The following is a 56,680-nucleotide window of genomic DNA, read 5'->3' as shown; positions in this document are numbered from 1 at the left end:
CGACATAGACGCCGAGGAAATAGGCATCGACGACGGCAAAGAGGCCGCTGACCGTCGTGATGACGATGATCGGTGCGGCTGTCTTGGCAAAGACGCCGGGCAGCCAGCCGGTGAGGAACATGTTGCTTTCAGTATGACGTGTCATGGTGGTATCCAGACGGAATCGCTCGCTATCAGCGAAGATAGCGGCGTATCGATAAAGGGTGAACGTTAGATGTCGAGAACCAGGTGGGGCACGCCGTTCGATGTCTTGCGCGGCGAAATGCCATCGGCATCGACCTGGGCGTTGATGCGCTGGCGAAATGCCGAGAAGCTCTCGAATTCCACCACATCGACCGGTTCATCGAAATGGATGGTAATCCGATAAAGCCCGCCGGATTTCGCCGACATCGCCAGAACCTTACCCGTGAACGGCTTGTTCAGGTAGCGCCCGCGCACGGCGGAGCCGACATCGAAGGGCGCATCCGGCCCGTCGTTCGGTTTTGCCGCAAGCGCCGAGAGCGTGTTCCAGTCACGCAGCCCATGTTGCTTGGCGATGAGTTCCAGCGCCGTCGAGTGGCTCATGTCGTCGCCGCGCTCGGCCATGGCCTGACGCAGACGTCGGGCCTGGGCCTTCAATTCATCTATGGACGGATAAGTCGTCGTCATAGGATCAGCCTTTGCTAAGGCACGCAATTAAGACCGTGAAACGGAGCTCGCATTACCGTCAGTCAGCATGCCCTATGTGGCCGTGACCAGAAACAGCGAGGACTTCACCTTGGATTTTCATCCGCGAGCAGCAGGCGCCTCGAACCGTCCGTTCGTATGATCGAAGCAGGCTTTGCTGTCAAGATGCGCTCAAATCGGGACAAAAGACGAACCCGTTAAAATTCTACCAATGGAATTGACGCTTCCGCAAAATCTCCGTGCAAGGTTCATGGTGTAACCGAAATGAATTCGGTCTGTTTTTCAACAGGGAATGACAATGCTTCGCGCAACCCATCTGGCGAAAGTCAAATCCGAAGTTTACGAACGAAGCTGGGAACGTTTCTACGTCCAGAGGCCAGCGCGTCTCGTGGCCGTCCGTCCCTGTCTCACCGGCATTTCGATGCGCAGCGCCGAGATTACCGATATCTCGCGTGGCGGCGCCAGCTTCATCGTCGGCACCACCGTCGGCCTGCCGACCCACTACTATCTGAACATCCTCGGCCTTGCCTACCGCATCGCCTGCGCCGAAGTCAGCCGCAACGGCAACCGCGTCCACGTCCGCTTCATCAACCTGATCGAACCGGAAACCTTGCGCCGCGTCGTACGTGCCGACTTCATGATCGGAAATGCCGAAGCGCTGGCCGCACGCGGCAAGAGACAATAGGCCAATTCAGATATCGTAAACGGCCATTTCTGCGATGGCTTTCGACATCGCAGAAATGGCCTAACGTATCGCGGCAGAGTTCTTTAGCGCTACACCGTCAGCCATCGGTCGAGATGGTGACGGATTTCCACGCCTCGATCTCCTGCTGCAGGCGCGCGATCCTCTCCGATACGAGTTTAAACGCATCGCTGCCAAGCAGGAGCTGCGGCGGCGGATCGTTGTCTTCAACCAGGTTCAGAACGGCTGCCGCGAGCTTGTCGGGATCGCCGAGCTGCTTGCCGCTTCTCGCCTGTCGCGCCTCGCGAATGGGATCGAACAGCGCGTCGTAATCGGCGATGGACCTCTCGGTCCGCACCATCGAGCGCCCCGCCCAGTCCGTGCGGAAGGAGCCGGGGCAAAGCGTCGCGACATGTACGCCGAACGGCGCCATCTCCGCGCGCATCACTTCCGATATGCCTTGAAGCGCGAACTTGCTGCCGCAGTAATAGCCGATGCCGGGCATGGTGATCATGCCGCCCATCGACGTGACGTTCAGGATGAAGCCGTGGCGCCTCTGGCGGAACCGCGGCAGGAAAGCCTTGGCGACCGCAACCGCGCCGAAGACGTTCACGTCGAACTGGCGCCGCATCTCTTCGAGCGGCGACTCCTCGAGGACGCCCTCGTGACCGTAGCCGGCGTTGTTGACGAGGACGTCCACCGGTCCGTGGTCTCTCTCGGCCTGTTCGACGACGTCGGGTATCCGCTCGAATTCGGTCACGTCGCACAAGGCAGGACTGACAGCCGGCAGGCGCTCGGCCAGGCTTGCCCGCGATGCCTCCGAGCGGACGGTGCCAACCACCTTATGCCCCTTAGCACTCGCGGCCGCCGCAATAGCAAGACCGAAGCCTGAATTGGCACCTGTAATGAAGAAGGTCTTCCGTGACATCGTTGATACTCTCTTGTTGATTGCTCGATGTTTTTGACTGATAGTCTGAGTATCGGCGCATAACGATTGCAGAACCTATGAATAGCTTGCCAAATCCTATGAGCATCGAGACCGGGCGGACGAAGCGCGGCGAACTTGTGGAACTGGCGGGGCATCTCGCCCCCCGTCAGGGTTACAATCCGACCGGGCTTTCCGACGTCCACATCCTCCGGACCGAAACGGTCCTCCACGACGTTCCTGTCCTCTACAAGCCGGGTGCGGTCTTCGTGTTGCAGGGCCGCAAGCAGGGCATGCTTGAGGGCGAAGCCTATCTCTACGACGAGGAGCATTATCTGGCGGTGTCGGTGCCCGTTCCATTCCGGATGGAATCCGTTGCCAGCCCGGAACGGCCATTGCTTGCCGTCTATATCGAGTTCGACATGACGCTGGGCGCGGAGGTCGCCTCGGAAGTGGAAATGCGGCGCTCCGGGCCGGCACCCGACAAGGCGAAAAGCCTCGTCTCGAGCAGAATGGAACCGGCTATCGAGGATGTCGTGCTGCGGCTATTGCGGACACTCGGCGACCCCATGGAGACGGCGGTTCTGGGCGCAGGCATCTTGCGCGAGCTGCACTACCGCGTGCTCGTCGGCCCGCAGGGCGCCGCTTTGATTTCAGCGCTTCGGCAAAGAGGTCCATCGGGGAGGATCGTGCAGAGCCTCGGTCGGCTGCGGGAAGCCTACAATTCGGAGGTTTCGGTGACAGACCTCGCTCGCGACGCGGGGATGAGCGTCCCTTCCTATCACGCGCATTTCAAGGCGCTGACGGGCAGCAGCCCCATGCAATACATCAAGGCGATGCGACTTCACGAGGCAAGGCTGATGATGGCCCGCCAGGACCGGACAATTGCGGATGTGGCGCTATCGGTCGGTTATGTCAGCGCTGCCCAATTCAGCCGCGACTTCAAGCGACATTTCCACCGCACGGCTTCGGAAGAAGTGAAATGGGTGCGGCGACATCTCGGCGAACTCGCCCTGCGATCCTGACGGGATTGGCTGCTGCTGGCACAATCCGCAAGCCGCGCCTTTCCGCTCTTGCAACGGTCCGCCAAGGGCCTATTGTGCTGCGCCTTGCAACTGAATTCGGGAAACAAAGCCAGCATGTCCGCCTTCTCGCGCTTCACGCCGCTGATCAGCGCCCTTCCCTCCACCGTACCCTTCGTCGGCCCCGAAGCGCTGGAGCGCCAGCGCGGGCTGAGCGTCAAAGCCCGCATCGGCGCCAATGAAAACGGTTTCGGGCCGGCGCCTTCCGTTCTCGCCGCCATGCGCGAGCAGGCGGGCGACATCTGGATGTACAACGATCCGGAAAATTTCGAGCTGAAGCAGGCGCTTGCGGCACATCTCGGCGTTCAGGCGGCCAATATCGCCGTCGGCGAAGGCATCGACAGCCTGCTCGGCCTGATCGCACGCATGGTCATCGAACCGGGCACGCCGGTCGTCACCTCGCTCGGCGGCTATCCCACCTTCAATTTCCATGTCGCAGGCTTCGGCGGCCGGCTTGTCACCGTGCCCTATGTCAATGATCGCGAAGACCTCGATGGGTTGCTGGAAGCGGTCAAGCGCGAGAATGCGCCGCTCGTCTATTTCGCCAATCCCGACAATCCGATGGGAAGCTGGTGGGAAGCGGACAAGATCGTCGCCTTTGCCCGCGCCCTGCCGGAAAACTGCCTGCTGATCCTCGACGAAGCCTATAGCGAGACCGGGCCCGCAAGCTCGCTGCCTGATATCTCCGCCTTGATCGACCTGCCGAACGTCCTGCGCACCCGCACCTTCTCCAAGGCTTACGGGCTGGCTGGCGCCCGCGTCGGCTACGCCATCGGCATGCCCGAGACCGTGCTGACCTTCGACAAGATCCGCAATCATTTCGGCATGAACAGGCTGGCGACCGTGGCGGCTCTCGCCGCACTGAAGGACCAGGCCTATCTTTCCGACGTGGTCGGCAGGATCCGGAGCGCGCGCGAGGATATCGGCGCGATTGCCCGCGACAACGGGCTGCTGCCTCTCGCCTCCGCCACCAATTTCGTCGCCATCGATTGCGGCCGGGACGGCCTCTATGCGCGCGCGATCGTCGACGGGCTGATCCAGCATGGCGTCTTCATACGCATGCCGGGCGTGGCGCCGCTCAACCGCTGCATCCGCGTCAGCGTCGGCCCCGGACAGGACCTGGATCTTCTGGCCGAAGCCTTGCCAAAGGTGCTGAAGGCGATCGGCTGACGCCTGCGGCGATCCGGCAGCTCGCCCTATCGCCGCACGTCGATCTTCCCATGCGATTGCGGAGGGAAAGCCGCTGTGCACCTTTCCTGAAACTGCCTTGAAACGACGAAACCGCGCCGGCCTTGTTCCGGCCGGTCGCGGTTTTCATCATTTCGGCGCTCGCCTCTCCCTCGACCGCCGACATCCCCTCCTTCGAGATCAGTCGGTAAGTCGTATTCCTTGCGGCACGCGTCAGTGCGTCGTCATCCATTCGCGGGCGGCGCGCAGCGCTGCTGCGAGCTGCATCTTGGTCAAGGTCGCGGCGACGTCGGCACGAAGCTCGGCGGCGCGCTCGCTGCCACGGATGGCGGCGATATTCAACCATTTATGGGCGGCAACGAGGTCTGCGGCGCAGCCCCTGCCGGTCGCGTAGTTCACGCCCAGTTCGCAAAGGGCATCGGCGCTGTTACCACCCATCATAGCCATTCCAGACATCGGCGTTTCAAAGCGTGCCATCGGTTTTGTCCCTGTCTTACTTCTGTTCGTATCTGCCCTGTTTTCCGTCCGAACCTTGCCGTCGTTCGCGGCTTTCCGGTTCTTCCGGCCGGCGGGTTTGCCCCGCTCGTTTGATGGCTTCACTATCGCAGACGGCTTTCAAAAAACGCCTAAAATGCATGATTAATTCGATGCAAACAAAGTGCAAATGCTTGGTAAACTTGGGATTTTGTTAAACATCGCTTCCCTTGCAAATTAAGGATTTTCGGGCGGTCTTTACGTTTCGTTAGGATTTGGATTTAAACTCTTCCTTCATCATAAAAAGAGCACGCTCCAATTCGATGCTGTGTTTCGACGATGCGCGGAAACCCGCTGGGACAGCAGTTTTGTGCTCCGAGAACCATATTTACCTTTACGTTCGCGTCAGATAATCTCGCGCGCGTTTCCGGCGGTCGTGCCGGGCCGCGTCCGGGAAGGAACAACGCTATGATCCGTGCCACCATTCTTGCCGCCGCACTGCTGATGAGCACGAGCGCGGCCTTTGCCGAAGAGCCGATCGTCGGCAACTGGAAAACGCTCGACGGCGACACCGCCGTCATCGCCCCCTGCGCCGACAGCTATTGCGTGACGTTGAAAACAGGCAAATATGCCGGCAGGCAGATCGGCAAGATGCAGGGCAAGGGCAGCAGCTATACCGGCGAACTCACCGACCCCTCCGAAGACAAGACCTATAGCGGCTCCGGCACCGTGAGCGGCAATAGCGTGAGGATGAAGGGCTGCGTGCTCAAGGTATTCTGCAAGTCTCAGACCTGGACGAGGCTCTGAGACGACGCTTTCCTCTTCCGGAAAAGCCTTTCGGATCCGCCCGCCATCGGCAGGCGGATCCTTGTTGCTTGCCCAAGGACGGGCGTATGCATCGGTTCGAAACCGGTAATATTTCTGAACGCTAGATGAACCGGTATCTCAGCACCTGTTCAGCCTGACCATGGCAAAACAGTGTCCAGTATAGGGCACTGGGTAGGGCCAGGAACATGAACTCGATCATCATGGCACGGCGTTTCGTCATCATCATGCTGTTTGCCGCCATCTTTGCATTCAGCTTCTCGGTTGCGGTAGAACACGCGGGCCGCAGCGGCGCGCAATCGCATTTCGGAGCAAGCTTCACCTGCGTTGAGGCCGGCACGCCATATTGCACGACCATACAGTAACGAACGCCTGCGCATGGCGCCGCGCGAGCCTTGGGGATGGCTGCAAAAATAGCTGCGAGAATCCGAACCATGGCTTGCAACGTCGTTTGCTTGTAACCGACGACACTCTATAATGGCGCATGAGCAACAGAATCTCTTCTTTTTCACCCAACGACATCTCCTCCCCAAGCCCGTTCCAGCCGCGCACCTTCGATGATCCGGGCAAAGCCGTCGAAGCGCTGACGGAGCTCTACGAGCGCAATACCGCGTTCCTGATCGAGAATTTCACCAGGCTCGCCAAGGGCTCGCCGGTCACGGCGCGCTACCGGGCCTTCTATCCGCAGGTCAGCATCGAGACGACAAGCTTCGGCCATGTCGATTCGCGCCTTTCCTACGGCCATGTCACGGCGCCGGGCGTCTATACGACGACGATCACCCGCCCCAACCTCTTCAAGCACTACCTCAAGGAGCAGCTGACGCTGCTGATGCGCAGCCATAAGGTGCCGGTGGTGGTGTCGGAATCGACCACGCCGATCCCGCTGCACTTCGCATTCGGCGAAGGCGCCTACGTGGAAGCATCCGCCACGGCCTTCGAGGACATTCCGCTGCGCGACCTCTTCGATACGCCTGACCTGAACACCACCGACGACGAGATCGCCAACGGCGAATACATCCCGCCGCCGGGCGAGCCGTCGCCGCTTGCGCCCTTCACGGCGCAGCGCATCGACTATTCGCTGGCCCGTCTCGTCCACTACACGGCAACAAGTGCCGCGCATTTCCAGAATTTCGTGCTGTTCACGAACTACCAGTTCTACATCGACGAGTTCTGCAAGTGGGCGCGCGACCTGATGGCCAAGGGCGGTGACGGCTACACAGCCTTCGTCGAGCCCGGCAACATCATCACGCCGGCCGGCGCAAGCCAGCCGGAGGGCGACACGACGCCGCCACGGCTGCCGCAGATGCCGGCCTACCATCTGAAGAAGAAGGGACATGCCGGCATCACCATGATCAACATCGGTGTCGGTCCCTCCAACGCCAAGACGATTACCGACCACGTCGCCGTGCTGCGCCCGCATGCATGGCTGATGCTCGGCCACTGCGCCGGCCTGCGCAACAGCCAGCGGCTCGGCGACTACGTGCTCGCCCATGCCTATATGCGCGAGGATCACGTTCTGGACGACGACCTGCCGGTCTGGGTGCCGATCCCGGCGCTGGCCGAAGTGCAGGTGGCGCTGGAAGCCGCCGTTGCCGAAATCACCGGCTATGAGGGCTTCGAGCTGAAGCGCATCATGCGCACGGGGACCGTCGGCACCATCGACAACCGCAACTGGGAACTGCGCGACCAGGCAGGCCCGGTCAAGCGCCTGTCGCAGGCCCGCGCCGTTGCCCTCGACATGGAATCGGCGACGATCGCCGCCAACGGCTTCCGTTTCCGCGTTCCCTACGGCACGCTGCTCTGCGTCTCGGACAAGCCGCTACACGGCGAGCTGAAGCTGCCGGGGATGGCGACCGCCTTCTACCGCACGCAGGTGAACCAGCATCTGCAGATCGGTATCCGCGCCATCCAGAAGCTGGCCGAAATGCCGCCGGAGAAGCTGCATTCGCGCAAGCTGCGCAGCTTCTTCGAAACGGCGTTCCAATAGGCGCCGGGGCTTCGAGCCTATTGTCCGTCAACGGACACCGAAATCATCCTGCCAGCGGCCGCGACTTGCGGCCGTTCGTCGTTTGGCGCGGCCCCTAGGTTCAGGCACAGGATCAGCAGGGCGAAACCCGCAAGTCCGATCCAGATACGGAACACGACCCTCCCGGCATCCGCCGCTTCCAGCAGTTCCGCTTCCGACAACGTCTTTCTTTGCCAGTAATGCACGATTGCAGCTTCCAGGCTGTACATTTCCGTCACTCCTCTGGTGATGACGGAACTGGTCGACCGGCGTCGTTCGTTTTCGACAGAGCTGGAAATTTTTGTCATGCTGCGGATCGGGATGTCGATTTGCTTGGCGGCCGCTCGTCTATGGCTGTCAGCAAAATCGAGAGAGGAGACGCTGTGATGAAATATCTCTGCCAGGTCTGGTTCGACGGCACGGTGCTCGACACCATGACGAAAGAGGAAAAGCACAGGCTGGATTCGGATTCACTCGGCTATGACCGCGACCTGACAGCGAGCGGCCACATGATCCATGCCGAAGCGCTGCAATCGCCACGCTCGGCGGTGACGGTGCGGGTTCGCAACGGCGAGACATCGGTGACGGACGGACCCTTTATCGAAACCAAGGAATATCTCGGCGGCTTCATCCTGATCGAAGCGAAAGACCTGAACGATGCGATCCGCGTTGCGGCGGGCATTCCGCTCGCCAAGCTCGGCAGCATCGAGGTGCGGCCGATCTATTCTTTCGGCCCGGACGCTTGAGGAGGCCGCGATGAAATTCCTTTGCCAGGTCTGGTTCGAAACCGCCGAGATCGCCAAGCTTTCCGTAGAGGAAGGGCGAAAGCTGACCCAGGATTCGATCGACAACGACAACCGGCTGCGCGACAGCGGCCACATCATCGTCGCCAACGCGCTGCGCGAGCCGCACACCGCGAGAACGGTTCGCGTGCGCAGGGGCGAAGCTGCCGTCACCGACGGCCCTTTCGCTGAAATAAAGGAGCATCTCGGCGGCTTCGTGCTGATCGAGGCGCGGGACATGGAGGAAGCGACGCGAATAGCGGCCACCTTCCCCGTTGCCCGCTACGGCATGATCGAGGTGCGCGCCGCCTTCGATATCCGCTTTCCGGACGAATGACTGAGAAAGGAAAAGACATGCGGTTTCTATGCCTGATCTACACATCCGTCGATGTCGACGGACGGCTGACGCCAAGCGAGATGAACCACCTGATCGGCGAGCATTTCGTCTATGACGAAGGCCTGCGGCAGGACGGCACCCTGATCGTTTCGGATGCACTGGAGCTTCGAAACAAATCGATCGTCATCCGACCGGATGGCGACGCATTTTCGGTGACGGACGGGCCGTTCGTGGAGACGAAGGAATATCTGGCCGGTTTCTATCTCATCGAGGCGCCGGATCTGGATAGCGCGGCCGATATCGCCCGAGGCATTCCCTCGGCGCGTTACGGCGCCATAGAAATTCGTCCGGTTCGTATCCTGACCCTTCAGGGCGACCTGGCGGAGACATATTGACGCCCGTGTCGCCGAGCCAGACCATCGAAGGCATCTATCGCAGCCACTCGCGCCGCGTGCTGGCAACGCTGATCCGTCTGCTCGGCGATTTCGACCGGGCGGAGGAAGCGCTCCACGATGCCTTCGCCGCGGCGGCGCAGCAATGGACGGAGGAGACGATTCCCGCCAATCCCTACGCCTGGCTCGTCTCCGCCGGGCGCTTTCGCGCCATCGACCACATAAGGCGGCGAACGCGTTTCGACGCCGCTCGTTCGGACATTGCCGACAGCCTTTACCCGGAGGGAGAGGCGATGGAGATCGCCGAAAGCCAGGAGATCGAGGACGACATGCTGCGGCTGATCTTCACCTGCTGCCATCCCCTCATCCCGGCGGAGGCACGCATGGCGATGGCGTTGCGCGAGGTCTGCGGGCTGACGACGGAAGAGATCGCCCATGCCTTCCTGATCCCGGCGCCAACCGTCGCTCAACGCATCGTCCGCGCCAAGAACCGCATCCGCGCAGCCCATATCCCCTACGAGGTGCCCGGCAAGGCCGAGCTGCCGGAGCGGCTGGCGCAGGTGCTGCATGTCATCTACCTCGTCTTCAACGAAGGCTATTCCGCATCCTCCGGCCCGGCCATCGTCCGCGCCGATCTCGCGGCCGAGGCCATTCGGCTCGGCAGGCTGCTGTTGCAGTTGCTGCCGGATTCGGAGGTCGAAGGGCTGCTGGCAATCATGCTACTGCAGGATTCACGGCGGCTTGCGCGCACCGACGTGGCCGGCGATCTCGTGCTGCTTGCCGATCAGGATCGCACACTTTGGGATCGCGGCCAGATCCGGGAAGGCTTGGCGCTAGCGGCCCTGGCGATGGCGGCGGAAAGCGTCGGCAGCTATGCGCTGCAAGCCGCAATCGCGGCAGAACATGCCCGCGCGGAGACTTCAGACGATACCGACTGGCGGCAGTTGGTGACGCTCTACGACCTGCTGCTGACGGCCAGTCCCTCCCCGGTGATCGAACTCAATCGGGCCGTGGCCGTTTCCATGCGCGACGGCCCTGCGGCGGCGCTTTCAATCGTCGAACGGCTGCTCCACGAAGAGCGCATGGCGCGATATCACCTCGGCCATGCCGCGAAAGCCGATTTCCTGCGCCGGCTCGGACGGCCGGACGAAGCGCGGCAGGCCTACGAAACGGCGCTTTCACTGTGCCAGCAAGGACCGGAGCAGGCATTTCTGCGCAAGCGCCTGGCGGAACTCGACGACACGGCTCGCCAATAGGCGGATCAGGCGCGCTTGCGCGAGGCAAGCAATCCGATCGCGGTGCCCGTCAGCGCCGAAACCACGATCAAGAGGTGAGCGTTGATGCTGGCCTGCGCCAGATTTTCGATTGCCGCCTTCTCGCTCGAAGCCCCGAACGCCATGGCACCCGCAGTAATGCCGGCCGGATAGGTGCCGACGCCGCCCGGCGCGTGCACCGGCAGGACGGAGGACAGTTCGCCGCCGAGCGCGCCGCCGAAGCTTGCAGACAGCGGCGTGACGTTCATGAGCCCGAGCGCCCAGGCAAGGACCGCGACCTTGACCAGCCAGTTGACCACCGTCGTCAGCCAGGCGCGCGCGAAGGCACCCGCGTCGACCGGCAGGCCGCGCTCCAGCTCGTGCACCAGCCCTTGCGCCTTTCTGGGCAGGAGGCGGGCGGCAAGGCGGATCAACGGCCGGCGGGAGGCAAAGCCCGCAACGGGCAGCAACAGGAAAGCCACCCATATGATCCAGGCAAGACCACGATAGGGCGAGGCAAGCGCAAGACCGATGCCGGCGGCCGCGAGCAAGGCGTGCAGATCGAGCAGCCGCATGACGAACAGCGCCGAGGTTCCGCGCGCCAGCGGAATACCGAATTCCGAGCGCATCAGCACCGGGAAGCTGGTCTCGCCGGTGCGAAACGGCATCATGATGTTCAGAAGGTTATGGACCTGCGTGACGCGGAACAGAGCTGCGAAATGACCCGATGTCTCCTTCGGGAAGTAATCGTAGATGCGCCAGGTGCGCAGGAAATAGGTGCCGGTCAGAAGCGCAAGCGCCAGAAGGATCGGTAGGGCGCCGACCTTGCCCCACTGCGCCAGGATGGAACTCCAACCCCAGAACCACTCGATGAAGGCGGCGTAGGCCACGACGACAGCGAGCGTCAGTAGCATCATTCGGTTGCGAATAAACCAATTCTGTCGGCTGGCAACCATCGGAGTCTTCATGTAGTTAGGGCACCCAAATGCGAGCGGAGGCTGAAACCGGATTTATCGCTCGTTCCGTCCGGCAGGTTCTGCCGGTCTTTTAGGAGAAAGTAGAGTTGCAGACAACGGCAGAGTCGACCCTCCCCCAGGCCGATCCAGCAAGCCCCCTCGAGCTTTCGCTGGTCGTGCCCGTCTTCAACGAGGAAGAAAGCGTCGGACCGCTCATCGAGCGCATCTGCACCGCCATGACGAGCTTTTCCAGGCCATGGGAGCTGATCCTGGTCGACGACGGCAGCACCGACGCGACGCTCGCCAATGCGCGCCGATCCCTTCCGCGGGAGGGGCTGACGCTGCGCATCGTCGAATTGCAGCGCAATTTCGGCCAGACGGCCGCCATGCAGGCCGGCATCGATGCGGCCAGCGGCCGCCTCATCGCCACCATGGACGGCGACCTGCAGAACGACCCGAAGGACATCCCCTCGATGGTCGAGGAGCTGGAGCGGCGGCAGCTCGACCTGCTCGTCGGCTGGCGCAAGAACCGTCAGGACGGCCTCCTGCTGCGCAAGATTCCCTCCTGGTGCGCCAATTACCTGATCGGCCGCATCACCGGCGTCAAGCTGCACGACTATGGCTGCAGCCTGAAGATCTACCGCGCCTCCATCATCAAGCAGGTGAAGCTGATGGGCGAGATGCACCGCTTCATCCCTGCCTGGGTCGCCGGCGTCGTGCCGAGCTCGCGCATCGGCGAAGTTCCCGTCACGCATCATGCCCGCCAGCATGGCACCTCGAAATACGGGATTTCGCGCACCTTCCGCGTCATTCTCGACCTGCTGTCGGTGATGTTCTTCATGCGCTACAAGGCGCGGCCGGGCCACTTCTTCGGCTCGCTCGGCCTCGGCCTCGGTGCGCTGGCCGGCCTGATCCTGCTCTGGCTCTTCGTCGACAAGTTCATCTTCGGCGACGATATCGGCAACCGGCCGCTGCTATTGGTCGGCGTCGTGCTGCTGCTGTCGTCCGTGCAGATGATCACGACCGGCATCCTCGCCGAAATGATCGCACGCATCTACTATCGCGACGATCTCTCGCCGAACTACATCGTGCGCAAGATCTTCGACAGGGATCATCAGGATGCATAGGTTTCTGGTCCGCCGACCGGATGCCGTCATTCCCCTGCTTGCCGGCTATTTCCTGATCGAATTCCTCGTGCGCCTCGCCATGCCGCACGGCCTGCGCTACGACGAGTCGCAGCAGGCGCTGTTTTCGCAATGGCTGACCTTCGGCTACGACTCGCAGCCGCCGCTCTACAACTGGGTGCAGTCGATCGTCGTGTCCGTTTTCGGGCTTTCGCTGGCGGCGATCTCCAGCGTCAAGAACCTCTTCCTCTTCCTGGTCTATGTCAGCTATTACCGGCTGGCCCGGGAAGTGCTGACCGACAAGGTTTTTGCGGCGATCGCGACGCTGTCTCTGCTCACCATCCCGCAGTTCTTCTGGGAGGCCCAGCGCGATCTGACGCATACCGTGGCGCAGCTCGTCACCATCAACCTGTTTCTCTGGGGCGTGATCCGCACGCTGAAGGCCCCGAGCCTCGGCTCCTATATCTTCACCGGCGTCGCGCTCGGCCTCGGCATGCTGTCGAAATACAATTTCGCGCTGCTCGTGGCCGGTGCCTTCGTCGCCGTGCTGCTGCATCCTCAGGGGCGCGCAAGGGTCTTCGACAAGCGCTTCCTGCTCACCATCGTCATCTCCGTGCTGATCTTCCTGCCGCACGGCCTTTGGCTGATGCATAATCTCGGCCTCGCCTCCGGCCGCACGCTCGGCATCATGGAGCAAAACGCACCGGATGGCGCCTTCGCGAAGTTCGTGAAGGGACCGGTGAAGTTCCTCAGGCTGATTCTCGTCATCAGTGCGCCGACGCTCGTCGTCTATGCGCTGGTCTTCGGCAAGAGCCTGCTCAAGAATCTCGGGCGGTCGAACGAATGGACCCGCTTCTTCGAGATCCTTCTGGCCGTCATCGCCATTCTCATAGTCATCCTGATCGTCACCATCGGCATGACCGACATGCGCGACCGCTGGCTGCTGCCCTTCCTGTTCCTGCTGCCGATCTATCTTTGCCTGAAGATGGAAATTGCCGGGATCAAGGCCGCGGATTTCGGCAAGCGCTTCTTCTACGTGCCGCTCGTCATGATGGTCGTCATCCCGGCGCTGCTGCTGATCCGCACCTTTTTCCCGTCGTGGTTCGGTGCCTTCGACCATTACAACACGCCCTATCCGGCCTTCGTGCAGCAGATTGTGGCCGCCGAGGGCAAGAGGCCTGGCCTGGTGCTGACCGACGGATGGCTGCCCGCCGGCAATCTGCACCTGCAGCTTCCCGACGTTCCGGCCATGTCGCTCTTCTTCCCGAACCTGAAGAGGGACTATGAATGGACTGCCAGCCGGCCGATCCTGATCGTGTGGCGCCCCGGCAAGGATAATGGCGTCATGCCGGTGGAATTGTCGAACTGGCTGCGCGATACGCTCGGTCCGCAATATGCGACGCCGGACACCAAGCTTGCCGGCGTGCAATATATCCATGGCAAGCCCGGCGAGATGGCGTCCTTTGCCTATGGGTGGGTCTATCCGAAGTAAGCGGCACGTCTCCGCGCGTGCCGCCCTTTCCTACGGCTTTACCTCTGCCCAAACGGCATCGAGCGCGCCGCGTGCGATGCGCACCATCGCGTCTACCTCACGATGGCTGATGACGAGCGGCGGCGAGGCCAGCATGCGGTCGCCGGTTGCGCGCAGCACCAGACCGTTCGCCAGCGCATGGTTGCGCACGGCCGAGCCCACCGCATCCGGCTTGTCGAAGCGGCGACGGGTGGATTTGTCGGCGGCAAGCTGCAACGCGCCCATCAGACCGATGCTGACGGCTTCGCCGACCATGTCGTGATCCGCAAGGCTGCCCCAGGCTCTCGCGAAATAGGGACCGATCTCGTCGCGAACACGCTCGATCAGCCGTTCCTCCTCAAGGATTCGCAAATTCTCGAGCGCGGCGGCGGCGCAGACCGGATGGCCGGAGTAAGTGAAGCCGTGGTTGAATTCGCCGACCTCGTTGATGAGCACATCGGCGATGCGATCGCTGACGAGCACGCCGCCGATCGGCAGGTAGCCGGAGGACAGGCCCTTGGCGATCGGCGCAAGATCGGGTTCGACACCGAAATGCTGATGGCCGAACCATGCGCCGAGGCGGCCGAAGCCGCAGATGACTTCGTCGCAGACGAGCAGAATGTTCCTCGCCTTGCAGATGCGGGCAATTTCGGGCCAATAGGTCGATGGCGGGATGATGACGCCGCCGGCGCCCTGCACCGGCTCGGCGACGAAAGCCGCGACATTCTCCTCACCCAGTTCGTCGATCTTGGCTTCGAGTTCGCGGGCGATCTTGAGACCAAATTCTTCCGGCGAGAGATCGCCACCCTCGGCATACCAATAGGGCTGGCCGATGTGGACGACGCCGGGGATCGGGAGATCTCCCTGCTCGTGCATGTACTTCATGCCGCCCAGGCTGGCGCCGGCGACGGTCGAGCCGTGATAGCCATTTTTGCGGGCGATGACGGTCTTCTTCGTCGGCTTGCCGACGGCGCCCCAATAGACTCGAGCCATGCGGAACCAGGTATCGTTGGCCTCGGAACCGGAATTGGTGAAGAAGACGTGGTTGAACTGCGGCCCGGCATGGGCGCAGACCTTCTCGGCCAAAAGCGTCGCGGGCGTCGTCGTGGTGCCGAAGAAGGTATTGTAATAGGGCAGCTCGTTCATCTGCCTGACGACGGCATCGGCGATTTCGGTCCGCCCATAGCCGATGTTCACGCACCAGAGGCCGGCAAAGCCATCCAGATACTTCCGCCCTTCCGCATCGAAGATATAGACGCCCTCGCCGCGCTGGATGACGCGCGCGCCATCGGCATTGAGCTTCTTCATATCCGCAAAGGGATGGAGGTGGTGGGCGGCGTCGAGGGCGGCGAGATTGGAGCGGCTTGGCGTGTCGGACATGGTTTATTCGAACCCTCTTTGAATTGGCGCCTCACAGGCAAATCCGCCTGTGCCGCGACGATGTGCATGGCCCCTCACCCCAGCCCTCTCCCCGTAGAACGGGGCGAGGGAGTTTTCCTGCCATATGCTGCCGTGAGCGAGACTGAGCATCGGGCAGTCCCCTCTCCCCGCGAATGCGGGGAGAGGGCTAGGGTGAGGGGCTAAGCTCCAGGCGCAGCGCAGCCAGACTTGACTGAAAGCTATCATCGTTTACGACCATGCCGTGAGCATGGGGGATTTACAAGAGCATGGCGGCCGACAACGCAACCGAAGGTAACGCGCGCATCGAGGTGCTGATATCGGACATGAACGGCCGGCTGCGGGGCAAGCAGATCCCGATCGCGGCCGAAAAGAAGGTCTGGTCCGGCGCTGTGCGGCTGCCGACCTCGACGCAATCGCTCGACATATGGGGCGACGACAACGACGACATCACCGGCCTGTCGCTGACGATCGGCGATCCGGACGGAACATGCGTTGCGGACAAGCGCACGCTGGCGGACATGCCCTGGGCGCCGCCGGGGTCGAAGCAGGTGCTGGCCACCATGCATGAGCTCGACGGCACCCCGAGCTTTCAGGATCCACGCGCCATTCTTGCCGCCGTGGTCGATCGCTACAAGGCGCTCGGCCTGACGCCGGTAGTGGCAACCGAGCTGGAATTCTATCTGCTCGCCGGAGACTGGCGCGAAAGAGGCACCCCCTCGCCGCCTGCGGCGCTGACCTACCAGGGCGAGCCGAACGGCTTCCAGCTCTACGACATGGATGCCGTCGATCTTCTCGGGGACTATCTCGAAACGCTGCGCAGCTACGCGAGAGCGCAAGGGCTGCCGGCGGATGCGACGACGGCGGAATTCGGGCCCGGCCAGTTCGAAGTCAACCTGCTGCATCGCCCGGACGCGCTGGCCGCGGCCGACGACTGCATCATGCTCAAGCGCGTGGCCGAGCAGGCCGCACGCAAGCACGGCCTGAAATCGACCTGCATGGCCAAGCCCTATACCGACCACGCCGGCTCGGGGCTGCACGTCCATGCCAGCATCGTCGACGATCAGGGCCGCAATGTCCTCGATGCGGCGGGCGGCGAGCCAAGGAAACTGAAGTCGGTCTGCGCGGGATTGCTGCAGACGCTGCAGGATGCGCAACTGGTCTTTGCGCCCTATGCCAATTCCTATCGCCGTTTCCAGCCGGGCTCGTTCGCTCCCGTCGACCTGACCTGGGGCTATGGCCATCGCGGCACGGCCGTACGCATTCCCGAAAAGGATGGGCCGGGCGCGCGCATCGAGCACCGCGTCGCCGGCGCCGACGCCAATCCCTACCTGATGCTGGCGGCGATCCTCGGCGGCATGCTGCTCGGGCTGGAGAATGAGCTGGATCCCGGCGAGGAAACCACGCCGGCTTACGTGCCGGCCGATGCGCCGCGGCTGACGCATGATTTCCTAACGGCGGTGGAACGCTTCCGTGCCTCGGCCTTCGTCGCCGACATCTTCGGCGAGCGGTATCAGAAGCTCTACGGCGATACGAAGCACAAGGAGGCGATCCGCTACCTGCGCAGCGTTTCCGATTTCGACTACCGGACCTACCTGCCGCGCCTCTGACGGTTTCAGACGGCCATGCTGTCGACGGCGCCCTCGCGAGCGACCTTGATCGCGGTTCCCTGCTCGACCATGACCTTGAGCTCGCCGGGATGGACCCTCAACGTCACGTCGCGCTCCAGCGGCAGGAGTTCACCGTCCATGACGCAGTTTGCGAGCTGGCGCAGATTCGGAAAATGCAGATGCACTTCCGGCGCATGCATGATCATCACATCGGTATTCTGGCGAACCCGTCCGCGCAATATGTCGATGGCGAGGCGGGCGACGCCGAGCGGCCGCAGCGGTTTTGCGGTGTAAAAGCCCAGTTCGCCGCTGCGCAGGCTGTCGGCATAAAGCAGCGCATTGGCGCCGAAGGGATTGTTGGAGACCGAAATCGCCGAGACATGCCGACGCTCGCGAACATCGCCGGCCTCGAAATCGACGTCGAACTCCGGCGGGTTGGCAATCACGCCAAAGGCGGCGCGCGTGCTGGCGGACATTTTCCCGATGCGCGAGCGATAGGTATAGCCGTTGCGATAGCGCACCATGCGCGCATGCAGGCCCGCCGAAAACTGGTGCACGAAGGCGCGGCCATTGGCGCTGCCGATATCGACGTTATCGACCTCGCCTGTCGCCAACACGGTCAGGGTCTGCCAGATATCGAGCGGCAGCCGCAGCGAACGGGCAAAGAGGTTCATGGTCCCGGCCGGAATGACGCCGAGCGCGACGCCGTTCTTCCAGGCGATGGCGGCAGCGGCCGAAATCGTGCCATCGCCGCCGCCGGCGACAATGCCGTCAATGTCGTCGCGACGGGCCGCGCGCTCCATCGCCGACACGACGTTGCGCCCTTCCACGACCACAGCTTCGAAATCATGGCCGGCATCGCGGAAGACCTGTTCCGCTCTCTTCTCGTAGGCAGCCATGTCGGTCGTCCGGAACGTACCGCCATCACGATTGAAAAAGCCGATCAATTTCATTGGGGCTCTTGGTTTTCCGCAAATTGTGTTTCGGTCAGGGGCTGAAATCCCGCGCGCTTGTTCACAGATGGTTTTGGACAGTGCGATTTCAAGCGTTGCAACTGTTTCGTCCGACCGCGCGCCACCTACTTATGCACGATACGACATGCTGCGCTGCAAAAAATGCACGCGACAGAAGTATCGTTGTCATCGATACTATCCTCTGAGGCATGTCCATGCCCCTCCAGTTCCTTATTCCATTCCGATGCACTGAACGCCGAACGACGGGGTTTGCTGCCTGATTCGCGGCGCTTAGCCCGGCTTGCCGCCCAAGGAGTTTTCGTGAGCGATATTGCCGTCGAGGCCCTCGATACCCAAACCGCCGTGGAAGCGCCCTCGCGCACCGCCATTGCGCTTGTGACGCTGGCCCTGGCCGTCGGCAGCTTCGGCATCGGCACGGGCGAATTCGTCATCATGGGCCTGCTGCCCAACGTGGCGGATACTTTCGGCGTCACCACGCCGGAGGCAGGCCACGTCATCAGCGCCTATGCGCTCGGCGTCGTCGTCGGTGCGCCGATCATCGCCGTTCTTGCCGCCAAGATGGCGCGTCGCACGCTGCTTCTGCTGATGATGGCGATCTTTGCCGCCGGCAATATTTCCAGCGCGTTCGCGCCGACCTTCGAAAGCTTCACCGCGCTGCGCTTCATCACCGGCCTGCCGCACGGCGCCTATTTCGGCGTCGCCGCGCTTGTCGCCGCCTCCATGGTGCCGGTCCATCGCCGTGTCCGCGCCGTCGGCCAGGTCATGCTCGGCCTGACGATCGCCACGTTGATCGGCACCCCGATCGCCACTTTCCTCGGTCAGCTGCTCGAATGGCGCGCGGCTTTCATGATGGTCGGCGGCGTCGGTCTCGTCACCATGCTGCTCATCGCCCTCTTCCTGCCGAAGGACAAGGTCGAGGAAGGCGCCAGCATTACCCGCGAACTCGGCGCGCTCAAGCGCGTTCAGGTCTGGCTGACGCTCGGTGTCGCCGCCGTCGGCTTCGGCGGCATGTTCTCGATCTTCAGCTATGTCGCCACGACGACGACCGACGTTGCGGGCCTTGGCTCCGCCATGGTCCCGGTCGTGCTTGCGCTCTTCGGCATCGGCATGAATGTCGGCAACATCGTCGGATCGCGTCTGGGCGACATTTCGATCAAGGGAACGATCGGCGGCATGATGATCTTCAACATCGTCATCATGACGCTGTTTTCGTTGACGGCCGCCAATCCGGTCATGCTCTGCGTCTGCGTCTTCCTGATCGGCTGCGGCTTTGCCGCCTGTCCGGCCGTGCAGACCCGTCTGATGGACGTGGCCGCGGATGCGCAGACGCTGGCCGCCGCCTCCAACCACTCCGCCTTCAACATCGCCAACGCGCTCGGCGCCTGGCTCGGCGGCCTCGTGATCTCCTGGGGCTTCACGGCGGCCGCGACCGGCTATGTCGGCGCCGTCCTCTCCGTCGGCGGTCTCGCCGTTTTCATCGTGTCAGTTGGCCTGGAGCGTCGCACCGGTCACGCATGACATCGACGGGCCGGCAAGCTCCTGCCGGCCGTTGTGGCAAAACACATTCTCCTCACCCCATACGGCCATCGCCTTGATGATCGGCTTCAGGCTGGCGCCGAGCGGCGTCAGCGCGTAGTCGACGCGCGGCGGCACGACGGGGAAGACGGTGCGTGACACCAGCCCGGATTCCTCCAGCTCGCGCAACTGCTTCGTCAGCATGCGCTGCGTCACCGACGGCAGCTTGCGGCGGATCTCATTGAAGCGCAGCGTTCCCTCCATCAGGTGAAACAGGATCACGCCCTTCCATTTGCCGTCGAGCAGGCTCAGCGTCGCCTCGACCGGGCACCCCGGAAAATTTCTGACAAGCTTGGAGCGGGGAACCGACATCGACAGTATCCTTTTTGTACCTACGTACAGAATTTGTGCATTCTTGCACCTTTTGAGGATAATGCGCATCTAGCCTCCGTGCAACAAACCGAGGAGCTTCTCCCATGCGCGCAGTCGCCTACAAGCAACCGCAGCCTATCACCGCAGAAACATCGCTGATCGACGTCGAGCTTCCGACGCCCGAGGCCAAGGGTCACGATCTGCTCGTCGAAGTGAAGGCAGTCTCCGTCAATCCGGTCGACGTCAAGGTCCGCGCCAATGTCGCTCCGGCCGAGGGCGAGTACAAGATCCTGGGCTGGGATGCGGCCGGCATCGTCAGGGCGGTCGGCCCCGACGTCACCATGTTCAAGCCGGGTGACGAGGTCTTCTACGCCGGCGCTATCAATCGCGGCGGCTCGAACGCCGAGTTCCATCTCGTCGATGAGCGCATCGTCGGCGCCAAGCCTAGGAGCCTCGATTTTCCGGCTGCGGCGGCGCTGCCGCTGACTTCCATCACGGCTTATGAAGCTCTGTTCGACCGCCTGAAAGTACAGGACCCCGTCCCCGGAACCGCCAGTGCGATCCTCATCATCGGCGGCGCGGGCGGTGTCGGATCGATCGCCATCCAGATCGCGCGCGCCTTGACCGATCTCACCGTCATCGCCACCGCATCCCGGCCGGAAACCCAGGCCTGGGTCAAGGAGCTGGGAGCCCATCACGTCATCGACCATTCGAAGCCGCTTGCACCGCAGATCGAAGCGCTCGATATCGGTGCGCCGGCCTTCGTCTTCTCGACCACCAACACATCGGATCATATCGGCTCGATCGTCGATGCCATTGCGCCACAGGGCCGCTTCGCCCTGATAGACGATCCGAAGACGCTCGACGCCGTGCCTTTCAAGCGCAAGGCGATATCGATCCACTGGGAGCTGATGTTCACCCGCCCCCTCTTCCATACCGCCGATATGATCGAGCAGCACAGGCTGCTGACGAAGGTGGCGGAGCTGGTGGATGCCGGCAAGATTCGCTCGACGCTGACGGAGACCGTGGGCACGATCAACGCGGCCAACCTGAAGAAGGCGCACGCCCTCGTCGAGACCGGAAAGATGAAGGGAAAGGTGGTCCTGGCGGGCTTCTGAACGACAGGAATTCACGGCAAATCCGGCCGGGCGCATGTCGTCCGGCCGCTTTGTTTAAACGTATTTGCACAAGGTTTTGTTGCATCGCAAAAAATTGCAGCCGCCTAAACAAATTTTTATCGTAAGATCGCGCGTTTAGGCGCTTCCGCCTCTTGACTTTTCATGCCTTCGGCGCGACTTCTCGCGACATGGGAAACACCGTTTTTCCATACCGATTAACCGGAGCCATCTTTCGATGCCTAGCGACAGTAGTAGTCGATTGCCTTTGCCGTCAGTAGCATTCGTGCACTAACCGACTCCTGTCGGCTCGCCACGATCCGCTACGACGGCGGATCGACCGGAAAGGCGAGCTATAATGAACATCAACAGCTTTCCCATGCGGGCCGGCAATGCCGCTCGTGCATTCATCAATAACAATCGCGCCGTAACCATTGCGGAACGCGTCGAGGCTCTGAACGCAGTCGATGTGGCAGAAGCTGCCAACATCCTTGCCAAAATGCCGGAAGAGCGCGCCGTGCGCATTCTCGACCGGCCGGAACTGCGCAACGCACACACCATTCTCGAAGTCATGGGCAATGCAGACGCCTCGCGGCTGCTGCACGGCATGTCCAACGACCGCGTCGCCGACGTGCTCCTCGAAATGGATATCGACACCCGCGCCCGGCTCTTTGCCACGTTCGACGAGCATGCCCGGGTCGCAATCCAAGGCCTGATGGGCTATCCGCCCCGCACGGCCGGCGGCATCATGACGACGGAATTCGTCAGCGTGCTTGCAAGCTGGACCGTCGCGCAGACGCTCGATCACGTTCGCCAGGTCGAGCGCTCCCGCGAAACCGTCTATGCCATCTATGTGCTCGACGACGAGACGCATGTGCTGCTGCATGTCGTGACGCTGCGCCGTCTCATCACCGGCGAGCCCGATGCCTGTATTCTCACCGTGGCGCAGAAGGGCACGCCGGTCACGGCACCGCCGCTGATGAAGCAGGAAGACGTCGCCCGACTGATCCGCCGGCACGACCTGCTGGCGCTTCCGGTCGTCGACGACAAGGGTCATATGCTCGGCATCGTCACCGTCGATGACGTCATCGACACGATGATCGCCGATACGACCGAGGACGCCCAGAAGTTCGGCGGCATGGAAGCCCTCGGCCAGCCCTATATGAAGATCAGCTTCGGCGGCATGATCCGCAAGCGCGCCGGCTGGCTCGCAGCCCTCTTCCTCGGCGAAATGCTGACGGCAAGCGCCATGCAGCATTTCGAGGGCGAGCTGGAAAAGGCCGTGGTGCTGACCCTGTTCATCCCGCTGATCATGAGCTCGGGCGGCAATTCCGGTTCGCAGGCGACGTCGCTGATCATCCGCGCCCTGGCGCTCGGCGAACTCAAGCTTTCGGACTGGTGGCGCGTCGCGATCCGCGAATTGCCGACCGGCATCGTGCTCGGCGCGATCCTCGGCCTCGTCGGCTTCGCCCGCATCGTACTCTGGCAGAACATCGGCCTCTTCGATTACGGCCCGCACTGGCAGCTCGTCGCCTTGACCGTCTTTGCAGCCCTGATCGGCATCGTCACCTTCGGTTCGCTTGCCGGCTCGATGCTGCCTTTCGTTCTGCAGAAGCTGCGGCTCGACCCGGCCAGCGCATCGGCGCCGTTCGTTGCAACGCTGGTCGACGTCACCGGCCTGGTGATCTACTTCTCGGTGGCACTGCTGATCCTCAGCGGTACGATGCTCTGAGAATGACCAAACCCTGACGACGAAGGGGCCGGCAACGGCCCCTTTTTCATTCCGGGGTAGGCAATTTCAGCGCGCCGTTGGTTTTCAGGGTGCGGATAGCGAAGTTCGAGCGCATGTCGACCACGCCGGGAAGGACCAGAAGCTTCTCCGACATCACCTTTTCATAGGCGGCAAGATCCTCCACCACGACCTCCGCCAGGAAATCTGCGGTTCCCGAGATCAGGTGGCAGGCGATGATCTCCGGAATGGCAAGCAGCGCGGCCTGCTGTGCCTCGGAATTCTCCTTCGTATGATGACCGACCTTGAGCTCCACGAAGACCGTGAGGCCCAGCCCGGCCTCCTTCCGGTCGATATCGGCTCGATAGCCGCGCAGCAGCCCCGATTTTTCCAGATTGCGAATGCGCCGCAGGCAGGGCGACGGCGAGAGATTCACGCGCTCGGCGATCTCGACATTGGTGGCGCGCGCGTCCTCCTGCAGGCAGTTGAGGATCGCAATATCGAATTTATCCAGTTTTGGCATCTTCAGCAAGCTCAATTGGCAATATTGGCAGATTATTGCTCATAGCATGATTTTCGAGCCATAACTAGCAAGGACATGCCTCGGCCTTTGGCGCTATCTTTTCCTCATTCAAAAATAAACAGGATAGTTGGAAAGGATATGTCGATGACCGCTTTGTCTCTCTCCACCCGCAAGGCAACACCCACCGCGATCGGCTATGCAGGCGCTATCGTCACCGTATTGATCTGGGCAAACTGGATTCTCGCCACGCGTCACACCGCCGAGACGCAGATGACCACGATCGATCTCGGCCTCATCCGCTATGGCGTGCCGGCACTGGTATTGGCCCCGGTCTGGTGGCGGACCGGCCTGCTGCCGAAGGGCGTGTCGCTGAAACTGCTGGCGCTGATGGTCTGCGGCTCGGGCGCCCTCTTCTTCCAGCTGACCACCTTCGCCATTCAGTTCACGCCCGCCTCGGCGGCCGGCATTCTGCTCGGCGGCTCCATGCCGCTGGCAACCGCGCTGATCGGCGTGCTGCTGTTTCGCGAGCGGCTGGATGTGACCCGCTGGCTCGGCCTCGGCGGCATCGTCGCTGGCGTCGTCATCCTGCTGGTCCGCAGCCTCTACGGCGTGCAGATCTCCTGGGCCGGCTTTACGCTGCTGCCGCTCGCCGCCCTGCTCTGGGCAAGCTACACCCACGCTTTCCGCCGCTCGGGCCTGAGCGCCGTGCAATCCAGCGCCATCATCGCCGTCTGGTCGTTCCTGATCCACCTCGGACTGGTCGCCGTCTTCGGCAGCTCGCTGACTTCGGTGCCGCTGCCGGAAATCGGTCTGCAGATCGTCAGCCAGGGCCTGCTGTCCGGCCTTGCCGCCACCCTCGCCTATGGTCTTGCCGTCCAGGCTCTGGGCGGCACGCAGGCCGCAGCCTTCACCGCCATCACGCCCGTTCTCGCCACCATCGGCGGCGGCTTCCTGCTCGGTGAGGAAATCGGCATGGCCGGCATTGCGGCAGCGATCGTAACGGGTGCCGGCGTCGCCCTCTCGACCGGCCTGCTCGCCCGGAAGCCTGCCCGGCATTAGTTCCATCTCGCAGATATATGGCACGCCCGTCAGCTTGAGCGGTTCGCGAAAACGTCGAACCGCTCAAGCTATTTATTTTCATGCAGTCGACGTGAAAAACTTAGAATCGAAGCGCCATGGCCACGCGTCTGGCCGGATCGGCACCGTGGGCAACCTCGTTCTCCAGGATCTGCGTCAGAACGGCCGACCGTTCCTCGTCCCCCAGGATGCGAAACCCCACCGAGGTATAGAAGGGTGCGTTGAAGGCCACCTGCCGGTCTGTCGTCAAAGTGACGCCTGCGGCACCTTGCGTTTTCGCCGCTGTAATCACAGCTTCCATCAGCCGCCGTCCGACGCCTTGTTTCTGCCGGCGCCTGATGACATCGATTTCGGCGATGTGAACCGAGCCGTCCTTGCGTATGCCCGCCAGGAAGCCGAACGGCTGATCCTCGCCGTCGACGGCAACGAATAGCAACCGCTCCGCCAGAGATTGTTGCAGGACGTCGAGAGGCAGCGATGTCGGCTCGCAAGCGACAGCGCCGGCCTCATGCAGAGCCCAGAACGCATCGATCTCAATCGCGGCGAGCAGATGCAGTTCATCGGCCCTGGCCGAACGGATCGTCCAGGCGCCTTGTTCGATCTCGGTCATTCCATCTCACATATTCGGATAGACTGGTCCCTCGCCACCCTGCGGTGGGACCCAGTTGATGTTCTGGTTGGGGTCCTTAATGTCGCAGGTCTTGCAGTGGACGCAATTCTGGGCGTTGATGACGTAGGTCTCCTTGCCGTCCTTCTCTACCCATTCGTAGACGCCGGCCGGACAGTAGCGCGTCGACGGGCCGGCAAAGACATCGTGCTCCGACGAGACCTGCAGCGCCATGTCCCTGACATGCAGATGCACCGGCTGGTCCTCCTCGTGATTGGTGTTCGACAGGAACACCGAGGACAGGCGGTCGAAGGTCAGCACGCCATCCGGCTTCGGATAGTCGATCTTCTGATGCCGGGCGGCCGGTTCCAGGCTCTGCGCATCGGTCTTGCCGTGCTTCAGCGTGCCGAAGAAGGAAAAGCCGAACAGCTGGTTCGTCCACATGTCGAGGCCGCCGAGCGCCACGCCGACCGCCGTGCCGAACCGCGACCACAGCGGCTTGACGTTTCTGACGCGCTTCAGGTCCTTGCCGATGTCGCTCTGGCGCCATTCGTTCTCGATCTCGATCACCTCGTCATTGCCGCGGCCGGCGGCGATCGCCTCGGCGATCCTGTCGGCCGCCAGCATGCCCGACAGCACCGCATTGTGGCTGCCCTTGATGCGGGGAACGTTGACGAAGCCGGCCGAGCAGCCGATCAGCGCGCCGCCCGGGAAGGTCAGCTTCGGCACCGACTGATATCCGCCCTCGGTGATGGCGCGGGCGCCATAGGAGAGGCGCTTGCCGCCCTCGAAGGTGCCGCGGATCGCCGGATGCGTCTTGAAGCGCTGGAACTCCTCGAAGGGATAGAGATAGGGGTTCTTGTAGTTGAGGTGCACGACGAAGCCGACGGCGACCAGATTGTCCTCCAGATGGTAGAGGAACGAGCCGCCGCCCGTCTTCATGCCCAAAGGCCAGCCGAAGGAGTGCTGCACGAGGCCCTTCTTGTGGTTCTCGCGCTTGACTTCCCAGAGCTCCTTGATGCCGATGCCGAACTTCGGCACGTCGCTGTCGCGCGCCAGATCGAACTTCGCAATCAGCTGCTTGGCAAGCGAGCCGCGCACGCCCTCGCCGATCAGCACATACTTGCCGAGCAGCGCCATGCCGCGCGTGTAGTTCGGGCCGGGCTCGCCGTTCTTCTCGATGCCCATGTCGCCGGTGGCGACGCCGATGACGGCGCCCTCGTCATTATAGAGCACTTCGCTCGCGGCAAAGCCGGGATAGATCTCGACGCCCAGCGCCTCGGCCTTCTCGGCCAGCCAGCGACAGACATTGCCGAGCGAGACGATATAGTTGCCGTGATTGTTCATCAGCGGCGGCATGAGGACGTTCGGCAGGCGCACGGAGCCGGCAGGCCCCAGGAACAGGAAGTGATCCGAGGTCACCTTGGTCTTGAACGGGTGATCCTCCTCGTCGCGCCAGTCCGGCAGCAGGCGGTCGATGCCGATCGGATCGACGACGGCGCCCGACAGGATGTGCGCGCCGACCTCCGCCCCCTTCTCGAGCACGACAACAGTCAGATCCGCATTGATCTGCTTCAGCCGGATCGCAGCCGACAGGCCCGCAGGACCCGCACCCACAATCACGACGTCGAATTCCATGCTCTCCCGCTCCGGCAACTCGATCGCGTCAGTCATTCACTCTCTCCGCTTGGCCGGCATCCCATGATATCGGATCGCAGCCTCATCCCCTTTGGGCGTCTTCCCCGTTTCGTTTATCTCTTGTCAAAATGGAAAGGGATTGTCGAGCCGGGAAGCGACAGGCAATCCCCAATTCGCTCACCGCATCAAACAAGTTAATTTACTCTTACGTTAACGTCAATATTCTGACGGCATCCGCGATCACCATGAGAGCATGACTTTCATAATTGCCCGATGGCGCTCTATAAATAGCGCTCAGGATTTTCGAACAGCATGAAAGGTGTTCAAGATGGATCTTCGTATTGGCGGAAAGCGTGCGCTGGTGCTCGCCTCGTCCAAGGGCCTCGGCCATGGAATCGCGGTGGCGCTGGCCCGCGAGGGCGTGAATGTTCTGCTCTGCGGCCGCAGCGGCGAACGGCTGGAAAGCAACTGCAAGACAATCAATGCCGAAGGCAAGGGCCGGGCCGACTGGATCTGGGCCGATCTCAACGACGAGAATTTCGTCGATGTCGTCAGCAAGGCCGCCATAGAAAAACTCGGGGGCATCGACATTCTCGTCAACAACAGCGGCGGACCGACGCCCGGAACGACGGAGGATATGACCGCCGACCGGCTGGAAATCTATTTTGTCTCCATGGTGGCGCGGATCATCGGCCTGACCAACGTCCTGCTGCCGGGCATGAAGGCGCAAGGCTGGGGGCGCATTCTCACCGTCGCCTCCTCCGGCGTCATCGAACCCATCCCGAACCTGGCGCTTTCCAACACGCTGCGTCCCGCCCTTGCCGGCTGGAGCAAGACCTTGGCAAGCGAAGTGGCGGCCCACGGCATCACGGTCAACATGCTCTTGCCGGGCAGCATCGCGACCGATCGATTGGCCGAACTCGATTCGGCCACGGCCAAACGTGGCGGCAGAAGCCTGGAAGATGTCAGCGCGGAGCGTCAGCAACGCATTCCTGCCGGCCGCTACGGCCGCGTCGAGGAGTTTGGGGCGACGGCCGCCTTTCTCTGCAGCGAACCGGCAAGCTATGTGACGGGCACGATGGTTCGCTGTGACGGCGGAGCGGCACGCTCTCTCTAAAAGGCGCGGGCCCTTCAAAACAGGGCCCGACAACACATTTGCGTGAGCAGTCACAGCATCCGCTATAAGCGTTGCGATGCATCTTCTGACTATAAAAGCCGCATAAGGCTTTTCGATCACCCGATTATTACATAACGGCAATCAAAAAATAGCCATTTAGCTTTCTGCTGCAGTGCAAAAGCGGGGGCAATGCGAAAGCTTTCCAAGCTTTAATTTTTCGTCCCGCCGAACTGTGATAAATTGCACTGGATCAGCGTTCATGAATTCACGTTATAGGGACAGAATTACCGAACGTTAGCGGTAACAGCGATGTGATGGATTGCGGCGAAACCCGTCTTTGTTGTGCGGCGCAATAAATACACCTCGATGTCATCGTGTTTCCCGCAACTTGCCTCGACCGGTTCTTTAAATATGAAAAAAATCTGGCTTCCCCTCGGCCTTCTCGTCGTCGCAGCCCTTCTAGTCTGGGGTTATCGCGATCGCATTCCCTTTCTTTCCTCATTCGTCGACCAGGCTTCCGCAGAAACCAAGGATGGCGGCAAGGCAGCGCAGGCCGGCAGCAAGCGTCAGGCTGGGCCGATCTCCGTGAAGACGGTTGCCGCCGTCAAAACCACGCTTCCCATGGATGTCTCCGCGACCGGATGGGTCGTGCCGATCGATTCAACGACGATCGCCGCACAGGAAGCTGGGCTGATCACGCAGATCGCGGTCAAAGATGGCGCAACGGTTAAATCCGGCGACCTGATCGCAAAGCTCGATCCGCGTACGGCACAGGCTGCCGTCAACAAGGACCAAGCGACCCTTACAAAAGACCAGGCAAACCTTGCTCAGGCGCAGACCGCGCTGACCCGCGCCAATAGCCTGCTCACGAGCAGCGCCGGCACTCAGGCGACCGCCGACGAAGCACGAGCGACCCGCGATGCCGCTGCCGCCACGCTCAGCGCGGACCAGGCACAGCTTGCCGCGGATCAGGTCCTGCTCGGAAACACCGACATACGGGCACCCTATGACGGACGGCTTGGCGATGTTCAATTGAGCCTGGGCGCTTATGTCAGCGCCGGCACGCCAATCGTGACGATAAGCAAATATAATCCGGCATACATCAAGTTCACCATGCAGGAAAACAACCTGCGCGAACTGCAGGAGCAGATGGCCGCAGGACCTGTCCAGGTCACCACCGTTCCCCGCTCCACACAGGGCAAGCCCCGCACCGGAACCATCACCTTCTACGACAACACGGTCGACCAGGCTTCCGGAACGATCGCCGTGAAGGCAACCTTCGAGAATGCCAACGGCGCCTTGTGGCCGGGACGCTCCGCGAACATCATGGTTCACTTTGCCGACAACGAGCAGCTTGTCGTCGTGCCGACCGTTGCCGTCAGCCCGGGGCCGGATGGCTACATCGCCTTCGTGGTCAAGGACAACAAGGTCAAGATCACGCCGGTGACGATTGCTCGCGCCAATGGCGGCCGCACGGCCGTCGCCACAGGCCTTTCGGTCGGCGATCATGTCGTTGTCGAAGGTCAATCGCAACTTAACGATGGCACAGAAATCAAGGAACAGTTTAGCGCCGATCCAAACGAGAAGGTGGCTTCGGCCGATGATGGAAAAACCGAAACCATCGCAGTTGGAGCGCAACAATGATCCCGACCTTCTGTATTCAGCGACCGGTCGCGACGACGCTTCTCGCCATCGGCGTAGTGCTTGCCGGTCTTGCCGGCTACCAGCTCATCCCCGTCGCGGCCGTGCCGCAGGTGGACTTCCCGACGATCAACGTCTCGGCTCAGTTGACGGGTGCCTCGCCACAGACAATGGCGACATCGGTCGCCACGCCGCTGATCAAGCAGTTCGAGACGATCCCCGGCATCAGCGAAATTTCCTCGACAAACTCGCTTGGCAATACCAGCATCGTGCTGCAGTTCAATCTCGACCGCAGCATCGATGCCGCCGCCGGTGACGTGCAGGCGGCGATCTCGACCGCGCAACGAAAACTTCCCAACAACCTGACCACCCCGCCGAGCTACAGGAAGACCAATCCAGCCGACGCGCCCGTCATGCTGATCGCCGTACAAAGCGACACGCTGCAGCGCAGCAAGCTCGATGATATCGCCGAGAACATCATCGCTCCGTCGATCTCGACACTGCCTGGCGTCGCCGAAGTGACCGTAAACGGCGCGCAGACCTACGCGGTGCGTATCGACGTCGATCCCAACAAGCTTCTGGATCGCGGCATCGGTATCGACACGGTCAATACAGCCGTTGTCAACGCCAACAACCAGGTCCCGGTCGGCACGTTGCAAGACGCAGCGCAGAGCATGACGATCAATGCGAATACGCAGCGCGTCAACGCCGACGAGTTTCGCACGCTTGTGATCGCCAATCCCAATGGCAATCCCATTCATCTCGGCGATGTCGCCGACGTTCAGGACAGCGTCGAAAACCAGAATATTGGCAGTTGGTATGATGGCCAGCGGGCGATCATCCTGGCTATCCAACGCCAGCCCGATGCCAATACCGTCGACGTCGTCGATGCCGTCAACAAGACACTGCCGAAGCTGCATGCCGAAATGCCGGCTTCCGTCAAAATGACCGTCATGAACGACTCGGCCCAGCCGATCCGCGAGGCCATCTCGGACGTCAAGTTTACCTTGCTGCTGACCATCGGCCTCGTCGTTCTCGTCATCTACCTGTTCACCGGCCACGTAACGGCAACGATTATCCCCGGTCTCGCCGTACCTCTTTCACTGATATCAACCTTCGGCATGATGTATGTGCTCGGCTACAGCGTCGACAACATCTCACTGCTCGGATTGACGATCGCGGTGGGCCTCGTGGTGGACGACGCGATCGTCATGCTGGAAAACATCCTGCGGCACATGGAAGAAGGCATGCCTGCGCTGCAGGCGGCCATCAAGGGCGCGGGCGAAGTCAGCTATACGATTATCTCCATGTCGATCTCGCTGATCGCCGTTTTCATCCCGATTCTGCTAATGGGCGGCGTCGTTGGCCGTATCTTCAACGAATTCGGCATGGTGGTGGCAATCGCCATCGTTTCGTCCGCCGTGGTCTCGCTGACCGTCACGCCGATGCTCGGTTCGCGTCTCTCCAACGCCCACAGCCATCCTCCCCTGCCGGTGCGCCTCTTCAACAAGGGCTTTAACTGGACCGAGGTGAACTACGGCAAGGGCGTGGAATGGTGTATTCGCCATCGCTACATCGTGCTTGGGAGCTTCCTTGGCTCGGTCGCGCTCTCGGGCTATCTCTTCCTGACCCTGCCAGCCAGCTTTTTCCCGCAGGAAGACATCGGCCGGCTGCAGATTTCAACGCGCGCCCGCCAGGACATTTCTTATCCGGCGATGCGTGACCTGCAGAATCAGGCCGCTGCCGCGATCAAGGCGAACCCTGCCGTGCAGCACGTCATGTCGGTTGTCGGCGCCAGCGCACGCCAGACACTCAACAACGGTACGATCTACGCTCAGCTGAAGGATAAGAAAGAGCGTCCGCCGCTCGACCAGACCTTGCGCGAAATGCGCGCCGCCGTCGCCAAGATCCCGGGCATTCAGGTCTTCATCAACCCACAGCAAAGCCTTCGCTTCGGCGGACGCCAGACCGCCAGCCAGTATCAGCTTATCATCCAGGCACTCAACGCTGATCTGACGAACCAGTGGGCCAACAAGATGCTGCAGGAGATGCGCAAGGATCCACGTTTCACCGACGTGACCACAGACGCGCAATACAATGCATTGCAGGCCAATATCGTCGTCGATACGGAGAAGGCCGCCGCCTATGGCATCAACAACAACCTGCTGCGCACCACGCTTGAAGAGGCCTTCAGCGACTACGCCGCCGCACAGATCCAGTCTACCGGCGACAGCTATGACGTGATCATCGAATATGATGCGAATCAGCCCTGGGACGACCAGAAGCTGTCGCGCATCCATGTCACGTCTTCGAAGGGCGACCAGGTTCCATTGTCGGCCTTCGCGCATATCGACCGCAACACCGGCCCGGTCACCATCAACCAGACCGGCCAGCTCGTCTCGACCACGGTATCCTTCAACCTGCCCGCCGGCGAAGCGCTCGGTGACGCCACCGCGCAGATCGACCAGATCAAGAAGGATATCAACATGCCGGCGGACGTCTTCACGTCCTACGGCGGCACGGCGCAGATCTTCCAGCAGTCGCAGGGCAGCACGCCTTACCTGATCCTGGCGGCGGTGCTGACGATCTATGTCGTTCTCGGTGTTCTCTACGAGAGCTTCATCCACCCGCTGACCATTCTGTCCGGCCTGCCGGCCGCCGCGCTCGGCGCCCTGCTCGCCCTGAAGGTCTTTGGCTTCGACCTGTCGATCATCGCTCTCATCGGCCTGCTGATGCTGATCGGTATCGTCAAAAAGAACGCGATCATGATGATCGACGTGGCGCTGGAAACGCTGCGCTCGAGTACGGGCATGTCGCCGCCGGAAGCGATCCACGAAGCCTGCGTACGCCGTTTCCGCCCGATCATGATGACGACCTTCTGCGCCCTGCTCGGTGCCCTGCCGATCGCCGTCGGCGGCGGAGCGAGCTCCGAGCTGCGCCAGCCGCTCGGCATAGCAGTCGTCGGCGGTCTGGTGGTGTCGCAGATCCTGACGCTGTTCATCACGCCGGTCATCTTCCTGGAAATGAACCGCCTGAACGATTTCCTCGGCCGGCTCGGCAAGCGGAAGGACGCGGATCCGCATCACAAGGAGCCGCCAGCGGCCATCGCTGCGGAATGAGATCGACGGGCGCCGAAAGGCGCCCGTTTCGCTTGTCGGGGACCGCAGCCCGCGTTCGGGGAAGGAATGCGGCCAGCGGATGCGGCGACAAACAAAATAAAGGCTTTGCCACGACTTGAACTTGAGGCTCAGCCATGTCATGACGCGCCCTCTTTGCGACAAGGCGCGTCTTGCGTCTCTCAGGGGGCTTGGCCCCAATCCAGACAATTTCGACGGAAAGGAGTGCGGGCATGGCTCGGGCGCTTGGTTTCGACTTCGGCACGACGAACACGGTCCTGGCGATGGCCGATGGACCTGCAACACAATCGGTCGCCTTCCACAGCGCGGCCGGCACGGCGGACAGCATGCGCACCGCGCTCTCCTTCATGAAGGATGCGGGGCTGGGCGCGACCGCGCTCAAGGTCGAGGCCGGTCATGCGGCGATCCGGCAGTTCATCGACAATCCCGGCGATTGTCGTTTCCTGCAGTCGATCAAGACCTTCGCGGCGAGCGCCCTCTTCCAGGGCACGCTGATCTTCGCCAAGCGCCACAGCTTCGAGGATCTGATGGAGATCTTCGTACGCCGCCTGCGCGCCTATGCCGGAGACGGCTGGCCGGCGGACGTCTCCCGCATCGTCACGGGGCGCCCCGTGCACTTTGCCGGCGCCAATCCCAATCCGGCACTTGCCACGGAGCGCTACAACGCCGCCCTCTCGCGGCTCGGCTTCCCGGAAATCCATTATGTCTACGAGCCGGTGGCGGCGGCCTTCTATTTCGCGCAGCATCTGAAGAAGGACGCGACCGTACTCGTGGCCGACTTCGGCGGCGGCACGACCGACTATTCGCTCATCCGCTTCGAAACCCAGGCCGGAAAGCTCTCCGCCACGCCCATCGGCCATTCCGGTGTCGGCATCGCCGGCGATCATTTCGACTTCCGGATGATCGACAACATCGTCTCTCCGGCCATCGGCAAGGGCAGCTTCTTCAAGAGCTTCGACAAGCTGCTGGAAGTGCCGACCTCCTACTACGCCAATTTCGGACGCTGGAACCAGCTTTCGATCTTCAAGACCTCGCGCGAATATGCCGACCTGAAGACACTGGTGCGCAGCAGCCTCGAGCCCGAGAAGCTGGAGACCTTCATCGAGCTGGTCGAGCATGACGAGGGCTACCCGCTCTATCAGGCCGTATCGGCGACGAAGATGGCGCTTTCGAGCGAGGAAGAGGCAGAATTCAACTTTCCTCCGCTCGGCAAGGCCGGTCGCAAGCAGGTGCGCCGCGCCGATTTCGAAACGTGGATCGCCGAGGATCTCGCTCGCATCGAGGGCGCTCTCGACGACGTGCTCACCACCACGAACACATCGCCCGATACGATCGACAAGGTGTTCCTGACAGGCGGCACATCCTTCGTGCCGGCCGTGCGGCGCATGTTCACCGAGCGCTTCGGTCAGGAGCGGATCGAGACCGGCGGCGAATTGCTGTCGATCGCCCACGGCCTTGCCCTTATCGGCGAGCGCGACGACATCGCCCAGTGGACGGCCTGAGATAGCCGACCACCCTGCCCTTTCGTTCCCGCTCCGCATTGGCTAGAGTTCAGCAATGATTTCCGCCAGCGACCTCACACCGGCCGAACTTGCCGCCCTTCTGCATTTCCATGCGGATGCCGGCGTCGATTGGTTGCTGGAAGAGCAGCCGGTGGATCGTTTCGCCGAGTTCGAGGCCATGCGCGCCGCGCGGCAAGGCTCGCGGGCGACGCAGCCACGGGCCGAAGCACCGCCGGCCGCGGCAAGACCGCAGCCTGAGCGTCGCCAGGCCGCAAAGCCGGCCGAGGCCCCTCCTGCGCCGCCGCGCGCCGCACCCGCCATTCCCGACGAGCAGGCCGTGGAGCAAGCACGATTCGCGGCCGAAAGCGCGCGGTCGCTCGCAGAGTTGAAAACTGCGATCGAAGCCTTCAACAGCTGCAATCTCAAGAACAGCGCCCGATCGACGATCTTTGCGAGCGGTACGCCGGAAGGCCGGGTCATGGTGATCGGCCCGATGCCGAGCGCCGACGACGATCGCGAGGGTGCACCGTTTGCCGGCCGTTCGGGACAATTGCTCGACCGAATGCTGGCCGCCATAGGCTTGCAGCGCGACGCGATCCTGCTCACCAATGTCATTCCGTGGCGTCCGCCCGGCAACCGGGCGCCATCCGCCCATGAAATCGAGATATGCCGCCCGTTCATAGAACGGCAGATCGCGCTCGCCGAGCCGAAGGCCGTGCTGCTGCTCGGCAACTTCACCGCGCGTCACTTTTTCGGAGGCGGCGAAACCATTCACGGATTGCGCGGACAGTGGCGGGAATTAAGCATTCTGGGCCGTACCGTACCGGCTATCGCCAGCCTGCATCCGCAGGAATTGCTAACCGCCCCGATCAACAAGCGACTGGCCTGGAATGATCTTCTGGCCTTCAAGAATTATATCACCGCCGAAATATTAGGCTGATTTTCTTAGTCATTAACGAAAAATGACACTAGCCATGCGTTCTTCGCATGGCAGTCCTCTTTTACTGTGCATTGCAAAATCCATGCTGCATCGCAATATATGGAGGTGTCTTGGGAGGAATCTCTAAAGGAACCAAGGCCATGACTGCACGTTTTCGTCCTATTCACTGCGGGTTTGATACCCTGCGCCGCGCCATCGAGCCCGTGCGCGCCACAAGCGGACATCGCAACCTCGGCATCGCTGCCAACGAGCAGATGATTGCACGAGGCACCGGCGTTTCAGCTCGCGTCGGCCGCCCCACGACCTTCTTTGCCGATTTCCGCGTCTGCTGACCGGCAGGACGCGGAAATCCAGCGTCGCATTTGATTATCAGGAACCACATCATGTCTTCGGGTTTGCGCTCGCTCATCGCGCTGTTTGATTCGGTCGGCCATATCGGCTCCGCGGTACGGGCCGCCGAGGAATTCGAACGTGCGCGCAACTTCCGCAAGGGCGACTGCCCCGACACAAACGCGGCAAGGGCGACGGCAAGCATCCCGCTTTGAGATATGAGAGGCGGAATTGCACCGCCCTGTCGCGCGCTTTCCGGAGACGGGGCCCGCACATCTTGCCCCTCCCCTGCGGATAGCTAGTTCGGATCGCCACGATCCTCGTTGGACTGCGCCCAGGAAAAAGCCTCATCGACTGCCGCGAGCTTTATGGCCTGCCATCCGCAATATTGATCCAGAAAATCACGCGATACCCACATGCGCGTCTTCCGGGCTTCGTCGTGCCATCCGATGTCTCCGCGCTCGGCCGACTTGCGCAGGAGACGCTGCAGATGGGTTCGCGATATCATGAAATGCGTGGCCAGCGCCCGCGCGTCAAAGCGGCCGATATCGATTCGATCGCCGCCTTCTCCGGCAAGGTCCAGCTTCGACATGATATGATCGACGACGAGGCCGCCGGCCTCGGTCCAAAGAAACAGGCCGACGCATTCGGGCGGATCGCGCCAGACGTCGGTTGCAAGGCAATTGCGCGCCATGCGCGGCTGTGCCAGATCCATCAGCATCGGCGAGGCAACGAGAGCGGCTGCGCGGCCGCCACCGTCGAGCAAATCGATGGCAGCCAGATTGGCGAGATACCAGCCGAACATCGCCGTGTAGCTGACTTCGGTCGGCACGTAGCGGCGCGGACGTCGGACGGGCCCCGGAGCCAGCTCCAGGAAACGATAGGTCAGCAGCTCCTCTATGAAGCTCAACACGGTATTGCGGCTGGCGATACGATGGTGGGTAATGACGTCCCGCAGCGCGACCACGGTAAGCCCCGAGCCCGGGACCGCCGAATCGTATTCAAGATGAAGTGCATAGGCTGTCTGCGTCAGAAGCCAACGTTGATGCGAGGCGAGCATGCGCGCAATCCTCGGACCGCTATCGTAGCGATTGCGCAATGCCTCGGAGAGAAAGCGCAATGACGGCACGAACTTGGGATGGCGAGCAAGTTGCTCGATAGAAAAGCTCAATCGGGCCTCCTTGGGGTGCCCTTCTCAATCTACGACAAAAAGATGATGTTTCATTTTTGTGAACAAATTCACCGGAATCGATCATAATTCCGATACCTAATAGCATGCTATAGGTATGCAAGAGCGCTTATATCGCAAGAGGTTAAACAAATAATTTACTTTAAGTTACTGCTCCGGCGACAGTGGAATATTGATGATACACCTGAACGCTATGGTAGCAATTGCGCCGACAGTTTGCAAATTCAGGCAGAAAGCGGCTTATAACCAGTCAATATCCATTCAATAATTATCCTCGACCGGGCGACGACGGCGGAGCGCAAAGCGAATACTTATTGTGCCATAACAAAACATGTCGATGCCGCGACATGACTTTAACTTTGGTTCAGATTTCGATGTAATGATGCGGCCAGTTTCAGTCCGGAGGAGGGCTTCGGACCGTGCCCGCCATAGCATAGCCTGATCAGGATAGACCATGCGAACAGATACCGGCCAGATCGTCAATCTGGCAGACTACCGTGCTACCAACTTCGTTCTGGAACGCGTGGACCTTACATTCGATCTGCATCCGACCGAGACGAAGGTGGAAGCACGGCTGATCTTTCATCGGCGGGAAGGCACGGATCCAAAGGCGCCGCTCGTGCTGGACGGCGATGAGCTGGTGCTGTCCGGGCTGCTGCTCGACCAGGTCGAACTCCCCGCCGCGCAATATGATGCAACTCCCGAAAGCCTGACCGTCCGTGACCTGCCGGACGCTGCGCCCTTCGAGCTGACGATCACGACCGTCATCAATCCGGAGGCCAACACGCAGCTGATGGGCCTCTATCGCACCGGTGGCATCTATTGCACGCAATGCGAAGCCGAGGGTTTCCGCCGCATCACCTATTTCCCCGACCGACCGGACGTTCTCGCGCCCTATACGGTCAACATCATCGCCGATAAGGCGGCAAACCCGCTGCTGCTGTCGAACGGCAATTTCCTCGGCGGCGCCGGTTATGGCGAAGGCAAGCATTTCGCGGCCTGGTTCGATCCGCATCCGAAGCCGAGCTACCTCTTCGCGCTTGTCGCCGGCGACCTCGGCGTAGTCGAAGATACATTTACGACCGCATCCGGCCGCGAAGTCGCGTTGAAGATCTATGTCGAGCACGGCAAGGAGCCGCGCGCCGCCTATGCCATGGACGCGCTGAAGCGTTCGATGAAGTGGGACGAAGAACGGTTCGGGCGCGAATACGATCTCGACATCTTCATGATCGTCGCCGTGTCGGACTTCAACATGGGGGCGATGGAGAACAAGGGTCTCAACGTCTTCAACGACAAATATGTGCTGGCCGACCCGGAGACGGCGACCGACGCCGATTACGCCAATATCGAAGCGATCATCGCGCACGAATATTTCCACAACTGGACAGGCAATCGCATCACCTGCCGCGACTGGTTTCAGCTCTGCCTCAAGGAAGGTCTGACCGTCTATCGCGATCACGAGTTTTCCGCCGACCAGCGCTCGCGCCCGGTCAAGCGCATTGCCGAAGTCCGGCACCTGAAATCGGAACAGTTTCCGGAGGACAGCGGGCCCCTCGCCCACCCGGTTCGCCCGACGAAATACCGGGAAATCAACAACTTCTACACGACAACAGTCTATGAGAAGGGCAGCGAAGTCACCCGCATGATCGCGACGCTGCTCGGCCGCGATCTGTTCAAGACGGGCATGGACCTCTATTTCGACCGGCATGACGGACAGGCTGTCACAATCGAAGATTTCGTCAGATGCTTCGAGGATGTCAGCGGCCGCGACCTTGCGCAATTTTCGCTGTGGTACCACCAGGCCGGTACGCCCCTCGTAACCGCCTCGGGCGCATATGACGCCGACGGCAAGACATTCACGCTATCGCTCGAGCAGATGGTACCGGCAACACCGGGCCAGACGGTCAAAAAGCCGATGCACATTCCGCTGCGCATGGGCTTGCTCGCCGAAGACGGTTCCGCGATCGTTCCTGCGTCCGTGACCGGGGCGGAACTCACCGGCGATGTATTGCACCTGACGGAGAAGGCGCAGACGGTAACCTTCCACGGCATTTCCTCGCGGCCGGTTCTGTCTCTCAATCGCAGCTTCTCGACGCCGATCAACCTGCAATTCAGCCAGAGCGCGCACGATCTCGCACTGATCGCCCGCTACGAGACCGATCATTTCGCCCGCTGGCAGGCACTGATCGACCTTGGCCTGCCCAATCTGCTGCAGGCGGCGCGCGATGCGCGCCAGGGCCTCGATATCAAATGCGATTCCGCCTTCATCGACGCGTTGCTCGCAGCTGCGGCCGACGAAAGCCTGGAACCGGCATTCCGGGCTCAGGCGCTCGCCCTCCCGAGCGAATCCGACATCGCTCGCGAGCTTGGCGGCAATAACGACCCAGACGCCATCCATGCCGCGCGCCAGACGATCATCAAGCGGGTCGCGGAGGCTGGAAAGGATGTGTTTGCTGCGCTCTACGACAGCATGCAGACACCTGGCCCGTTCACCCCGGATGCGGCAAGCGCCGGCCGGCGCGCATTGCGCAACGCGGCGCTCAGCTACCTCTCTCAGCTGGACGAGGCGCCGGCGAGAGCGAAGGCAGCCTATGACGCCGCCAACAACATGACCGATCTCAGCGCCGCACTCACCATCCTCGCTCAGCGGTTCCCGGATACGGCCGGGACGGCAGCCGCACTTGCGCACTTCCGCGACCGCTTCGCGGACAATGCGCTCGTCATCGACAAATGGCTCGCCATTCAGGCTGCTATCCCCGGCGCAGGCGCACTGGAGCGCATCCGGCTACTGATGGAAACGCCCCTGTTCAAGCGCACCAATCCGAACCGCGTACGGTCGCTCGTCGGCACTTTCGCCTTCGCGAACCCGACCGGTTTCGGCCGGGCAGACGGCGCCGGATACAATTTCCTGGCCGACGAGATCCTGGAAATCGACCAGCGCAACCCGCAGCTTGCGGCCCGCATCCTGACGTCGATGCGCTCCTGGCGCCTGCTGGAGCCGGTGCGCGCCGATCATGCCCGTTCGGCACTGATGCGCATAGAGCGCGCAAGCGGCCTTTCGACCGACGTGCGCGACATCGTGGACCGCATTCTCAAGGAGTGATTCCGGTCGCTCCGCATGACGATTTAAAAGGCCGATGTGCATCGGCCTTTTCATCTTCAGCGAGTCCCGAATTCGCGCAACTTACCGCTGCGTGTGCAAATCATGCTGAAATCGCAGATGGTTAAGAAAGTTTTACCTCACCCTCTGGACAAGCCGAATCGCGAATGATTCATTAAGGCAGATTCGGGCGAGCGGCGCAGCGAATCACACGAGGGACAAGGCTAAAGCGATGGTGGACGTGCGGCGGACAACCGCGGCCGATGGGCGGCTGCGTGTTAATTTCGACGGCCTGAAATCCTGGCATAGCGGCGTTGCTGATCGAACCGGAGTGCGGATGGAGACGATCTCCGGTCGTTTTCCGCAGACCGAACATATTCTCAAGCGCATCATTCCGGTCCTGATCGTTTCCTTCCTGATGGTCGTCGCCGCCTCGCACTTCTTCGGCATGGTCACGGAACATAGTCGCATGGCGGCCTCGGCTCGTCGCTCGACCTCGCTTTCCATCGCTGCCGCAGCCGCCGCATTTTCGAACGATGCCAGCCTGTTCCAGGCCGGCGACCGCGGTGGCGCGGAACGGAAACTGGCCTCCTACCTGCCACAGGATCGGCTGGACACCGGCGCTTTCGTGCTGCTCGTGCAGTCGAGCGGGCGCGTGTTCGGCTCATCCGCCGCCGGCTCCGCCTATATCGGCATGTTGGTCTCCGACTTCTTTCCCGAAGTGTCGGCCATCCGCAATTTCGGCGACCAGGCCGGCGTGATCGAAACCATGATCGGCGGCGAGCCCTATTATGCGGCGATTTCCCTGATCGGCGACAAGGGCGATTTCATTCTGTCGGCCGCCTCGATGGACCAGATCGACAAGCTCTGGCGTGACGAGCTGACGCTCAACGTCACGCTCTTTGCCGGCATTTCCTCCATCCTGCTCGTCATCCTCTATGCCTATTACACCCAAGTAAAACGGGCTCGAGACGCGGACGAGATCTTCCTCGAATCCAACCTGCGGGTCGAGACGGCGCTGTCGCGCGGCCGCTGCGGCCTCTGGGATTTCGATTTCACCAGCCGGAAGTTCTTCTGGTCGCGGTCGATGTACGACATGCTGGGCTTGCCGGCCGCCGACAAGCCGCTCGCCTTTACGGATGCGGCGCGGCTGATGCACCCGGATGACAACAGCCTGCACATGCTCGCCCGCGCCGTCACCCGCGGCAATGCCGGCCAGGTGGATCAGATCCTGCGCATCCGCCATGCCAAGGGGCACTATGTCTGGATGCGCGCCCGCGCCCAGGTTATCCGCGCTCACTCGGGCCGCGTACACATGATCGGCATCGCCATGGACGTGACCGAGCAGCATCGGCTGGCGCAGCGTTATGCCGAAGCCGACCAGAGGCTCGCGGACGCCATCGAATGCACCTCCGAAGCCTTCGTGCTATGGGACAAGAACGACCGGCTGGTCATGTGCAACGCGCACTTCCAGCAAGCCTACGGTCTGCCCGACAATGTGCTCGTGCCGGGCACCGAACGCGCCGTCGTCAATGCCGCGGCGGCGAGACCGGTCATCGAACGGCGTATCGTCGATCCCGGCCGTATCAGCCATTCGCAGACGACCGAAGTGCAGCTTGCCGACGAGCGCTGGCTGCAGATCAACGAACGCCGCACCCGCGACGGCGGCCTCGTTTCCGTCGGTACGGACATCACGCAGCTGAAGCGCAATCAGGAGCGCCTTCGCGAATCCGAGCGCCGGCTGATGGCGACGATCAACGATCTTTCCGCCTCGCGGCAAATTCTCGAACGGCAGAAAGCCGAGCTTTCGACCGCCAACACCAACTATCTCGCGGAAAAAGAGCGCGCCGAAGCGGCCAACAGGGCGAAATCGGAATTCCTCGCCAACATGTCGCACGAGCTGCGCACGCCGCTCAACGCCATTCTCGGCTTCTCGGAGATCCTGCACGATCAGATGTTCGGACCGCTCGGCTCGGCCCGCTACAACGAATATGCGAAGGACATCCACGACAGCGGCAAGCACCTGCTCAACGTCATCAACGACATTCTCGACATGTCGAAGATCGAAGCGGGGCACATGAAGCTCTCCTGCGAGCGGATCAATCTGGCGCCGCTCATCGAGGAATGCCTGCGCTTCACCCGCATTCCCGCCGCGCAGAAGAACATTCTCGTCGAGCAGAACATTTGCTCCGACATCAAGCTCAACGCCGACCGGCGGGCGATGAAGCAGATCGTGCTCAACCTGCTTTCCAACGCCGTGAAGTTCACCAATGACGGCGGCCGCATCGCCGTCCGCACACGCAAGGTCGAGGATGCGGTGATGCTCGTCATCGCCGATACCGGCATCGGCATTCCGAAATCCGCCCTCGGCAAGATCGGCCAGCCCTTCGAACAGGTGCAGAGCCAATATGCGAAAAGCAAGGGCGGCTCCGGCCTCGGGCTTGCCATCTCGCGGTCGCTGACTGCGCTGCATCACGGCCGCATGCGTATCCGCTCCCGGGAGGGCGTCGGCACGGTCATCGCGATCCGCATCCCGGATCAGCGCTGATCAGTTTCCGACCGTCGCCTGGAATATCTTGCGCACCGCCTTCGACAAGCGCTTCAGTTCTGCTTCAAGCGTGCGGATATCCGGGCAGTCGCCGGCGCGGCAGACGAGCTCGATCAGCCCCGAGGGCGCATTTTGCGGATCGAACGAACCGTCGATGCAGAGCCGAATGAGCTGCGACAGCTCCGTATAGAGATGCAGGGCCTCCAGGCAGACGTCCAAGTCGTTGCGGTCCATCAGGCTGCCGCCGAGCAGTTTCAGCGCTTCCGCCGTGCTGAGCCCGTTCGCGTCGATGCCGACACCGCGCTCCGGCGCGATCAGCCGCAAATATTGCGCGATGAATTCGATGTCGATCAGCCCGCCGGGAATAAGCTTCAGGTCCCATATGTTTTCGGGCGGCTTTTCCTGTTCGATCAGGCCGCGCATCTCGCGAACGTCCTTGGCGATCTTGGCAACGTCCCTCTTTGCCGAGAGAACCTCGCCGATGACGCGCTCGGCATCGTTCACCAGCTCCTCGTCGCCGCCGATCAGCCGCGCCCGCGAGAGCGCCATGTGCTCCCAGGTCCAGGCTTCGGTGCGTTGGTATTTCTCGAAGGCGTTGATGCGGGTGGCGACAGGCCCCTTGTTGCCCGAGGGGCGCAGGCGCATGTCCACCTCGTAGAGGATACCCTCGGCCGTCGGGGCAGAGAGGGCGGCAATCAGGCGCTGGGTAATCCGCGTGAAATAACGCGTCGCATCGAGCGGTTTCGGGCCATCGGATTCGCCGGCCGTATCGTCGTAATCGTAGAGCAGGATGATATCGATATCCGATCCCGCCGTCAGCTCGAAGCTGCCGAGCTTGCCCATGCCGACGACGGCGACGCGGCCGCCGGGATATTCGCCATGGGCCGAGCGGATTTCCTTCATCACCGCGTCCAGCGCCGCCTCGACGATCAGATCGGCGAGATAGGTGAAGGCGCGGGCGGCCATCTGGCCGCCGATCGCGCCCGTCAGCAGGCGAATGCCGATCAGGAAACGCTGCTCGGATGCGAAGATGCGCAGGCGGTCCAGCACCTCTTCGTAATGCCTTGCAGGCGCCAGGAAGCTCCTGATGCGCTCCGCCAGATAGTCGCGCGTCGGCAGTTCGGCCATGAGGCCCGGATCCAGCATGCCGTCGAAGACATGCGGCTTGGCTGCGATGATCTCGGCAAGACGCGGCGCCGAAGACATGATGTTGACGATGAGGGAGAGCAGCGCCGGGTTCGTGCCGAGCAGCGAGAACAGCTGAATGCCCGCCGGCAGGCCGGAGATGAAGCTGTCGAAGCGCAGCAGCGCCTCATCCGCACGCTTGCTCTCGCCGAAGACCCGCAACAGCTCCGGCGTCAATTCCGTCAGCCGCTCGCGTGCCTCCACCGATTGCGTGGCGCGATATCGTCCGTAGTGCCAGGTGCGGATGACGTTGGCGATGTCGGACGGCCTTTCGAAGCCCAGGCGGCGCAACGTCTCCAGCGTATCGGGGTCGTCGCCCTGACCGGTGAAGACCAGATTGCCCGTTTCGGACGACAGTTTCGTCTCCTGCTCGAAAAGGCGCGCATAGCGGCGCTCGACGGCCCTCAACGTCGTCACCAGCGCCTCAGAGAAAGCCGATACATCGGCAAAACCCATCAGGAAGGCGATACGCCGGAGTTCCACATCCGTTTCCGGAAGCAGATGCGTCTGCTCGTCGCGCACCATCTGGATGCGATGTTCGACATCGCGCAGGAACCAGTAGGCGGATGTCAGCTCGTCGCGCGTTTCGGCGTCGATCCACTTCGCATCCGTCAATTCGGCAAGCGTCCGCTCCGTCGACCGGCTGCGTAGCGCGGGCATACGGCCGCCGGCGATCAGCTGCTGGGTCTGCACGAAAAACTCGATCTCGCGAATGCCGCCGCGGCCAAGCTTGACGTTGTGACCCTTGACCGCGATCGCACCGTGCCCCTTGTGCACATGGATCTGACGCTTGATGGAATGGATATCGGCGATCGCGGCGTAGTCCAGATATTTGCGGAAGACGAAGGGCACGAGATCGCGGATGAAGGCCTGACCGGCGGCAAGATCGCCGCCGACGGCTCGCGCCTTGATGAAGGCGGCCCGCTCCCAGTTCTGGCCCCTGCCCTCATAATAGATCATCGCGGCATCGACCGGGATCGCAAGCGGCGTCGAGCCGGGATCGGGACGCAGGCGCAGGTCGGTGCGGAAGACATAGCCATCCGCGGTGCGCTCCTGCAGGATGCGCACCAGCCGCCGCATCAGCCGCGGAAAGATGTCGATGGCGTCATCCGGATCGGGGACAATGCCCGCCGTCTCGTCGAAGAAGACGACCAGGTCGATATCGGAGGAATAGTTCAGCTCCTCGGCGCCGAGCTTGCCCATGCCCAGCACGATCAGCCCCGATTTCTCGCTTGGGACGGCCGGATCGGGAACGGAAATCTTGCCAGCTTCGTGCGACGACAGCAGCAGATGGTCGATCGCCGCGGAAATCGAGGCTTCCGCAAGCTTGCTCAGCCAGCGGGTCGTCGTCTTGCCGTCATAAATTCGGGCAAGGTCGGCAAGCGCAACGAGAAAGGCGGCACGGCGCTTGGCGATGCGCAGACGGCTCATCACCTCGGATTCCGATGGCGAGGGATTCCCTTCCTCCGCCGGCAGCCATGCGCGTCGAGCGTCTTCGACCAGCGCTTCTATCTGCGGCGACAACGGCTTCTCGATGGCGGCAACGAGCAGCGGTGGTTCGAGATTGGCGATGTCGCACAAATGGGGGGACAAGGTCAGCGCCGCGACAATGAAATCCCGCAGCGCGCTTTCGCCAGCCAGCAGATTGGCGACGGCGGGTTCGCTCCCGCCGATCTGCTTGAGGTCGGCCAGCGCGGACTTCGTCTCCGTCTGGTTCAACGGCCGCAATCGCCCGGACGGAACATCCCGCAGCCAATCGCTTTGCGTCGTCGTCATGCAGTTCTCCCCAACAGCAAGCGGATACTGCAGGATTAACCTATTGTTTCTGCATGGGGAAGATCATGGTGACCGTTAATCCCTTGGCGTCGGGACTTTCAGGATCGGTATGGGAAAGCTCCAGCCGGCCGCCATGCAGCTCCATGACGGCCTCCACCAGCGAGAGGCCAAGGCCGGTTCCCGGCTTCGAGCGGCTTTCATCCAGACGGAAGAAACGCTTGACCACGTCGGCGCGCTGATGGGCGGGAATACCGGGGCCATGGTCGGCCACGGCGAGCGTGACCGCATCATGGGTGCGCGCCAGCTTGAATTTGATCGTCTGCTCGCCGTTGCAGCCCGTCGCGTATTTGAGAGCATTGTCGATGAGGTTGAAGAGGGCCTGGCCGATCAGTTCGCGATTGCCCTGCACCTCGACATCGGGTTCGATGTCGGCCGTCAGCGCCAGTCCCACTTCTTCTGCGACCGGCTCATAGAGCTCGGCCGTGTCGGCGACGATGGACGAAAGATCGACACCGGTCATCTCGGCGGCCACCGATCCCGCCTCGACCCGCGAAATCATCAGGAGTGCATTGAAGGTGCGGATCAGCTGGTCGGATTCGCCGATGATGCCCTCGAGCGCGGTACGGCGACCCTCGCTGTCAGCATTGTCGAGCGCATCGGCGGCCTTGTTGCGCAGGCGTGTCAGCGGCGTCTTCAGGTCGTGCGCGATGTTGTCGGAAACCTGCCGAAGCCCTTCGTTCAGCTTCTCGATGCGCCCCAGCATGGCGTTCAGCGACGCCGACATGCGGTCGAATTCGTCGCCGGAGCCGCCGACAGGCAGGCGCTGCGAGAGGTCGCCGGCCATGATCTTGCGGCTGGCGGCCGTCATGCGGTCGATGCGCTTCAACGCATTGCGGCCGATGCCGAACCAGATGACCAGTGCGCCAAGACCCATGATCGCCAGAGCCAGCATCAGCGCCTGGCGCACCAGCACACGAAAACGCTCCGGCTCGCCAAGGTCGCGGCCGATCAGGATGCGCAGACCGTTGTCGAGTATGAAGATATTGGCGATCGCCAGATGCTGGCGCTCCGGATCATTGGAGGCATCCGTATAGCGTTCATATATAAACGGCAGCTCCGTCCAGCCTGCCTGGCCGAGCACGCCGGGCTGCACCGACGCGACGTTGCCGGCAAGGATATCGCCCGAGGGACCGGCAATGACATAGAGATTGGCGCCCGGCTGACGCGCGCGACGCTCCATCGTGCGCAGAAGCAGGTTCAGCCCGCCGATGTCGTAGGCGCGCTTGACCTGATTGACCTCCTGCTGGACGGCATCGCGGATCTGCCCCGTCAGCAGCCGTTCGGACATGGCCGTGACGTAGAAAACCAGCGTCGCGGCACAAAGCGCAAAAAGAAGGATGTAGAGGGCGGAAAGGCGGACTGCTGTGGACTTGAAGAGGACGCGAAAGCGACTCATCCCTCGTCCTTGATCATGTATCCGGCGCCGCGGATGGTCTTCAGCAGCGGCTGGCTGAAATCCTTCTCGATCTTGGAGCGCAGCCGCGAAACGTGGACGTCGATGACGTTCGTCTGCGGATCGAAATGATAGTCCCAGACATTTTCCAGCAGCATGGTGCGCGTCACCACCTGGCCGGCATTCTTCATCAGATATTCCAGCAGGCGGAATTCGCGCGGCTGCAGCAGGATTTCCTTGCCGCCGCGGCGAACCTCATGCGAAAGCCGGTCCAGCTCCAGATCGCCGACGCGATAAAGGACATCCTGTTCCGGCGTGCCCTTGCGGCGGCCGAGCACTTCGACACGCGCCAGCAATTCGCTGAAGGCGTAGGGTTTCGGCAGATAATCGTCGCCGCCGGCGCGCAGGCCCGTGACGCGATCGTCAACCTGGCCGAGCGCGGAAAGGATCAGAACCGGCGTATGCACGCCCTTGCGGCGAAGCTCGCTGATGACGGAGAGCCCATCGCGGCGGGGCAGCATGCGGTCTATGATGGCGACATCGTAGGCGTTCTCCGTGGCCATGAAGAGACCGCTCTCCCCGTCGCTCGCGTGGTCGGCAATGATGCCGGCTTCACGAAACGCCTTGGTGAGGTAAGCCGCCGCCTCGAGATCGTCTTCGATAATCAGAATCTTCATGTGGGCGACACTACCTGTCGAGGGTGCATCGGCACAACCAGAATCGGCGGAATTCACGGCATGTTGGCCAGCGGTTGTCATCTTTCACCTGCCTTGGAGCCAGTCAATTTTGACGTCTTTCAAAAGGGAAGCCGCACAAGCCGTGGCCTGCGCGGCTTCCCGAAGCACTCTATCGTCTGAAGAGATCAACCTGCATTGATCGGCAACGCGACGAAGCGGCTGCCATCACCGGACTGAATCTGGAACAGGGCGCGCGTGCGGCCGTCCTTCTTCGCCTGCTCGATGACCTTGGCGATGTCGCCGGCGTTCGAGACCTGCTGGTTGTTGACCGAAGTGATCTTCTCGCCTTCCTTCACGCCCTTGTCGGCGGCATCGGAATCGGGATCGACGGCGGTGATCGCAACACCCTTGCCATCGTCGGAGGGGCCGACGGTCAGGCCGAGATCGGCCAGAGCCTTTTCCGAGGACGGCTGCTGCGGCTGGTTCGGCTGCGAGTCGTCATCGGAGGCCTGGTTCTGATCGGCCGGCAGGCTGCCGAGTTCGACCGTGACCGATTGCGACTTGCCGGCACGCCACAGCGAGACCTCGACCTTGGAGCCCGGCTGCATGGCACCGATGCGACGAGCGAGATCGCGCGGATCCTTGACCGTATCGCCGTTGACGGCCGTGACGACGTCGCCGTTCTTGATGCCGGCCTTCTGGCCCGGAGAGCCATCCTGCGGAGAAACGACCAACGCGCCGCTCGCTTCGGAAAGGCCGAGGGATTCGGCGATATCCTTGGTGACGGGCTGGATCTGTACGCCGAGCCAGCCGCGCGAGACGGTGCCGGTCTTGATCAGGTCGGTAACGACATCCTTGGCGGTCGTTGCCGGAATTGCAAACGCGATGCCGACGCTGCCGCCCGACTGCGAGAAGATGGCGGTATTGATGCCCACCACCTGGCCGTTGAGGTTGAAGGTCGGGCCACCGGAGTTGCCCTTGTTCACCGGCGCATCGATCTGGATGTAATCATCGTAGGGACCGGAATGGATATCGCGGCCGCGAGCCGACACGATACCCGCCGTCACGGTGCCGCCAAGGCCGAAGGGGTTGCCGACGGCAACGACCCAATCGCCGACGCGGACCTTGGCGTCATCGGCCCAGTCGACATAGGTGAACTTCTTGCCCTTGCCGTCGACCTTCAGTACGGCGAGGTCGGTACGGGAATCCTTGCCGACAAGCTTGGCGTCAAGCTCAGTGCCGTCGTTGAGAACGACGACGAAGGCAGCGCCGTCGGAAACGACGTGGTTGTTGGTGACGATGTAGCCATCTTCCGAGACGAAGAAGCCCGAGCCCTGGGCGACCGGGCGCAGGCGGCCCTTGTCGTCGGAATTCTTCTGCTGGTTCTGGCCATGCTGCGGGCCGCGACCCTGCTGCTGCTCGAACTGGCGGAAGAACTTCTTCAGGGGGTGATCGTCGGGAAGATCGTCAAAGCCGCGGCCGAGGCCAAAGGAGTCGTCATCATCGGCGACCGGATTCACTCGGGATTCGACACGAACGGAGACGACGGCCGGGGAAACGGCGTCCACCACGTTGGCGAAGCTCGGAACCTGCGGAGCCTGGACATTGACGGCATCGGCATAGGAACGGCTGACTTCGGCCGGAACACCCATGGCCAGGGCAGCGACAGCGAGGCCGGCGACGGCGGTAGCCTTCATAGCGGTGCTGCGAGACAGGGTGTCCTTGATATTCCTGAACATATGCGAGTTACCTTCTCTTTTCTCGTCGGATTTGTGCCGGGGGAACCGGCTATGGTGCGTCATGATAAAGATATAGGGCACGACACCTTACAGCGAACTGTCCGCCCCATGAAAAATTCGTAATGTAAGGAAATGATTGCAGCGGCGTGAAGGAAAATGACGGCCGCGTCACTTTTCCAGGATCTCGTTCAATTGCGCCTCTTCTTCGGCGCTGAGGGGCTTGCCGGTGGGCTTGCCGGCACGGCGGCGCGCGTAGACGGCAAGCGCCAATCCCCCGACCACGAAGAGCGCGACCGGAGCGCCCCAGAGTATGAGCGTCTTTTCACTGAAGCGCGGCTTCAGCAGGACAAATTCGCCATAGCGGGAGACGATGTAATCCAGCACCTGCTGATCGGTGTCGCCGTCGGTGAGGCGCGTGCGCACGAGCAGGCGCAGGTCGCGGGCAAGATCGGCATTGGAATCGTCGATGGACTGGTTCTGGCAGACCATGCAGCGCAGTTCGGCGGAGATCGTGCGCGCCCGCGCTTCCAGGGCCGGATCGGACAGAACCTCGTCCGGATTGACGGCGAAGGCGGATAGCGGCGCCAGCAGCGCGACAAGGCAGAGGCAGAGACGCGTGAAGCCGCCCAGGCGCCTTGCCGCCATGTCAAGAGATTTGAGCCGCCTGCTCATTCGGCCGGCTCCATCGCCGGGCGAACCGGCTTTGCCTTGCGGCTTGGCGCGCCAACGCGCAGGCGACGGTCGCTGAGCGACACGAAGCCGCCGATCGCCATGACGAGCGCGCCCATCCAGATGCAGAGAATGAAGGGCTTCCACCAGATGCGAACGACCATGCCGCCATCCTTGCTGGCATCACCGATCGACACATAAAGCTGGCTGAGACCGAGCGTGAGAATGCCGGCTTCGGTGGTTCCCGTCCGGCTCGCGGTGAAGACGCGTTTGGAAGACGACACTTCGCTGAAGGCGACCCCGCCGCGGCTCACGGTGAAATGGGCACGATCCTCGGTGAAATTGGGGCCGACACCCGGCTGCATACCGTCGAAGCGAAGGCTATAGCCGCCAAGCTCCGCCGTCTCTCCCGGTTTCATGCTGGTGATGTTCTCGCCCTCGAATGTGGTCACCGCAATAATGCCGAGCACGGTGATGCCCAGGCCCGCATGGGCCAGCGCCGTGCCGAAGGCGGAACGCGGCAACCCACTCAGGCGGCGCCAGGCAACGTTCAGCGCCACCTTGCCGATGCCGGCGCGATACCAGAGATCGGCCACCGCGCCAAAAATCAAGAAGAAGCCGGCAGCAAGGCCGAGTATGGCGAGCACCGGACCGCCATGCCTGACGTAAAAGAGGACCAGACCGGCGATAAAGGCAAGCCCCGCCACGACGTAGAGCCGTTGCAAGGCGCCGAGCAAGTCACCCCGCTTCCAGGCGAGCAGCGGGCCGAACGGCACGGCAAGGAGGATCGGCGTCATCAGCAAGCCGAACGTCATGTTGAAGAAGGGCGGGCCGACGGAAATCTTGTCGCCGGTGAGCGTTTCGAGCGCCAGCGGATAGAGCGTGCCGGTCAAAACCGTACCGCAGGCGACCGTGAGGATCAGGTTGTTCAGCACCAGCGCGCCCTCGCGCGAGATCGGCGCGAACAATCCACCGGCGGCAAGCTTGGGCGCACGCAGGGCGAACAGCGTCAACGCTCCGCCGATAAAGATCAGAAGAATGCAGAGAATGAAGATGCCGCGCGTCGGATCGCTGGCAAAGGAATGCACCGAGGTGAGCACGCCGGAGCGGACAAGGAAGGTGCCGAGCAGCGACAGGGAGAAGGTCAGGATCGCCAGCAGCACCGTCCAGATCTTCAGGGCGTCGCGCTTTTCCATGACGAGCGCCGAATGAAGCAGCGCCGTGCCGGCAAGCCACGGCATGAAGGAGGCGTTTTCCACCGGATCCCAGAACCACCAGCCGCCCCAGCCGAGCTCGTAATAGGCCCAGTAGGAGCCCATGGCGATGCCAAGCGTCAGGAAGCTCCAGGCGGCCAGCGTCCATGGACGGACCCACCGCGCCCAGGCGGCATCGATGCGGCCTTCCAGAAGTGCGGCGACGGCGAAAGAGAAACAGACGGAGAAGCCGACGTAGCCCAGGTAGAGCAAGGGCGGATGGATCGCCAGGCCAATATCCTGCAGGACGGGATTGAGGTCCTTGCCCTCGGCCGGGGCCGGGTCGAGGCGGATGAAGGGGTTGGAGGTCAGCAGGATGAAGACCAGGAAGGCCGAGGAGATCCAGGACTGCACGGCAAGCACATTGGCGCGCAGCACATCGGGCAGATTGCGCCCGAACAGCGCGACGAGCGCGCTGAACAGCACCAGGATCAGCAGCCAGAGCATCATCGATCCCTCGTGATTGCCCCAGACGCCAGAAATCTTGAAGATCAGCGGCATCAGCGAATGGGAATTGGCCCAGACGTTCAGTACGGAAAAATCGGAGGCGACATAGGCATAGGTCAGGACGCCGAAGGAAAAAGCGACGAGCAGGAACATCACGATCGCGCCGACCGGGGCAATATCCATCATCGACACGTCGCCGCGGCGCGCGCCGACGACAGGCAGAATGGAGACGATGAGCGCAGTCGCGAGCGCCAGCACCAGGGCATAATGTCCGAGCTCGATGATCATTGGGTGGCCTCCTCGCCCTTCCACACGCCATCGGCCTTCAGCTTGTCGGCGACCTGCTTCGGCATGTAGCGCTCATCATGCTTGGCCAGCACGCTGTCGGCAACGAAAACATCGCTGCCCGGTTCGAACTTGCCTTCGGTCACCACGCCCTGCCCCTCGCGGAAGAGATCGGGCAGAATACCGTCGAACCTCACCTTGATCGTATCGGTGCCGTCGGTGACCGAGAACTGAACCTGCGTGCCCTGACCGCGCACGACGGACCCTTGGCCGACAAGGCCGCCGAGACGGATCAGCGTACCGGCATTGACCGGGGTCTTGGCGAGATCGGCCGGCATGTAGAAATAGGCGACCGATTGGCTGAAGGCGAACAGCACGAGCAACACGGCGGCGGCGATAAAACCCATGCCGCCGGCGATCACGGCCAGACGTTTCTGCTTGCGGGTCATTGCTGCGTCACCTCCGTCGGCAGTCCCAATTCCTTCGCCAGCGCCAGAAGCTGCTGGCCCTGCCCTCCATCGGCCGGAAAAGCCGCAAGGCCGCGCTTCAGCGCATCCACGGCCCGATCCCTGTCGTTCAGCACGGCATAGGAGCGGATCAGCCGCATCCAGCCTTCGAAATTGTTCGGATCTTCCTTGAGCTTGGCATCGAGGCTATCGACCATGCCGCGGATCATCTGCTGACGATCGCCGCTGCTCAGCGCATTGGCTGCCGCCACGTCCTGCGCAGTCGGATTGCCCGGTGCGTTCACATTCGCGGATGCCATCGGCTGGCCGCCATTCTTGACGATGTGTTCGTCGACGGCGGCGAGCCAGGGGGCATCCGGCGGCGACTGTTTCGCAAGGGCCTCGAAAGCGGTCTTCGCATCGGCTGCCTTGCCCTCCTGTTCCAGCGCCAGCGCCAGATAGAAAAGCGTGCGCGGATTGGCGGCGTCGAGCGCCAGCGATTGCTGCAGCACGCTGCGCGCCTCCGCGGTCACCACGCCATCGGCCTTGACGACAAGGACTTCGCCCAGATCGCCAAGGCGTGCCGCGTTCGGCCCCAGCAGGCGGATGACATTGCGGTAGGCAAGCTCGGCATCGCCGACACGGTTGGTCTTGAAATAGATCGGCGCCAGGACCTCCCAGCCCTTGGCATCATCCGGGTTCTTCGCCAGATGCTGCTCGATCTTGACGATCGAGATGGCGAGATCGTTTCCGGGTTTTTCCAGCCGGGCGTCCAGCGGCTGCGCCGGCAGGCCGGGATCGCCGTTCGCAAGATAGAGACAGAGCCCCACGGCCGGAAGGATGACGATGATAAAGGCCTGGGCGAGACGATAACTGCTGCCCGCGGACGACTTCGCTTCCGCCTTCTCGTCCTTGGCGACGGCGATCAGACGCCGGCCGATTTCGGCGCGGGCGTAGCCGGCCTCCTGCGCGGAGATCAGGCCGCCGGCAAGATCGCGATCCAGTTCGCGCAGCTGGTCACGATAGACTTCGGCCTCACCGGAACGACAGTCACCCGCCTCCTTTGCGCCACGCAGAAGAGGATAGAGCAATACAGCGCCGACAACCGCCGTGAGAACGGCCACGAGAATCCAGAACAGCATACACGCCCAATACTTTAACGGGGCGCTTATTCCAACCGGGAAAGGCCTTCTGACGAAGATTTGAGGCGTTTGGCCGCGCTTTGCGGCGCAAAGGCCGATAGCGATTGCCTGCCCGACCGAAGCAGGAGACCGCCAAAGGCCGCTGTTGCCGCGCAATTCCCCTTTCGAGGAAAGGCCCTAGTTCAGCGGCGTCCAGGTGCCGTCGTCATTGCGACAGGCCGCGCCCCTTGCCGTCGTCGGCTTGTCGTCGACGGTGATGGTATGGGTGTATTGCCGGCAGTTCTGGGAACCGACCTGATAGGGTGCGGCAGCGATGACCTCACCACTTGCATCCCTGCCCTTCCAGGCGACGGGCTGGCCGAGCGGCGAGCTTTCAAGCGCCCGGTACTCCGCTTCCAGTGCGCGCTGCTTGTCGCTATCGCTGAGCTTGATACCGGTGCGCCCGACGATACCACCTTCGAGTGCGTCGATGAAGGTCGCGGAAGCCGGCGGCTTTGAAGACGGAAGCAAACTCGTGCCGCTGCCCTTGCCGCCCGTTGTGGAACAACCAGAAAGCGCAACCGCGACAGAAAGAGAGGAGGCGATCAAGAAAAAGGTACGAAGCTTCATACAACCGAACCAGTATCAAAAAGCAAAACCATAGGTACTGCGCTGCGGCATCATCATGACCCACAACGCCTTTTTGGCATCATGCCGTTCCTCACGCAACATCCTTCGTCAGGCCCGGCAAAATTAGGCTCGCGCGAAGCCCGCCCCAGTCACCCCGGGAGAGTTCCAAACGGCCCTGATATTCATTGGTAATCTCGCTGACGATCGACAGGCCGAGCCCGGTGCCAGGCTTGCTCTCGTCCAGCCTGCGTCCTCGTTTCATGGCTTCGCGGATCTGATCCGGCTCCAGGCCCGGGCCATCGTCTTCAACCACCAGTTCCACCCAATGGCGCCGGGCCGGATCGATGCCCTTGATTTCTGACGGCGCCTCGTTTGCAACCACGCGCACCTTGTGCTCGGCAAAGCGGGCGGCATTTTCGAGCAGGTTGCCGACCGTCTCCTCCAGATCCTGCTGCTCCATGGCGAGCGCCAGATTGGGCGAGACGGAAAGCTCGAATTCCTTGTCGGCGTTCAGCCGCCGCATGACGCGGACAAGCCGTTCCAGCGCCGGTTCGGCCTCGGTGCGCGCCAATACGGATTCGCGCTGCGCGGCGATGCGGGCACGATTGAGGTAGGATTGCACCTGTCCCTGCATGGCTTCGGCCTGGTTCTTCACCAGATCGCCATGCGAGCGCTCCAGCACGCGGGATTCGTTGAGCAGCACGGCGATCGGCGTTTTCAGGGAATGGGCGAGGTTGCCGACCTGCATGCGGGCGCGCTCGACAATACGCCGATTGCTTTCGATCAGCGCGTTGACCTCATTGGCAAGCGGCAGGATTTCGCGCGGGAAATCGCCCTGCAGGCGCTCGCTCTCGCCGGCGCGGATGCGCTCCAGCGCGGCGCGAGCCTTGTCGAGCGGCTTAAGGCCATAGAGAATGGCGAGCGCATTGACGATGAGGCTGCCGACACCGAAGCCGACGAGCGCGAAATAGAGACTGTGCGAGAAATTACGCACATCGTCCTCGACCACGGCGACATTGCCGGTGACCCGAAAGCGCGCGGCGCGGCCATCCGTATCGAGCACGACCTCGGTTTCGGCCACCTGCACGCGATTTCCGAAGGCGTCGGTGACGATGTAATAGCGCTCGTAGCTCTTGTCGAAGGGCGCTTCCAGCACGGACAGCACCGGCAGGTTCGAAGCGCCGAGCGAGGGAGAGACCAGCGGCGTCGCCGTATAGGTGCCGAGCGGCTCGACCATCCAGTACCAACCGGTCTTCGGCTGCGCAAAGCGCAGGTCGCCGAGCTGCGGGCTGCCCGATAGCGCCCCCTGATCGCCGATCGTCACGGAGTTGATGACGTTGTAGAGCTGGGCGCGCAGCAGGTCCTGAAAGCCGCGCTCCGCGCTTTTGCGGTAGATATTGGAGATGACCAGGCCGATCACCACCAGCGCCACGGCGGACCAGAGCGTGGTCAACAGCAGGACGCGAGCGGTAAGTGACTTAATTCGCATTGGTCGGCGCTTGGATGCGATAGCCGAGACCGCGGACCGTCTCGATCAGATCGACGCCCATCTTCTTGCGCAGGCGACCGACGAAGACCTCGATCGTATTGGAATCGCGATCGAAATCCTGATCGTACATGTGCTCGACCAGCTCGGTGCGCGAGACGACCTCGCCCTTGTGATGCATGAGATAGGCAAGCAGCCGATATTCGTGAGAGGTGAGCTTGAGCGGCTTTCCATCCACCGTCGCCTTCGAGCTCTTGGTATCGAGCCGCACCGGACCGCAGACGATTTCCGAGGAGGCGTGGCCGGCGGCACGGCGGATCAACGCGCGGATGCGGGCGAGCACTTCCTCGACATGGAAAGGCTTGGCAACGTAATCGTCGGCGCCGGCATCGATACCGGCGACCTTGTCGCTCCAGCGGTCACGGGCGGTCAGGATCAGCACCGGCACGGCCCGACCGGCGCCACGCCATTTCTCGAGCACGGTAATGCCATCCATCTCCGGCAGGCCGATATCCAGGATGATCGCGTCATAGGGTTCGGTATCGCCGAGAAAATGGCCTTCCTCACCGTCAAAGGCCGTATCGACCACATAGCCCGCCTCTTTCAAGGCTTCGGCAAGCTGGCGATTCAAGTTGATATCGTCTTCGACTATGAGAATGCGCATGTCTGGATCCAATGTCCCCGGTTCGAAAAACAGTACTGTAAATCGCGCTACAGTGGAATCACGGAAGCAATAAGATTTCCGGTGAGATTCAAAGCTTTAGATGGTCCATTGCATCTTTGCGCCCGAAATGCGCCGCGTCACATCGGCACCTTCATCGTTACCTTGCGCGGGCGCTGCCCGTTACCCTGCACGAGGACGGTGATGATGCAGCTGTCGCCGGACGGTTGCGCCGAAAGAAGCTGCCCGCCAGTTTTGGCAACGACCTCCTCGGCGGCCTCACTGCAATCGCTGTTGGCCCGAGCGACCAGGGTCGACATCGGCGCTGGCGCCGGCAGAACAGCCGAGCCGGCCAGGACAAGGGCCGCCGCTGCTATGCTTGAAAATGAGGCCATGCTTCAGACTTCCCACAGGGACATTAACTTGGGCGATTATTTACCCAAACACGTCTGAATGGCAAATGAATGGGCTGTAATTTTCGGCCCTCAGGTCGGGCAAGGCCTTCAAACCACAGTCTAACCATTTGAAATTATTGTACCGAGAGACGCCAGATCGCGGAAAAGGCAACCAGCCGGCGTTCCCTTGCCCG

51 protein-coding genes (1 of these 51 cut by a window edge) are annotated in these 56,680 nt (G+C 62.0%); 26 read left to right on the top strand and 25 right to left on the bottom strand.

Annotated elements, in window-relative coordinates; translation table 11 throughout:
• Both ACQZ6J_RS11355 and ACQZ6J_RS11350 read right to left on the bottom strand, forming a co-directional pair.
• Window positions 1-145, bottom strand: the 5' end (the start) of a protein-coding gene (locus ACQZ6J_RS11355; protein ID WP_449084057.1) for an MATE family efflux transporter. It extends 1,223 nt beyond the left edge of the window; 145 of the gene's 1,368 nt are visible here — the first part of the coding sequence; the start codon lies at window positions 143-145; the stop codon falls past the left edge of the window.
• A gap of 65 nt (window positions 146-210) precedes the next feature.
• Window positions 211-648, bottom strand: coding sequence for a glyoxalase superfamily protein (locus ACQZ6J_RS11350; protein ID WP_163994408.1), 438 nt, complete (start codon window positions 646-648; stop codon window positions 211-213).
• Between the two features lie 310 nt (window positions 649-958).
• Here ACQZ6J_RS11350 and ACQZ6J_RS11345 point away from each other — a divergent pair, with 310 nt between their 5' ends.
• Entirely contained in the window at window positions 959-1,351 is a 393-nt protein-coding gene (locus ACQZ6J_RS11345) for a PilZ domain-containing protein (RefSeq protein WP_204326899.1), read from the top strand.
• Window positions 1,352-1,448: 97 nt separating this feature from the next.
• On the opposite strand, the gene ACQZ6J_RS11340 is transcribed toward ACQZ6J_RS11345, so the two are convergent.
• Window positions 1,449-2,276 carry an oxidoreductase gene (locus ACQZ6J_RS11340; RefSeq protein ID WP_449084054.1) on the bottom strand — a complete coding sequence of 276 codons (828 nt, stop codon included), beginning with the start codon at window positions 2,274-2,276 and terminating at the stop codon, window positions 1,449-1,451.
• A 77-nt stretch (window positions 2,277-2,353) separates the two neighbouring features.
• On the opposite strand from ACQZ6J_RS11340, the gene ACQZ6J_RS11335 reads away from it, so the two are divergent.
• Both ACQZ6J_RS11335 and ACQZ6J_RS11330 read left to right on the top strand, forming a co-directional pair.
• Window positions 2,354-3,298: an AraC family transcriptional regulator gene (locus tag ACQZ6J_RS11335; RefSeq protein ID WP_449084052.1), complete on the top strand. Its 945-nt coding sequence runs from the start codon at window positions 2,354-2,356 to the stop codon at window positions 3,296-3,298.
• A gap of 114 nt (window positions 3,299-3,412) precedes the next feature.
• Entirely contained in the window at window positions 3,413-4,525 is a 1,113-nt protein-coding gene (locus ACQZ6J_RS11330; protein ID WP_449084050.1) for a pyridoxal phosphate-dependent aminotransferase, read from the top strand.
• A 231-nt stretch (window positions 4,526-4,756) separates the two neighbouring features.
• On the opposite strand, the gene ACQZ6J_RS11325 is transcribed toward ACQZ6J_RS11330, so the two are convergent.
• Window positions 4,757-5,020: a sel1 repeat family protein gene (locus ACQZ6J_RS11325; protein ID WP_112797009.1), complete on the bottom strand. Its 264-nt coding sequence runs from the start codon at window positions 5,018-5,020 to the stop codon at window positions 4,757-4,759.
• 465 nt (window positions 5,021-5,485) lie between these two features.
• On the opposite strand from ACQZ6J_RS11325, the gene ACQZ6J_RS11320 reads away from it, so the two are divergent.
• From ACQZ6J_RS11320 to ACQZ6J_RS11310, 3 genes are all read left to right on the top strand, one after another.
• The gene (locus tag ACQZ6J_RS11320; RefSeq protein WP_163994395.1) at window positions 5,486-5,824 is read left to right on the top strand and encodes a DUF2147 domain-containing protein; all 339 of its coding nucleotides are present in this window, start codon (window positions 5,486-5,488) and stop codon (window positions 5,822-5,824) included.
• A 206-nt stretch (window positions 5,825-6,030) separates the two neighbouring features.
• Entirely contained in the window at window positions 6,031-6,207 is a 177-nt protein-coding gene (locus ACQZ6J_RS11315; RefSeq protein WP_204326898.1) for a hypothetical protein, read from the top strand.
• Window positions 6,208-6,326: 119 nt separating this feature from the next.
• Window positions 6,327-7,829, top strand: a complete 1,503-nt coding sequence (locus tag ACQZ6J_RS11310; RefSeq protein ID WP_449084047.1) for an AMP nucleosidase — start codon at window positions 6,327-6,329, stop codon at window positions 7,827-7,829.
• Window positions 7,830-7,846: 17 nt separating this feature from the next.
• On the opposite strand, the gene ACQZ6J_RS11305 is transcribed toward ACQZ6J_RS11310, so the two are convergent.
• Window positions 7,847-8,077, bottom strand: coding sequence for a hypothetical protein (locus tag ACQZ6J_RS11305; protein WP_449084045.1), 231 nt, complete (start codon window positions 8,075-8,077; stop codon window positions 7,847-7,849).
• Between the two features lie 156 nt (window positions 8,078-8,233).
• Here ACQZ6J_RS11305 and ACQZ6J_RS11300 point away from each other — a divergent pair, with 156 nt between their 5' ends.
• From ACQZ6J_RS11300 to ACQZ6J_RS11285, 4 genes are read left to right on the top strand one after another with little or no spacing between them, the layout of a single operon-like run.
• Window positions 8,234-8,593, top strand: a complete 360-nt coding sequence (locus ACQZ6J_RS11300) for a YciI family protein (protein WP_449084043.1) — start codon at window positions 8,234-8,236, stop codon at window positions 8,591-8,593.
• Window positions 8,594-8,603: 10 nt separating this feature from the next.
• Window positions 8,604-8,966, top strand: a complete 363-nt coding sequence (locus ACQZ6J_RS11295; protein WP_449084041.1) for a YciI family protein — start codon at window positions 8,604-8,606, stop codon at window positions 8,964-8,966.
• Between the two features lie 17 nt (window positions 8,967-8,983).
• Complete coding sequence (locus tag ACQZ6J_RS11290; protein WP_449084039.1) at window positions 8,984-9,361, top strand: YciI family protein; 378 nt, start codon at window positions 8,984-8,986, stop codon at window positions 9,359-9,361.
• Between the two features lie 5 nt (window positions 9,362-9,366).
• Window positions 9,367-10,614: an RNA polymerase sigma factor gene (locus ACQZ6J_RS11285; protein ID WP_449084173.1), complete on the top strand. Its 1,248-nt coding sequence runs from the start codon at window positions 9,367-9,369 to the stop codon at window positions 10,612-10,614.
• Between the two features lie 5 nt (window positions 10,615-10,619).
• On the opposite strand, the gene ACQZ6J_RS11280 is transcribed toward ACQZ6J_RS11285, so the two are convergent.
• Window positions 10,620-11,579 (bottom strand): lysylphosphatidylglycerol synthase domain-containing protein, encoded by a 960-nt coding sequence (locus ACQZ6J_RS11280; RefSeq protein ID WP_449084037.1) that lies wholly within the window; start codon window positions 11,577-11,579, stop codon window positions 10,620-10,622.
• A 95-nt stretch (window positions 11,580-11,674) separates the two neighbouring features.
• Here ACQZ6J_RS11280 and ACQZ6J_RS11275 point away from each other — a divergent pair, with 95 nt between their 5' ends.
• Window positions 11,675-12,694, top strand: a complete 1,020-nt coding sequence (locus ACQZ6J_RS11275; protein WP_163994377.1) for a glycosyltransferase family 2 protein — start codon at window positions 11,675-11,677, stop codon at window positions 12,692-12,694.
• Complete coding sequence (locus ACQZ6J_RS11270) at window positions 12,687-14,183, top strand: glycosyltransferase family 39 protein (RefSeq protein WP_449084035.1); 1,497 nt, start codon at window positions 12,687-12,689, stop codon at window positions 14,181-14,183. Before ACQZ6J_RS11275 ends, ACQZ6J_RS11270 begins: the two co-directional genes overlap by 8 nt.
• A 30-nt stretch (window positions 14,184-14,213) precedes the next feature.
• Here the strand turns inward: ACQZ6J_RS11270 and ACQZ6J_RS11265 are convergent, their stop codons facing one another.
• Window positions 14,214-15,581, bottom strand: a complete 1,368-nt coding sequence (locus ACQZ6J_RS11265) for an aspartate aminotransferase family protein (RefSeq protein ID WP_449084033.1) — start codon at window positions 15,579-15,581, stop codon at window positions 14,214-14,216.
• Window positions 15,582-15,868: 287 nt separating this feature from the next.
• On the opposite strand from ACQZ6J_RS11265, the gene ACQZ6J_RS11260 reads away from it, so the two are divergent.
• A complete protein-coding gene (locus tag ACQZ6J_RS11260) occupies window positions 15,869-17,209 on the top strand; it encodes a glutamine synthetase family protein (RefSeq protein ID WP_449084031.1) in 1,341 nt (446 codons plus the stop codon).
• A gap of 5 nt (window positions 17,210-17,214) precedes the next feature.
• Here the strand turns inward: ACQZ6J_RS11260 and ACQZ6J_RS11255 are convergent, their stop codons facing one another.
• The gene (locus ACQZ6J_RS11255; RefSeq protein ID WP_449084029.1) at window positions 17,215-18,162 is read right to left on the bottom strand and encodes a diacylglycerol/lipid kinase family protein; all 948 of its coding nucleotides are present in this window, start codon (window positions 18,160-18,162) and stop codon (window positions 17,215-17,217) included.
• A 330-nt stretch (window positions 18,163-18,492) separates the two neighbouring features.
• On the opposite strand from ACQZ6J_RS11255, the gene ACQZ6J_RS11250 reads away from it, so the two are divergent.
• A complete protein-coding gene (locus tag ACQZ6J_RS11250) occupies window positions 18,493-19,701 on the top strand; it encodes an MFS transporter (RefSeq protein WP_432444434.1) in 1,209 nt (402 codons plus the stop codon).
• Here ACQZ6J_RS11250 and ACQZ6J_RS11245 read toward each other — a convergent pair.
• Complete coding sequence (locus ACQZ6J_RS11245) at window positions 19,666-20,070, bottom strand: winged helix-turn-helix transcriptional regulator (protein ID WP_163994359.1); 405 nt, start codon at window positions 20,068-20,070, stop codon at window positions 19,666-19,668. The two genes, ACQZ6J_RS11250 and ACQZ6J_RS11245, sit on opposite strands and share 36 nt — an antisense overlap.
• A 104-nt stretch (window positions 20,071-20,174) precedes the next feature.
• On the opposite strand from ACQZ6J_RS11245, the gene ACQZ6J_RS11240 reads away from it, so the two are divergent.
• Complete coding sequence (locus tag ACQZ6J_RS11240) at window positions 20,175-21,188, top strand: zinc-binding alcohol dehydrogenase family protein (RefSeq protein WP_449084026.1); 1,014 nt, start codon at window positions 20,175-20,177, stop codon at window positions 21,186-21,188.
• A 355-nt stretch (window positions 21,189-21,543) separates the two neighbouring features.
• Complete coding sequence (gene mgtE / locus ACQZ6J_RS11235; RefSeq protein ID WP_449084024.1) at window positions 21,544-22,917, top strand: magnesium transporter; 1,374 nt, start codon at window positions 21,544-21,546, stop codon at window positions 22,915-22,917.
• A gap of 46 nt (window positions 22,918-22,963) precedes the next feature.
• Here the strand turns inward: mgtE and ACQZ6J_RS11230 are convergent, their stop codons facing one another.
• Window positions 22,964-23,437, bottom strand: coding sequence for an Lrp/AsnC family transcriptional regulator (locus ACQZ6J_RS11230; RefSeq protein ID WP_449084022.1), 474 nt, complete (start codon window positions 23,435-23,437; stop codon window positions 22,964-22,966).
• Window positions 23,438-23,581: 144 nt separating this feature from the next.
• Here ACQZ6J_RS11230 and ACQZ6J_RS11225 point away from each other — a divergent pair, with 144 nt between their 5' ends.
• The gene (locus ACQZ6J_RS11225) at window positions 23,582-24,496 is read left to right on the top strand and encodes a DMT family transporter (protein ID WP_449084020.1); all 915 of its coding nucleotides are present in this window, start codon (window positions 23,582-23,584) and stop codon (window positions 24,494-24,496) included.
• A gap of 100 nt (window positions 24,497-24,596) precedes the next feature.
• Here ACQZ6J_RS11225 and ACQZ6J_RS11220 read toward each other — a convergent pair whose 3' ends face one another.
• Both ACQZ6J_RS11220 and ACQZ6J_RS11215 read right to left on the bottom strand, forming a co-directional pair.
• On the bottom strand, window positions 24,597-25,124 hold the full coding sequence (locus ACQZ6J_RS11220; RefSeq protein ID WP_449084018.1) for a GNAT family N-acetyltransferase: 528 nt from the start codon (window positions 25,122-25,124) through the stop codon (window positions 24,597-24,599).
• A 6-nt stretch (window positions 25,125-25,130) separates the two neighbouring features.
• Entirely contained in the window at window positions 25,131-26,795 is a 1,665-nt protein-coding gene (locus ACQZ6J_RS11215) for a 4Fe-4S dicluster domain-containing protein (RefSeq protein ID WP_449084016.1), read from the bottom strand.
• 292 nt (window positions 26,796-27,087) lie between these two features.
• Here ACQZ6J_RS11215 and ACQZ6J_RS11210 point away from each other — a divergent pair, with 292 nt between their 5' ends.
• From ACQZ6J_RS11210 to ACQZ6J_RS11180, 7 genes are all read left to right on the top strand, one after another.
• Window positions 27,088-27,876, top strand: a complete 789-nt coding sequence (locus tag ACQZ6J_RS11210; RefSeq protein WP_163991385.1) for an SDR family oxidoreductase — start codon at window positions 27,088-27,090, stop codon at window positions 27,874-27,876.
• A gap of 411 nt (window positions 27,877-28,287) precedes the next feature.
• Entirely contained in the window at window positions 28,288-29,520 is a 1,233-nt protein-coding gene (locus ACQZ6J_RS11205) for an efflux RND transporter periplasmic adaptor subunit (RefSeq protein WP_163991387.1), read from the top strand.
• A complete protein-coding gene (locus tag ACQZ6J_RS11200) occupies window positions 29,517-32,636 on the top strand; it encodes an efflux RND transporter permease subunit (protein ID WP_163991389.1) in 3,120 nt (1,039 codons plus the stop codon). Before ACQZ6J_RS11205 ends, ACQZ6J_RS11200 begins: the two co-directional genes overlap by 4 nt.
• A 230-nt stretch (window positions 32,637-32,866) precedes the next feature.
• Window positions 32,867-34,156 carry an Hsp70 family protein gene (locus ACQZ6J_RS11195; RefSeq protein ID WP_163991391.1) on the top strand — a complete coding sequence of 430 codons (1,290 nt, stop codon included), beginning with the start codon at window positions 32,867-32,869 and terminating at the stop codon, window positions 34,154-34,156.
• Between the two features lie 55 nt (window positions 34,157-34,211).
• A complete protein-coding gene (locus ACQZ6J_RS11190) occupies window positions 34,212-35,096 on the top strand; it encodes a uracil-DNA glycosylase (protein ID WP_449084012.1) in 885 nt (294 codons plus the stop codon).
• A gap of 140 nt (window positions 35,097-35,236) precedes the next feature.
• Window positions 35,237-35,428 carry a hypothetical protein gene (locus tag ACQZ6J_RS11185; RefSeq protein ID WP_163991396.1) on the top strand — a complete coding sequence of 64 codons (192 nt, stop codon included), beginning with the start codon at window positions 35,237-35,239 and terminating at the stop codon, window positions 35,426-35,428.
• A 51-nt stretch (window positions 35,429-35,479) separates the two neighbouring features.
• Window positions 35,480-35,641 carry a hypothetical protein gene (locus ACQZ6J_RS11180; RefSeq protein WP_449084010.1) on the top strand — a complete coding sequence of 54 codons (162 nt, stop codon included), beginning with the start codon at window positions 35,480-35,482 and terminating at the stop codon, window positions 35,639-35,641.
• An 83-nt stretch (window positions 35,642-35,724) separates the two neighbouring features.
• Here ACQZ6J_RS11180 and ACQZ6J_RS11175 read toward each other — a convergent pair whose 3' ends face one another.
• Window positions 35,725-36,597: a hypothetical protein gene (locus tag ACQZ6J_RS11175; RefSeq protein ID WP_163991398.1), complete on the bottom strand. Its 873-nt coding sequence runs from the start codon at window positions 36,595-36,597 to the stop codon at window positions 35,725-35,727.
• Between the two features lie 472 nt (window positions 36,598-37,069).
• Between ACQZ6J_RS11175 and pepN the strand changes: the two genes are divergently transcribed.
• Together pepN and ACQZ6J_RS11165 are read left to right on the top strand one after the other, a co-directional pair.
• On the top strand, window positions 37,070-39,718 hold the full coding sequence (gene pepN / locus ACQZ6J_RS11170) for an aminopeptidase N (RefSeq protein WP_449084008.1): 2,649 nt from the start codon (window positions 37,070-37,072) through the stop codon (window positions 39,716-39,718).
• Between the two features lie 229 nt (window positions 39,719-39,947).
• Complete coding sequence (locus tag ACQZ6J_RS11165; protein ID WP_163991402.1) at window positions 39,948-42,263, top strand: PAS domain-containing sensor histidine kinase; 2,316 nt, start codon at window positions 39,948-39,950, stop codon at window positions 42,261-42,263.
• Here ACQZ6J_RS11165 and ACQZ6J_RS11160 read toward each other — a convergent pair whose 3' ends face one another.
• The 12 genes from ACQZ6J_RS11160 to ACQZ6J_RS11105 form a co-directional block, all read right to left on the bottom strand.
• The gene (locus tag ACQZ6J_RS11160) at window positions 42,264-45,224 is read right to left on the bottom strand and encodes a bifunctional [glutamine synthetase] adenylyltransferase/[glutamine synthetase]-adenylyl-L-tyrosine phosphorylase (protein ID WP_449084005.1); all 2,961 of its coding nucleotides are present in this window, start codon (window positions 45,222-45,224) and stop codon (window positions 42,264-42,266) included.
• A gap of 40 nt (window positions 45,225-45,264) precedes the next feature.
• Window positions 45,265-46,680, bottom strand: coding sequence for a sensor histidine kinase (locus tag ACQZ6J_RS11155; RefSeq protein WP_163991406.1), 1,416 nt, complete (start codon window positions 46,678-46,680; stop codon window positions 45,265-45,267).
• A complete protein-coding gene (locus tag ACQZ6J_RS11150) occupies window positions 46,677-47,435 on the bottom strand; it encodes a response regulator transcription factor (RefSeq protein ID WP_163991408.1) in 759 nt (252 codons plus the stop codon). Before ACQZ6J_RS11150 ends, ACQZ6J_RS11155 begins: the two co-directional genes overlap by 4 nt.
• 104 nt (window positions 47,436-47,539) lie before the next feature.
• Entirely contained in the window at window positions 47,540-49,093 is a 1,554-nt protein-coding gene (locus tag ACQZ6J_RS11145; RefSeq protein WP_163991410.1) for a Do family serine endopeptidase, read from the bottom strand.
• 168 nt (window positions 49,094-49,261) lie between these two features.
• Window positions 49,262-49,738: a cytochrome c-type biogenesis protein gene (locus ACQZ6J_RS11140; protein WP_449084172.1), complete on the bottom strand. Its 477-nt coding sequence runs from the start codon at window positions 49,736-49,738 to the stop codon at window positions 49,262-49,264.
• A 23-nt stretch (window positions 49,739-49,761) separates the two neighbouring features.
• Window positions 49,762-51,750, bottom strand: a complete 1,989-nt coding sequence (locus ACQZ6J_RS11135) for a heme lyase CcmF/NrfE family subunit (protein ID WP_449084002.1) — start codon at window positions 51,748-51,750, stop codon at window positions 49,762-49,764.
• Entirely contained in the window at window positions 51,747-52,196 is a 450-nt protein-coding gene (gene ccmE / locus ACQZ6J_RS11130; RefSeq protein WP_163991414.1) for a cytochrome c maturation protein CcmE, read from the bottom strand. The genes ACQZ6J_RS11135 and ccmE overlap by 4 nt, the downstream gene beginning before the upstream one ends.
• Entirely contained in the window at window positions 52,193-53,335 is a 1,143-nt protein-coding gene (ccmI, locus tag ACQZ6J_RS11125; protein WP_449084000.1) for a c-type cytochrome biogenesis protein CcmI, read from the bottom strand. The genes ccmE and ccmI overlap by 4 nt, the downstream gene beginning before the upstream one ends.
• Before the next feature lie 177 nt (window positions 53,336-53,512).
• The gene (locus ACQZ6J_RS11120) at window positions 53,513-53,944 is read right to left on the bottom strand and encodes a hypothetical protein (protein WP_163991418.1); all 432 of its coding nucleotides are present in this window, start codon (window positions 53,942-53,944) and stop codon (window positions 53,513-53,515) included.
• 91 nt (window positions 53,945-54,035) lie between these two features.
• Window positions 54,036-55,433, bottom strand: coding sequence for an ATP-binding protein (locus ACQZ6J_RS11115; protein ID WP_163991420.1), 1,398 nt, complete (start codon window positions 55,431-55,433; stop codon window positions 54,036-54,038).
• Complete coding sequence (locus tag ACQZ6J_RS11110) at window positions 55,423-56,094, bottom strand: response regulator transcription factor (RefSeq protein WP_047627335.1); 672 nt, start codon at window positions 56,092-56,094, stop codon at window positions 55,423-55,425. The genes ACQZ6J_RS11115 and ACQZ6J_RS11110 overlap by 11 nt, the downstream gene beginning before the upstream one ends.
• 137 nt (window positions 56,095-56,231) lie before the next feature.
• The gene (locus ACQZ6J_RS11105; RefSeq protein ID WP_163991422.1) at window positions 56,232-56,486 is read right to left on the bottom strand and encodes a hypothetical protein; all 255 of its coding nucleotides are present in this window, start codon (window positions 56,484-56,486) and stop codon (window positions 56,232-56,234) included.
• Window positions 56,487-56,680 lie beyond the last annotated feature (194 nt).

It is taken from the genome of Rhizobium sp. A37_96, from assembly GCF_053521765.1.
This window is presented reverse-complemented; position numbering and strand designations above follow the sequence as displayed.

What these genes read in the sequence shown, in the direction of transcription:
- ACQZ6J_RS11350 (WP_163994408.1), bottom strand. Translation starts at nt 648, where the DNA reads ATGACGACGACTTATCCGTCCATAGATGAATTGAAGGCCCAGGCCCGA.
- ACQZ6J_RS11345 (WP_204326899.1), top strand. Translation starts at nt 959, where the DNA reads ATGACAATGCTTCGCGCAACCCATCTGGCGAAAGTCAAATCCGAAGTT.
- ACQZ6J_RS11340 (WP_449084054.1), bottom strand. Translation starts at nt 2,276, where the DNA reads ATGTCACGGAAGACCTTCTTCATTACAGGTGCCAATTCAGGCTTCGGT.
- ACQZ6J_RS11335 (WP_449084052.1), top strand. Translation starts at nt 2,354, where the DNA reads ATGAATAGCTTGCCAAATCCTATGAGCATCGAGACCGGGCGGACGAAG.
- ACQZ6J_RS11330 (WP_449084050.1), top strand. Translation starts at nt 3,413, where the DNA reads ATGTCCGCCTTCTCGCGCTTCACGCCGCTGATCAGCGCCCTTCCCTCC.
- ACQZ6J_RS11325 (WP_112797009.1), bottom strand. Translation starts at nt 5,020, where the DNA reads ATGGCACGCTTTGAAACGCCGATGTCTGGAATGGCTATGATGGGTGGT.
- ACQZ6J_RS11320 (WP_163994395.1), top strand. Translation starts at nt 5,486, where the DNA reads ATGATCCGTGCCACCATTCTTGCCGCCGCACTGCTGATGAGCACGAGC.
- ACQZ6J_RS11315 (WP_204326898.1), top strand. Translation starts at nt 6,031, where the DNA reads ATGAACTCGATCATCATGGCACGGCGTTTCGTCATCATCATGCTGTTT.
- ACQZ6J_RS11310 (WP_449084047.1), top strand. Translation starts at nt 6,327, where the DNA reads ATGAGCAACAGAATCTCTTCTTTTTCACCCAACGACATCTCCTCCCCA.
- ACQZ6J_RS11305 (WP_449084045.1), bottom strand. Translation starts at nt 8,077, where the DNA reads ATGTACAGCCTGGAAGCTGCAATCGTGCATTACTGGCAAAGAAAGACG.
- ACQZ6J_RS11300 (WP_449084043.1), top strand. Translation starts at nt 8,234, where the DNA reads ATGAAATATCTCTGCCAGGTCTGGTTCGACGGCACGGTGCTCGACACC.
- ACQZ6J_RS11295 (WP_449084041.1), top strand. Translation starts at nt 8,604, where the DNA reads ATGAAATTCCTTTGCCAGGTCTGGTTCGAAACCGCCGAGATCGCCAAG.
- ACQZ6J_RS11290 (WP_449084039.1), top strand. Translation starts at nt 8,984, where the DNA reads ATGCGGTTTCTATGCCTGATCTACACATCCGTCGATGTCGACGGACGG.
- ACQZ6J_RS11280 (WP_449084037.1), bottom strand. Translation starts at nt 11,579, where the DNA reads ATGAAGACTCCGATGGTTGCCAGCCGACAGAATTGGTTTATTCGCAAC.
- ACQZ6J_RS11270 (WP_449084035.1), top strand. Translation starts at nt 12,687, where the DNA reads ATGCATAGGTTTCTGGTCCGCCGACCGGATGCCGTCATTCCCCTGCTT.
- ACQZ6J_RS11265 (WP_449084033.1), bottom strand. Translation starts at nt 15,581, where the DNA reads ATGTCCGACACGCCAAGCCGCTCCAATCTCGCCGCCCTCGACGCCGCC.
- ACQZ6J_RS11260 (WP_449084031.1), top strand. Translation starts at nt 15,869, where the DNA reads ATGGCGGCCGACAACGCAACCGAAGGTAACGCGCGCATCGAGGTGCTG.
- ACQZ6J_RS11255 (WP_449084029.1), bottom strand. Translation starts at nt 18,162, where the DNA reads ATGAAATTGATCGGCTTTTTCAATCGTGATGGCGGTACGTTCCGGACG.
- ACQZ6J_RS11245 (WP_163994359.1), bottom strand. Translation starts at nt 20,070, where the DNA reads ATGTCGGTTCCCCGCTCCAAGCTTGTCAGAAATTTTCCGGGGTGCCCG.
- ACQZ6J_RS11240 (WP_449084026.1), top strand. Translation starts at nt 20,175, where the DNA reads ATGCGCGCAGTCGCCTACAAGCAACCGCAGCCTATCACCGCAGAAACA.
- mgtE (WP_449084024.1), top strand. Translation starts at nt 21,544, where the DNA reads ATGAACATCAACAGCTTTCCCATGCGGGCCGGCAATGCCGCTCGTGCA.
- ACQZ6J_RS11230 (WP_449084022.1), bottom strand. Translation starts at nt 23,437, where the DNA reads ATGCCAAAACTGGATAAATTCGATATTGCGATCCTCAACTGCCTGCAG.
- ACQZ6J_RS11225 (WP_449084020.1), top strand. Translation starts at nt 23,582, where the DNA reads ATGACCGCTTTGTCTCTCTCCACCCGCAAGGCAACACCCACCGCGATC.
- ACQZ6J_RS11220 (WP_449084018.1), bottom strand. Translation starts at nt 25,124, where the DNA reads ATGACCGAGATCGAACAAGGCGCCTGGACGATCCGTTCGGCCAGGGCC.
- ACQZ6J_RS11215 (WP_449084016.1), bottom strand. Translation starts at nt 26,795, where the DNA reads ATGACTGACGCGATCGAGTTGCCGGAGCGGGAGAGCATGGAATTCGAC.
- ACQZ6J_RS11210 (WP_163991385.1), top strand. Translation starts at nt 27,088, where the DNA reads ATGGATCTTCGTATTGGCGGAAAGCGTGCGCTGGTGCTCGCCTCGTCC.
- ACQZ6J_RS11205 (WP_163991387.1), top strand. Translation starts at nt 28,288, where the DNA reads ATGAAAAAAATCTGGCTTCCCCTCGGCCTTCTCGTCGTCGCAGCCCTT.
- ACQZ6J_RS11200 (WP_163991389.1), top strand. Translation starts at nt 29,517, where the DNA reads ATGATCCCGACCTTCTGTATTCAGCGACCGGTCGCGACGACGCTTCTC.
- ACQZ6J_RS11195 (WP_163991391.1), top strand. Translation starts at nt 32,867, where the DNA reads ATGGCTCGGGCGCTTGGTTTCGACTTCGGCACGACGAACACGGTCCTG.
- ACQZ6J_RS11190 (WP_449084012.1), top strand. Translation starts at nt 34,212, where the DNA reads ATGATTTCCGCCAGCGACCTCACACCGGCCGAACTTGCCGCCCTTCTG.
- ACQZ6J_RS11185 (WP_163991396.1), top strand. Translation starts at nt 35,237, where the DNA reads ATGACTGCACGTTTTCGTCCTATTCACTGCGGGTTTGATACCCTGCGC.
- ACQZ6J_RS11180 (WP_449084010.1), top strand. Translation starts at nt 35,480, where the DNA reads ATGTCTTCGGGTTTGCGCTCGCTCATCGCGCTGTTTGATTCGGTCGGC.
- pepN (WP_449084008.1), top strand. Translation starts at nt 37,070, where the DNA reads ATGCGAACAGATACCGGCCAGATCGTCAATCTGGCAGACTACCGTGCT.
- ACQZ6J_RS11165 (WP_163991402.1), top strand. Translation starts at nt 39,948, where the DNA reads ATGGTGGACGTGCGGCGGACAACCGCGGCCGATGGGCGGCTGCGTGTT.
- ACQZ6J_RS11160 (WP_449084005.1), bottom strand. Translation starts at nt 45,224, where the DNA reads ATGACGACGACGCAAAGCGATTGGCTGCGGGATGTTCCGTCCGGGCGA.
- ACQZ6J_RS11155 (WP_163991406.1), bottom strand. Translation starts at nt 46,680, where the DNA reads ATGAGTCGCTTTCGCGTCCTCTTCAAGTCCACAGCAGTCCGCCTTTCC.
- ACQZ6J_RS11150 (WP_163991408.1), bottom strand. Translation starts at nt 47,435, where the DNA reads ATGACAACCGCTGGCCAACATGCCGTGAATTCCGCCGATTCTGGTTGT.
- ACQZ6J_RS11145 (WP_163991410.1), bottom strand. Translation starts at nt 49,093, where the DNA reads ATGTTCAGGAATATCAAGGACACCCTGTCTCGCAGCACCGCTATGAAG.
- ACQZ6J_RS11140 (WP_449084172.1), bottom strand. Translation starts at nt 49,738, where the DNA reads ATGGCGGCAAGGCGCCTGGGCGGCTTCACGCGTCTCTGCCTCTGCCTT.
- ACQZ6J_RS11135 (WP_449084002.1), bottom strand. Translation starts at nt 51,750, where the DNA reads ATGATCATCGAGCTCGGACATTATGCCCTGGTGCTGGCGCTCGCGACT.
- ccmE (WP_163991414.1), bottom strand. Translation starts at nt 52,196, where the DNA reads ATGACCCGCAAGCAGAAACGTCTGGCCGTGATCGCCGGCGGCATGGGT.
- ccmI (WP_449084000.1), bottom strand. Translation starts at nt 53,335, where the DNA reads ATGCTGTTCTGGATTCTCGTGGCCGTTCTCACGGCGGTTGTCGGCGCT.
- ACQZ6J_RS11120 (WP_163991418.1), bottom strand. Translation starts at nt 53,944, where the DNA reads ATGAAGCTTCGTACCTTTTTCTTGATCGCCTCCTCTCTTTCTGTCGCG.
- ACQZ6J_RS11115 (WP_163991420.1), bottom strand. Translation starts at nt 55,433, where the DNA reads ATGCGAATTAAGTCACTTACCGCTCGCGTCCTGCTGTTGACCACGCTC.
- ACQZ6J_RS11110 (WP_047627335.1), bottom strand. Translation starts at nt 56,094, where the DNA reads ATGCGCATTCTCATAGTCGAAGACGATATCAACTTGAATCGCCAGCTT.
- ACQZ6J_RS11105 (WP_163991422.1), bottom strand. Translation starts at nt 56,486, where the DNA reads ATGGCCTCATTTTCAAGCATAGCAGCGGCGGCCCTTGTCCTGGCCGGC.